Source organism: Pseudomonas sp. IT-P258 (assembly GCF_949767825.1).
Taxonomy (GTDB): Bacteria; Pseudomonadota; Gammaproteobacteria; order Pseudomonadales; family Pseudomonadaceae; genus Aquipseudomonas; species Aquipseudomonas monachiensis.
Genome location: NZ_CATKPU010000012.1, coordinates 54490 through 109785, shown reverse-complemented (window position 1 = coordinate 109785; position 55296 = coordinate 54490). Strand labels below are relative to the sequence as shown.

55 protein-coding genes and 5 pseudogenes (1 of these 60 only partly in view) are annotated in these 55296 nt (G+C 58.3%); 24 read left to right on the top strand and 36 right to left on the bottom strand.

Translation table 11 applies throughout. The features are described 5' to 3' along the window. Positions 1-99: 99 nt before the first annotated feature. From ACM6G4_RS01750 to ACM6G4_RS01735, 4 genes are all read right to left on the bottom strand, one after another. Positions 100-1260: an iron-containing alcohol dehydrogenase gene (locus tag ACM6G4_RS01750; RefSeq protein WP_056723717.1), complete on the bottom strand. Its 1161-nt coding sequence runs from the start codon at positions 1258-1260 to the stop codon at positions 100-102. Between the two features lie 3 nt (positions 1261-1263). Beyond that, positions 1264-2655 (bottom strand): aldehyde dehydrogenase family protein, encoded by a 1392-nt coding sequence (locus tag ACM6G4_RS01745; protein ID WP_414912909.1) that lies wholly within the window; start codon positions 2653-2655, stop codon positions 1264-1266. Between the two features lie 7 nt (positions 2656-2662). After that, positions 2663-4036 carry a glutamine synthetase family protein gene (locus tag ACM6G4_RS01740; RefSeq protein WP_056723714.1) on the bottom strand — a complete coding sequence of 458 codons (1374 nt, stop codon included), beginning with the start codon at positions 4034-4036 and terminating at the stop codon, positions 2663-2665. A gap of 173 nt (positions 4037-4209) precedes the next feature. Further along, entirely contained in the window at positions 4210-5799 is a 1590-nt protein-coding gene (locus ACM6G4_RS01735; protein WP_414912959.1) for a winged helix-turn-helix domain-containing tetratricopeptide repeat protein, read from the bottom strand. Between the two features lie 259 nt (positions 5800-6058). Between ACM6G4_RS01735 and ACM6G4_RS01730 the strand changes: the two genes are divergently transcribed. Together ACM6G4_RS01730 and ACM6G4_RS01725 are read left to right on the top strand one after the other, a co-directional pair. Further along, positions 6059-6811: an SDR family oxidoreductase gene (locus tag ACM6G4_RS01730; protein ID WP_414912908.1), complete on the top strand. Its 753-nt coding sequence runs from the start codon at positions 6059-6061 to the stop codon at positions 6809-6811. A gap of 44 nt (positions 6812-6855) precedes the next feature. Next, positions 6856-7269 carry a cupin domain-containing protein gene (locus ACM6G4_RS01725; RefSeq protein WP_414912907.1) on the top strand — a complete coding sequence of 138 codons (414 nt, stop codon included), beginning with the start codon at positions 6856-6858 and terminating at the stop codon, positions 7267-7269. Between the two features lie 63 nt (positions 7270-7332). On the opposite strand, the gene ACM6G4_RS01720 is transcribed toward ACM6G4_RS01725, so the two are convergent. From ACM6G4_RS01720 to ACM6G4_RS01700, 5 genes and pseudogenes are all read right to left on the bottom strand, one after another. Beyond that, positions 7333-7656 carry a hypothetical protein gene (locus ACM6G4_RS01720; protein WP_414912906.1) on the bottom strand — a complete coding sequence of 108 codons (324 nt, stop codon included), beginning with the start codon at positions 7654-7656 and terminating at the stop codon, positions 7333-7335. A gap of 152 nt (positions 7657-7808) precedes the next feature. After that, on the bottom strand, positions 7809-8501 hold the full coding sequence (locus ACM6G4_RS01715; protein ID WP_409079404.1) for an RES family NAD+ phosphorylase: 693 nt from the start codon (positions 8499-8501) through the stop codon (positions 7809-7811). Further along, positions 8495-8899 carry an antitoxin Xre-like helix-turn-helix domain-containing protein gene (locus ACM6G4_RS01710; RefSeq protein ID WP_223513389.1) on the bottom strand — a complete coding sequence of 135 codons (405 nt, stop codon included), beginning with the start codon at positions 8897-8899 and terminating at the stop codon, positions 8495-8497. Before ACM6G4_RS01710 ends, ACM6G4_RS01715 begins: the two co-directional genes overlap by 7 nt. 126 nt (positions 8900-9025) lie before the next feature. Beyond that, positions 9026-9349, bottom strand: coding sequence for a hypothetical protein (locus ACM6G4_RS01705; protein ID WP_414912905.1), 324 nt, complete (start codon positions 9347-9349; stop codon positions 9026-9028). A gap of 48 nt (positions 9350-9397) precedes the next feature. Next, positions 9398-9598, bottom strand: a pseudogene (locus ACM6G4_RS01700) (methyl-accepting chemotaxis protein); the annotation flags it as partial. A 100-nt stretch (positions 9599-9698) separates the two neighbouring features. Here ACM6G4_RS01700 and ACM6G4_RS01695 point away from each other — a divergent pair. Further along, positions 9699-10031, top strand: a complete 333-nt coding sequence (locus tag ACM6G4_RS01695) for a hypothetical protein (protein WP_414912904.1) — start codon at positions 9699-9701, stop codon at positions 10029-10031. 131 nt (positions 10032-10162) lie between these two features. Here ACM6G4_RS01695 and ACM6G4_RS01690 read toward each other — a convergent pair whose 3' ends face one another. Next, complete coding sequence (locus ACM6G4_RS01690) at positions 10163-10297, bottom strand: hypothetical protein (protein ID WP_256355847.1); 135 nt, start codon at positions 10295-10297, stop codon at positions 10163-10165. 711 nt (positions 10298-11008) lie between these two features. Beyond that, a complete protein-coding gene (locus tag ACM6G4_RS01685) occupies positions 11009-13090 on the bottom strand; it encodes a TonB-dependent siderophore receptor (RefSeq protein ID WP_414912903.1) in 2082 nt (693 codons plus the stop codon). 320 nt (positions 13091-13410) lie between these two features. Between ACM6G4_RS01685 and ACM6G4_RS01680 the strand changes: the two genes are divergently transcribed. Continuing rightward, complete coding sequence (locus ACM6G4_RS01680; protein WP_056723700.1) at positions 13411-13935, top strand: RNA polymerase sigma factor; 525 nt, start codon at positions 13411-13413, stop codon at positions 13933-13935. A 56-nt stretch (positions 13936-13991) separates the two neighbouring features. Here ACM6G4_RS01680 and ACM6G4_RS01675 read toward each other — a convergent pair whose 3' ends face one another. Together ACM6G4_RS01675 and ACM6G4_RS01670 are read right to left on the bottom strand one after the other, a co-directional pair. Then, positions 13992-14426, bottom strand: a complete 435-nt coding sequence (locus tag ACM6G4_RS01675) for a GFA family protein (RefSeq protein WP_414912902.1) — start codon at positions 14424-14426, stop codon at positions 13992-13994. 158 nt (positions 14427-14584) lie between these two features. Beyond that, positions 14585-15490 (bottom strand): LysR family transcriptional regulator, encoded by a 906-nt coding sequence (locus ACM6G4_RS01670; protein ID WP_414912901.1) that lies wholly within the window; start codon positions 15488-15490, stop codon positions 14585-14587. Between the two features lie 128 nt (positions 15491-15618). Between ACM6G4_RS01670 and ACM6G4_RS01665 the strand changes: the two genes are divergently transcribed. The 5 genes from ACM6G4_RS01665 (at position 15619) to ACM6G4_RS01645 (ending at position 19595) form a co-directional block, all read left to right on the top strand. Continuing rightward, entirely contained in the window at positions 15619-16470 is an 852-nt protein-coding gene (locus ACM6G4_RS01665) for a transporter substrate-binding domain-containing protein (RefSeq protein WP_414912900.1), read from the top strand. Positions 16471-16485: 15 nt separating this feature from the next. Further along, positions 16486-17166: an amino acid ABC transporter permease gene (locus ACM6G4_RS01660; RefSeq protein ID WP_414912899.1), complete on the top strand. Its 681-nt coding sequence runs from the start codon at positions 16486-16488 to the stop codon at positions 17164-17166. After that, positions 17156-17818, top strand: coding sequence for an amino acid ABC transporter permease (locus ACM6G4_RS01655; protein WP_414912898.1), 663 nt, complete (start codon positions 17156-17158; stop codon positions 17816-17818). The genes ACM6G4_RS01660 and ACM6G4_RS01655 overlap by 11 nt, the downstream gene beginning before the upstream one ends. 26 nt (positions 17819-17844) lie before the next feature. Further along, positions 17845-18807, top strand: a complete 963-nt coding sequence (locus tag ACM6G4_RS01650; protein WP_414912897.1) for an agmatinase — start codon at positions 17845-17847, stop codon at positions 18805-18807. Positions 18808-18875: 68 nt separating this feature from the next. Further along, positions 18876-19595, top strand: a complete 720-nt coding sequence (locus tag ACM6G4_RS01645; RefSeq protein ID WP_223530247.1) for an amino acid ABC transporter ATP-binding protein — start codon at positions 18876-18878, stop codon at positions 19593-19595. Between the two features lie 254 nt (positions 19596-19849). Here ACM6G4_RS01645 and ACM6G4_RS01640 read toward each other — a convergent pair whose 3' ends face one another. The 8 genes and pseudogenes from ACM6G4_RS01640 to ACM6G4_RS01605 form a co-directional block, all read right to left on the bottom strand. Next, the gene (locus ACM6G4_RS01640; protein WP_056723693.1) at positions 19850-20308 is read right to left on the bottom strand and encodes a glycine zipper 2TM domain-containing protein; all 459 of its coding nucleotides are present in this window, start codon (positions 20306-20308) and stop codon (positions 19850-19852) included. A gap of 17 nt (positions 20309-20325) precedes the next feature. Beyond that, on the bottom strand, positions 20326-20754 hold the full coding sequence (locus tag ACM6G4_RS01635; RefSeq protein WP_056723691.1) for a hypothetical protein: 429 nt from the start codon (positions 20752-20754) through the stop codon (positions 20326-20328). 63 nt (positions 20755-20817) lie between these two features. Next, entirely contained in the window at positions 20818-21495 is a 678-nt protein-coding gene (locus tag ACM6G4_RS01630) for a DUF3313 domain-containing protein (protein WP_056723688.1), read from the bottom strand. A gap of 50 nt (positions 21496-21545) precedes the next feature. Beyond that, positions 21546-22115, bottom strand: a pseudogene (locus ACM6G4_RS01625) (OmpP1/FadL family transporter); the annotation flags it as partial. 243 nt (positions 22116-22358) lie between these two features. After that, a complete protein-coding gene (locus ACM6G4_RS01620) occupies positions 22359-24017 on the bottom strand; it encodes an arylsulfatase (protein WP_414912896.1) in 1659 nt (552 codons plus the stop codon). 308 nt (positions 24018-24325) lie between these two features. Beyond that, positions 24326-24775, bottom strand: a complete 450-nt coding sequence (locus ACM6G4_RS01615) for a hypothetical protein (RefSeq protein WP_056725143.1) — start codon at positions 24773-24775, stop codon at positions 24326-24328. A gap of 176 nt (positions 24776-24951) precedes the next feature. Continuing rightward, positions 24952-25656: a MarC family protein gene (locus ACM6G4_RS01610; protein WP_414912895.1), complete on the bottom strand. Its 705-nt coding sequence runs from the start codon at positions 25654-25656 to the stop codon at positions 24952-24954. Positions 25657-25867: 211 nt separating this feature from the next. Further along, on the bottom strand, positions 25868-26257 hold the full coding sequence (locus ACM6G4_RS01605) for a MerR family transcriptional regulator (protein ID WP_414912894.1): 390 nt from the start codon (positions 26255-26257) through the stop codon (positions 25868-25870). A gap of 74 nt (positions 26258-26331) precedes the next feature. Here ACM6G4_RS01605 and ACM6G4_RS01600 point away from each other — a divergent pair, with 74 nt between their 5' ends. After that, entirely contained in the window at positions 26332-27411 is a 1080-nt protein-coding gene (locus ACM6G4_RS01600) for an SDR family oxidoreductase (RefSeq protein ID WP_414912893.1), read from the top strand. Positions 27412-27580: 169 nt separating this feature from the next. Then, positions 27581-28480, top strand: coding sequence for a DMT family transporter (locus ACM6G4_RS01595; protein ID WP_056725150.1), 900 nt, complete (start codon positions 27581-27583; stop codon positions 28478-28480). Between the two features lie 150 nt (positions 28481-28630). Here the strand turns inward: ACM6G4_RS01595 and ACM6G4_RS01590 are convergent. From ACM6G4_RS01590 to ACM6G4_RS01575, 4 genes and pseudogenes are all read right to left on the bottom strand, one after another. After that, positions 28631-28905 (bottom strand): annotated as a pseudogene (locus ACM6G4_RS01590) (IS66 family transposase zinc-finger binding domain-containing protein); the annotation flags it as partial. Positions 28906-28965: 60 nt separating this feature from the next. Further along, on the bottom strand, positions 28966-29451 hold the full coding sequence (locus ACM6G4_RS01585) for an ester cyclase (protein ID WP_414912892.1): 486 nt from the start codon (positions 29449-29451) through the stop codon (positions 28966-28968). Positions 29452-29520: 69 nt separating this feature from the next. Further along, positions 29521-30246, bottom strand: a complete 726-nt coding sequence (locus ACM6G4_RS01580) for a cache domain-containing protein (protein ID WP_414912891.1) — start codon at positions 30244-30246, stop codon at positions 29521-29523. Continuing rightward, entirely contained in the window at positions 30243-30998 is a 756-nt protein-coding gene (locus ACM6G4_RS01575; RefSeq protein WP_414912890.1) for a FadR/GntR family transcriptional regulator, read from the bottom strand. Before ACM6G4_RS01575 ends, ACM6G4_RS01580 begins: the two co-directional genes overlap by 4 nt. A 245-nt stretch (positions 30999-31243) precedes the next feature. Here ACM6G4_RS01575 and ACM6G4_RS01570 point away from each other — a divergent pair, with 245 nt between their 5' ends. Together ACM6G4_RS01570 and ACM6G4_RS01565 are read left to right on the top strand one after the other, a co-directional pair. Beyond that, a complete protein-coding gene (locus ACM6G4_RS01570) occupies positions 31244-32737 on the top strand; it encodes an aldehyde dehydrogenase (RefSeq protein ID WP_414912889.1) in 1494 nt (497 codons plus the stop codon). Between the two features lie 55 nt (positions 32738-32792). Continuing rightward, on the top strand, positions 32793-34271 hold the full coding sequence (locus tag ACM6G4_RS01565; protein ID WP_414912888.1) for an APC family permease: 1479 nt from the start codon (positions 32793-32795) through the stop codon (positions 34269-34271). 181 nt (positions 34272-34452) lie between these two features. On the opposite strand, the pseudogene ACM6G4_RS01560 reads toward ACM6G4_RS01565, so the two are convergent. From ACM6G4_RS01560 to ACM6G4_RS01535, 6 genes and pseudogenes are all read right to left on the bottom strand, one after another. After that, positions 34453-34631 (bottom strand): annotated as a pseudogene (locus ACM6G4_RS01560) (transposase domain-containing protein); the annotation flags it as partial. Then, positions 34595-34873: pseudogene (locus tag ACM6G4_RS01555) on the bottom strand (helix-turn-helix domain-containing protein); the annotation flags it as partial. The pseudogenes ACM6G4_RS01555 and ACM6G4_RS01560, both read right to left, overlap by 37 nt. A gap of 25 nt (positions 34874-34898) precedes the next feature. Next, complete coding sequence (locus ACM6G4_RS01550; protein WP_223542446.1) at positions 34899-35237, bottom strand: hypothetical protein; 339 nt, start codon at positions 35235-35237, stop codon at positions 34899-34901. 130 nt (positions 35238-35367) lie between these two features. Next, positions 35368-35640 carry a hypothetical protein gene (locus ACM6G4_RS01545; RefSeq protein ID WP_414912887.1) on the bottom strand — a complete coding sequence of 91 codons (273 nt, stop codon included), beginning with the start codon at positions 35638-35640 and terminating at the stop codon, positions 35368-35370. Positions 35641-36170: 530 nt separating this feature from the next. Continuing rightward, the gene (locus ACM6G4_RS01540) at positions 36171-37922 is read right to left on the bottom strand and encodes an ATP-dependent nuclease (protein ID WP_414912886.1); all 1752 of its coding nucleotides are present in this window, start codon (positions 37920-37922) and stop codon (positions 36171-36173) included. A gap of 171 nt (positions 37923-38093) precedes the next feature. Next, positions 38094-38339 carry a protein L gene (locus ACM6G4_RS01535; protein WP_414912885.1) on the bottom strand — a complete coding sequence of 82 codons (246 nt, stop codon included), beginning with the start codon at positions 38337-38339 and terminating at the stop codon, positions 38094-38096. Positions 38340-38600: 261 nt separating this feature from the next. On the opposite strand from ACM6G4_RS01535, the gene ACM6G4_RS01530 reads away from it, so the two are divergent. The 3 genes from ACM6G4_RS01530 (at position 38601) to ACM6G4_RS01520 (ending at position 41471) form a co-directional block, all read left to right on the top strand. Further along, positions 38601-39962 carry an MATE family efflux transporter gene (locus ACM6G4_RS01530; protein ID WP_414912884.1) on the top strand — a complete coding sequence of 454 codons (1362 nt, stop codon included), beginning with the start codon at positions 38601-38603 and terminating at the stop codon, positions 39960-39962. A 148-nt stretch (positions 39963-40110) separates the two neighbouring features. Continuing rightward, on the top strand, positions 40111-40815 hold the full coding sequence (locus ACM6G4_RS01525) for a phosphoribosyltransferase (protein WP_056725162.1): 705 nt from the start codon (positions 40111-40113) through the stop codon (positions 40813-40815). An 86-nt stretch (positions 40816-40901) separates the two neighbouring features. Next, positions 40902-41471, top strand: coding sequence for a YceI family protein (locus ACM6G4_RS01520; protein ID WP_056725163.1), 570 nt, complete (start codon positions 40902-40904; stop codon positions 41469-41471). A 207-nt stretch (positions 41472-41678) separates the two neighbouring features. Here ACM6G4_RS01520 and ACM6G4_RS01515 read toward each other — a convergent pair whose 3' ends face one another. Then, positions 41679-45068 (bottom strand): Ig-like domain-containing protein, encoded by a 3390-nt coding sequence (locus ACM6G4_RS01515; protein ID WP_414912883.1) that lies wholly within the window; start codon positions 45066-45068, stop codon positions 41679-41681. A gap of 498 nt (positions 45069-45566) precedes the next feature. On the opposite strand from ACM6G4_RS01515, the gene ACM6G4_RS01510 reads away from it, so the two are divergent. Beyond that, on the top strand, positions 45567-46289 hold the full coding sequence (locus tag ACM6G4_RS01510; RefSeq protein WP_056723869.1) for a GNAT family N-acetyltransferase: 723 nt from the start codon (positions 45567-45569) through the stop codon (positions 46287-46289). A gap of 138 nt (positions 46290-46427) precedes the next feature. Here ACM6G4_RS01510 and ACM6G4_RS01505 read toward each other — a convergent pair whose 3' ends face one another. Then, positions 46428-46868, bottom strand: coding sequence for a hotdog fold domain-containing protein (locus ACM6G4_RS01505; protein WP_056723871.1), 441 nt, complete (start codon positions 46866-46868; stop codon positions 46428-46430). Between the two features lie 164 nt (positions 46869-47032). Here ACM6G4_RS01505 and ACM6G4_RS01500 point away from each other — a divergent pair, with 164 nt between their 5' ends. Then, the gene (locus ACM6G4_RS01500; protein ID WP_414912882.1) at positions 47033-47653 is read left to right on the top strand and encodes a TetR/AcrR family transcriptional regulator; all 621 of its coding nucleotides are present in this window, start codon (positions 47033-47035) and stop codon (positions 47651-47653) included. Positions 47654-47959: 306 nt separating this feature from the next. Here the strand turns inward: ACM6G4_RS01500 and ACM6G4_RS01495 are convergent, their stop codons facing one another. Together ACM6G4_RS01495 and ACM6G4_RS01490 are read right to left on the bottom strand one after the other, a co-directional pair. Further along, positions 47960-49090 (bottom strand): P1 family peptidase, encoded by a 1131-nt coding sequence (locus ACM6G4_RS01495; protein WP_414912881.1) that lies wholly within the window; start codon positions 49088-49090, stop codon positions 47960-47962. Positions 49091-49229: 139 nt separating this feature from the next. Next, positions 49230-50333, bottom strand: coding sequence for an extracellular solute-binding protein (locus tag ACM6G4_RS01490; RefSeq protein ID WP_414912880.1), 1104 nt, complete (start codon positions 50331-50333; stop codon positions 49230-49232). Between the two features lie 110 nt (positions 50334-50443). Here ACM6G4_RS01490 and ACM6G4_RS01485 point away from each other — a divergent pair, with 110 nt between their 5' ends. Then, on the top strand, positions 50444-51217 hold the full coding sequence (locus tag ACM6G4_RS01485) for a helix-turn-helix transcriptional regulator (RefSeq protein WP_056723878.1): 774 nt from the start codon (positions 50444-50446) through the stop codon (positions 51215-51217). A gap of 85 nt (positions 51218-51302) precedes the next feature. Here the strand turns inward: ACM6G4_RS01485 and ACM6G4_RS01480 are convergent, their stop codons facing one another. Next, complete coding sequence (locus ACM6G4_RS01480; RefSeq protein WP_056723880.1) at positions 51303-52244, bottom strand: class I SAM-dependent methyltransferase; 942 nt, start codon at positions 52242-52244, stop codon at positions 51303-51305. 193 nt (positions 52245-52437) lie between these two features. On the opposite strand from ACM6G4_RS01480, the gene ACM6G4_RS01475 reads away from it, so the two are divergent. The 5 genes from ACM6G4_RS01475 to ACM6G4_RS01455 all read left to right on the top strand — a co-directional run. Continuing rightward, complete coding sequence (locus ACM6G4_RS01475; protein ID WP_056723882.1) at positions 52438-53055, top strand: cytochrome b/b6 domain-containing protein; 618 nt, start codon at positions 52438-52440, stop codon at positions 53053-53055. Beyond that, positions 53052-53837, top strand: coding sequence for a molybdopterin-dependent oxidoreductase (locus ACM6G4_RS01470; protein ID WP_414912879.1), 786 nt, complete (start codon positions 53052-53054; stop codon positions 53835-53837). Before ACM6G4_RS01475 ends, ACM6G4_RS01470 begins: the two co-directional genes overlap by 4 nt. Positions 53838-53889: 52 nt before the next feature. Beyond that, positions 53890-54174 carry a pentapeptide MXKDX repeat protein gene (locus tag ACM6G4_RS01465; RefSeq protein WP_414912878.1) on the top strand — a complete coding sequence of 95 codons (285 nt, stop codon included), beginning with the start codon at positions 53890-53892 and terminating at the stop codon, positions 54172-54174. 145 nt (positions 54175-54319) lie between these two features. Beyond that, the gene (locus ACM6G4_RS01460) at positions 54320-54727 is read left to right on the top strand and encodes a response regulator (protein ID WP_414912877.1); all 408 of its coding nucleotides are present in this window, start codon (positions 54320-54322) and stop codon (positions 54725-54727) included. 60 nt (positions 54728-54787) lie between these two features. Continuing rightward, positions 54788-55296, top strand: the 5' portion of a protein-coding gene (locus ACM6G4_RS01455) for an HAD-IA family hydrolase (RefSeq protein ID WP_414912876.1). 157 nt of this gene lie beyond the right edge of the window; only the first 509 of its 666 coding nucleotides appear in the window; its start codon is at positions 54788-54790; the stop codon falls past the right edge of the window.

Below are 55296 nucleotides of genomic sequence, written 5' to 3'. Positions count from 1 at the left end.
TCCGGCGGGCCGGATGGGCTGGCTTCAACCCCTTGTCGTACTGCTCCTGTCGCTATCGGATCACACCTGTCCATGCGCAGTGCCGGCCAGGCGACTGCTCTACAGACGGCCGTGAAACGCCGCGTCGAAAATCTTTGCCACGCCGTCCCGGGTCAACGGCAGCGGGTTGCCGCCGGCGGAAGGGTCGACAATCGCCATGTCGGCGATCAGGTCGGCCTGCCGGTCATCCACGCCCAGTTCAAACAGGGTATGGGGCACGCCGATGTCCTTGCGCAGCTTGAGGACGAAGGCCAGGAAACTGTCGAACCCCGGGGAGGGCAGGCGCAGGTACGCCGCCAGGCGGGTGATGCGCTCCTCGATGGCCGAGCGATTGAACTGCAGCACATAGGGCATGAAGGTGGCATTGGTCATGCCGTGATGGGTGTCGTACAGCGCACCCACCGGATGGGAGAGTGCATGCATCCCGCCCAGGCCTTTCTGGAATGCCGTGGCGCCCATGGCCGCCGCCGCGAGCATTTGCGCGCGGGCTTCAAGGTCCGATGGCGTGTGTACCGCCTTCACCAGTGAGTTGGCCACCAGGCGCATGCCTTCCACGGCAATGCCATCGGCCAGGGGGTGAAAGCCGGGGGCGCAGTACGCTTCCAGGCAATGGGACAACGCGTCCATGCCGGTGCCAGCAGTGATCTTGGCCGGCATGCCGACGGTGAGGGCCGGGTCGCTGATCACCACCCGCGGCATCATTTTCGGGTGGAAGATGATGCGTTTGGTGTGGGTGCGCTCGTCGATGATCACCGCCGCACGACCGACTTCGGAACCGGTTCCCGCCGTGGTCGGCACGGCAATGACCGGGGCGATGCGGCTGTCGTCGGCGCGGGTCCAGTAGTCGCCGATGTCTTCGAAGTCCCAGACCGGGCGGGTCTGGCCGCTCATGAAGGCAATGAGCTTGCCCATGTCCAGGCCACTGCCGCCGCCGAAAGCGATCGCGCCATCGTGCTGGCCGGCACGCCAGGCGTCGAGCCCGCCGGCCAGGTTGGCTTCCACCGGGTTGGGCTTGAGGTCGCAAAACAGCGCCACGCCAAGACCGGCGGCGCGCAATGCGTCCAGCGCCGCCGTGGTGATCGGCGCGCGCGCCAGGCCGCTGTCGGTCACCAGCAAGGGGCGCTGGATACCCTGGCTGCGACAGACCTCGGCCAGTTCGGCGATGCGCCCCACACCGAAACGAACGCTTGTGGGGTAGTTCCAGTTTCCTGACAGGTTCATGGTCTACACCTCGTGACGCAGATGAAAGGATTTGGCCCGGGTCAGGTGCTCGTAGCCCAATGGCGACAGGGTGACGCCGCGCCCGCTGTTCTTCACGCCGGTCCAGGCCAGTGCCGGGTCCAGGTAATCGCAGCGGTTCATGAACACCGTGCCGGTGGCGATCTCGTTGCCCAGGCGTTCGGCCGCGGCGAGGTCCCGGGTCCAGATGGAAGCGCTGAGCCCGAACTCACTGTCGTTCATCAAGGCGATGGCTTCTTCATCGCTGGCCACCGGCATGATGCCGACCACCGGGCCAAAGCTTTCGTCGCGCATGACCGACATTTGATGGTTCACGTCCACCAGCACTTGCGGTGCGAGATAGGCGCTGCCCGGTACGTCGGCGGGAAAGGACTTCGGATCAATCAGCGCTTTGGCGCCCTGGGCCAGCGCTTCGGCGATCTGGCCACGCACGAAGAAGGCGGCGCCCGGTGTCACCAGCGGACCGAGGGTGGTGGCTTCGTCCAGCGGGTTGCCCAGCACGTACTGGCGGGTCAGTTCGGCGAAGCGCTCGACAAACACCGGGTAGATTTTCTGGTCGACGTAGATACGTTCCACGGCGCAGCAACTCTGCCCGGAATTGAAGAAACTGCCGTCCACCAGATTTTCCACCGCCTGTTCAAGGTTGGCGTCTGCCCGGACATAGGCCGGGTCTTTTCCGCCGAGCTCCAGGCCCATGCCGAGAAACTGTCCGCTGGCGGCGCTTTCCATGACCTTGCCAGCCTCTACGGAACCAGTGAAGTTCACTTGCTGCACGCGCCCGCAAGCAAGGATCGCCCCGGTCGACACATGGTTGAGCAGCAGATTCTGGAACAACCCCTCGGGCAGTTTTGCGCGACGCATGGCCTCGGCGAAACGCTCGCCCACCAGCAGGGTTTGCGACGCGTGCTTGAGGATTACACTGTTGCCGGCCATCAGTGCCGGGATGATCGTGTTCACCGCCGTCAGATAAGGGTAATTCCATGGGGCGACCACCAGCACCGTACCCAGCGGCTCGCGTTTGATATAGCGCTGGAAACCCGCCTTGGGTTCCGGCTCTATTGCGGCCAGGGCCTGTGGTGCGATGGCGATCATGTGCCGGGCGCGTTCGGCAAAACCGCGCAGTTCGCCGGCGCCGTAACGCACCGGGCGGCCCATCTGCCAGGCCAGTTCCGGGACGATGTCGGCCTCCATCGATAGCATCGCGTCCACCGCGGCGCTGCAATAAACCGCGCGTTCGCTCAGTGATCGGCGTTGCCATGAGACTTGTGCGCTGGCAGCCGCCGTCAGCGCCTGCTCAATCTGCGCCGCATCGGCAAGATCGCGTTCAACGTACACCCGGCCATCGACCGGTGAGATCAGTTGCACCTTCTCAGTCATGATGTTCTCAGTAGCGCTCGAAACCGCGCTGCAATTCCCAGTCGGTAATTCGCCGGTCGTACTCCTTCTGCTCCCACTCGGCGGTGTGCACGTAATGGTCGACAACCTCATCACCGAATGCCTCGCGCAACATGCTTGAGGCCTTGAGGGCGGCGCTCGCCTCGCGCAGGGTCTTGGACACCTCCGGCAAATGCTCGTCGAGGTAGGCGTCGCCTTCGAACGGCGGCGCAAGATCGAGCTTCTCGTCGATACCCTTCAAGCCCGCCGCGATCAGCGCGGCGAAGGCCAGATAGGGGTTGAGGTCGGCACCGCCGATGCGGCATTCGATGCGGATGGCCTTGCTGCCTTCGGCACACAGGCGAAAGCCGGCGGTGCGATTGTCGCGGCTCCAGACCGCCCGTGTCGGTGCAAACGTGCCAGCCTGGAAGCGCTTGTAGGAGTTGATGTAGGGCGCAAGAAAACAGGTGATGTCGTTGGCGTACTTGAGCTGCCCGGCGACCCAGGCCCGCATCAGTTTCGACATGCCGAACTCGGCTTTCGCGTCGAAGAACAGCGGCTTTTTGGCGTTTTTGTCCCACAACGAATTATGGATGTGACTGCTGGAACCGGCGGCGTCGTAGCGCCACTTGGCCATGAAGGTGATCGCCTTGCCCTGCAACTGCGCGATCTCTTTGCAGGCGTGCTTGATGATGACGTGGTGGTCGGCCATGGTCATGGCGTCGGCGTAGCGAATGTTGATCTCTTCCTGCCCCGGGCCCCATTCCCCCTTGGAGTTTTCCACGGGAATGCCCGAGGCCTGCAAGTGCTTGCGGATCGCCCGCAGCACCGGCTCCTCGCGGGTGGTCTGCAGGATGTTGTAGTCCTCGATGTAATGGCCGGCGGTTTTCGGCTTGTGATAGTTGCGCTTGTGGATCGCCTCGTAGCTCTCATCGAACAGATAGAACTCCAGTTCCGAGGCAAACATGCCGGTATAGCCGCGCTCGCGCAGGCGCTCGACCTGCTTTTTCAGAATCGCCCGAGGGCTGTGGGGCAGGTCCTGGCGATGGTGATGATCGAGCACGTCGCACAGCACCAGCGCCGTGCATTCAAGCCAGGGTACGCGCCGCAGGGTGGACATGTCGGGCTTGAGCACGAAGTCGCCGTAGCCCTTGCTCCAACTGGCTGCGGCGTAACCCGGCACCGGTTCCATGTCGATGTCGTCGGCCAGCAGGTAGTTGCAGCAGTGGGTTTCTTCGTGGCCGCTGTCGATGAAAAACTCGACCTGGAAGCGCTTGCCGACCAGGCGTCCCTGCATGTCGACCATGCAAACCAGTACGGTATCGATTTCGCCGGCGGCAGCGGCGCGCTTGAGTGCATCAAAGCTGAGGAGGGGCTCTGTCATCACGGCAATCCTGCGTGAAAGGTTGGGGCCAGTCTGGGATAGCTGTTGCAGACGCTCTCCAGAAAAACCCAAAACCTGCAGAACCGAGCATCGTGAGCAACGAGTTGTTCAAAGCTTAGCCTACCCTTGCAAAGTGCAAGTTTTGCCAGGTGAAAGTCGTGTTCAGCGCCCCATCATTCCGGCAACCCGGCCAGCCGCAGTCCATCGACGAAACGGGCGAAATCCTCAGGCCGTTGAATGGGCAGCCAGCCCTTGAGGGTGCACAGACGCAAAGAAGGATCCAGCTTTTGCAGACGCTGCATCGCCAGATTGGCTTTTTCCGTTCGACCGCCGAGCGCATGACTGGCCGCCACCAGCGCTGCCGCGATCAGCAGACCGGGCAGGTTGCCCAGCGCTTTTTCCGCCCAGTCCGCAGCGGCATCGAAGTGCCCGGCGAAGAAATGCGCGAGCGCCATCCCGACCTGCATCCTGAACATTTCCGGATCCAGCGGGCTCAAGCGAACGGCATGGTTCAAATTTTCGATGGCGGTGTCTGTTTCGCCGTGCAGCGCCCGCAGGATACCGCCCAGGAACCAGGCGGGGGCGAGGTTGGGGTTGAGCAGGCGTGCCCGATCGAGCAGTGCAATGCCGGCGTCGACTTCGCCGGCGAGATGAGCAAGCGCATGTCCGCCCCGGGTCAATGCAACGGCATCGTCGCGGCCGAGGGACACCGCCAGACGCGCCAGCCGTATGCCCTCGGCGATTTCTGCAGGCCGATCGGCCATCCAGCCATTGAGCTTGCGCCATAAGTGGCACCAGGCGGCCATGCCATAGGCCGAAGCAAACTCCGTATCGAGTTCGATGGCCTGGTAGAACATCGGCAGCGCTTGCTCGATGGCTTCCCGACTGCCGCTGTGCAGTTTTGCCATCCCGCGCAGGTAGTAGTCGTAGGCGTCCAGGCTTTCTGTCGGCTTGCGTTTGGCGCGTTCGATTTCTGCCCGTTCCAGTTGCGGCGCGATGGCTCCGACGACGCTTTCGGTGATTTGGTCTTGCAGCTCGAAGATGTCGTCGAGCAGGCCTTCGAAGCGCTCCGCCCAGATGTGCGTCCCGCTTGTCGCATCGATCAGTTGCCCGGTAATGCGTAGCCTGTTCCCGCACTTGCGCACGCTGCCTTCGAGCACGTAGCGCACGCCCAACGCCTGGCCGACGCCCCGGGCGTCCACGGTCTGGCCCTTGTAGGTGAAGCTCGAATTGCGCGCGATGACGAACAGCCAGCGGATCCGCGACAGGGCGGCGATGATGTCCTCCACCACGCCATCGGCGAAATACTCCTGCTCCGGATCGCCGCTCAGGTTCTGGAAGGGCAGGACGGTGATCGAGGGTTTGTCCGGCAGGACGAGCGCGGGGGAGGGGATTTGCTTCGGGGTAGCGGTCGAGCGTTCATCGATGTCAGGCTGTCGCGCTTCCCCGGTCAAGTCGCCGTTGATCCGGCCAACGAAGCGGTAGCCCTTGCGGGGGACGGTGCGTACCAGGCGCTGCTCCTCGCCGGTATCACCAATGGCCTTGCGCACCGCATTGATGTGGCTGGTGATCGTCGATTCCGAAACGATCCGGTCGCCCCACACTGCCTTGAGCAATTCGTCTTTGCTGACGACGCGATCGGGATTGTTGACGAACAGCAGCAACAGATCGAAGACCTGCGGTCCGACGGCCACGACCTGCCCGCGCAGGGTCAGCTCCCGGCGCTCTTGATCGAGCAAGTAGTCTTCAAACGTGAATGGCAAGTCGAGCATCCCCTGGCGAATCGCCCTCAACTCCTTGTCCCAGGCGGCTGGCGGTTGGTAACAGAGGCAGATGATACGGCAGCTCGGCACCCGCTGCACCGTCTGCGGCAAGGGCGGCTGGATGAACACCATCGGCTTTGGACATAAATTCAAGCACACGCCAAGGCAAACCCAAGCCTGGCGCAAGGACTTGCCTGGTGCGCGCAGGCAATCTCTCTACACCGACGCAATGGTTGCAGTCGACAAGTGGAGAACAGTCATGAAGATCGTCGTCATCGGAGGCTCCGGCCTCATCGGATCGAAACTTGTGAGCACCCTGCGCGAGCGCGGCCATGACGCGCTCGCCGCGAGCCCAAGCACGGGCGTGAACAGCATCACCCGCGAAGGCCTGGCCGCAGCGATGGACGGTGCCGATGTGGTGGTCGACGTGGCGAACGCGCCGTCGTGGGAGGACCAGGCTGTTCTCGATTTCTTTGAAACGTCGAGCCGGAACCTGCTGGCCGCCGAAGCCGCCGCCGGGGTTCGTCATCATGTTGCCCTGTCGATTGTCGGGAGTGAGCGGCTTCCCGATACCGGTTATTTCCGGGCCAAGGTCGCGCAGGAAGCCCTTATCAAGGCGTCCGGCATGCCTTACACCATTGTGCGTGCCACGCAGTTCTCCGAGTTTGCCGGCGGCATTGTCCAGTCGTTCGCCGTTGGCGAGGAAATTCATGCTTCGCCGGCTCTGATCCAGCCGATAGCGTCCGACGACGTGGTAGCGGCGCTGGCCGATGTCGTGCTGGCTGCACCGCACAATGGCACCGTTGAAGTCGGTGGCCCGGAAACCATGCCGATCGACGAACTGGCCCGGCGCTTTCTGCGGGCGACCCGGGACAACCGCAAGGTCGTGCCGGACGTGCATGCACGTTACTTCGGCGCCGTGCTCGACGATCAATCGCTGGTCACCGGCAAGAACGCACGCCTGGGGGCGATCCGCTTCGACGACTGGCTGGCCCGGTCGACAGCGCAGTAACGAATCGCACCCTCACATTTCCCTACCAATCCAGGAGAAGTCCCATGGTTACCCGAATGCTGATGGCCGCTACATTCGCTGCGCTCTCGATCAGCGCCGCATCGGCCGCCGAACCGCCCCCCGGTAAGGTGACGGTGGTGTTCGACCGTCCCATTCCCAACATCCCCGGCAAGAGTATGAGGGGCGTGGTCGTCGAGTATGGGCCGGGTGCCGCGTCGCCAGCCCACACCCATCCGAAAACGGCCTTCATTTATGCAACGGTGCTGGAGGGCTCGTTTCGCATCGAGGTCAAAGGCGAACCGGAAAAGATCTACAAGGTCGGCGAAAATTTTGTAGAGGAACCGGGTTCCGTGCACCTGGTCAGCGCCAACGCCAGCGACACCCAACCTGCACGCCTGTTGGCGGTGTTCGTCCTCGACACTGAGGAAAAGGTGCTCGTAACACCGATCAAACAGTGAACCACGAAAAGCCCGGCTGTTGAGGCCGGGCTTTTCGTTGAGTCCTGCGGTCAAGCACTGCATTCAGACAGCGCGGCTTTCGATCAGACGATCCGAACCGCCTTCGGCGACGCGGTTCTGCAGCAGTTTGTCGGAACCGCCTTCGGCAACGCGGTTTTCCAGCAGTTTGTCGGAACCGCCTTCAGCGACGCGTTTTTCCAGCAGACGATCCGAACCACCTTCAGCCACGCGATTCTCGATCAGGCGATCGGAACCACCCTCGGCCACACGGCTTTCAATCAGACGATCCGAGCCGCCTTCAGCGACCACAGGTTGAGCGGAGTTTGCGGCGAAAGCGTTAACTGCGAAAACCGAGAAAGCGATGCTGAGGAGGGTCTGGCGTTTCATGATGGTGTGCTCCGGGGTGCTTATGGGTTGGTATGGAGCAGATGTTACGCCGGAGATTTTTTAAGAGAACTTCATTGAAATGATGGTGACTATCGATGCGGTCAATGGATCGAACACCGCCTGTTTAAGCAACTCTTTTTGTGGCGAGGCAATCAAGCTTCGCTGATCTGGCTCACGCTGGTGATCTGCCCATTCCAGACCATCTCGTAATGCGCCGCCTGCACAATCGACGAAACCGGCCTGGGCGTCATCAGCGCCCAGCAATGACTGCCCGGCATCCGCACCGAGTGATAACGCAACCCGGGACAACCGGCGTCCCGCACCGCGCGCCCCAGCACACGGGAATGGCTGTAGTCGTCCGGCGCATACACCGGATCGTTCACCGGCAGGCTCGCGGCGTCCTTCATCCCGGCATCGCCAAATGCACAAGCCAACCCACGAAACACAAAGCGCTCATAGTTCAGGCTCTGCACCCTCGACCAATACAGCGCCTGGTGATGCCGCACCTCGGCCAGCGCCGCTTCCATCGAATCCGCCAGGTACAACACCCCAAAGCGGCCGTCACTGAAACGCGAACCCGCCGGGTTGACATGGGTAAAGGGCGCGATGGCGTAGGAGCAGCCGGGAATGCCGAACGGAATCTCGCTGCGTGCAATCAACTCCAGCTGACCCACTTCATTCTTCAACCGCGGATTGGTCAACGCCTGAATCTCGAATAACAGCTCAAATTCATCCGCGTCCGCCACATCATCGAACAACGCAATGGGCGGAAACTTCGAATTGACCAGGCGATAGGCCTGCAACGACTGACCGGCAAACACCGCCAGCTCGCTCGCCATCACCATTGCGCACCCCGCAGCATGTCGATGCGGCGGAAGGTTTCATACAGCGAAATCATGTCGCCCTGGGCCATGATCTCCAGCGGCGAACGCCCGTTGAAAAACTCGTTGTCATTGGCCATCGAAGCAAAGCCGTACACGTTGTTCGGGTTATCGAATACCAGCCGCAACGTCGCGTGCATGTTCAGCACGAAGCTGATGCGCTGCATCTGGTCCGCATCCAGCGCCACCGCCCAATCCGGGTCACGCTGCCGGGCGCGGGTATAGGTACTGCGGGAAATACGCAGGATGCGACAGGCCTGGTCGCTGGTGGCTTTCCACTTTTCCAGAATGCTCACGGCGGCACGCAGGCCGGTGACGCATTGGTTTTTTGTGAAGGATTGGGCTTGGATGGGTACGGCCATGTTCGCGTCCTTTTTTGTATCTATAGATTCAAATGTAGATTTATTGAGTCTGTAGAGCAATATTGGTGCGACGGATGGGCTTGTCGTGCCAATACAATAGGGCAGCGATCTGGCTGAGGCTTTGTTTTACTGAAATCGTCGATGCAGGACTGGAAAGATATCCTGGGCAAACCCGGCGGGCAGGCCGGGGGTCACGATTCTGGATTTTGGAGTTCGGCTTTCTACCAGGCCGACTTTTATAAGCCTGGATAATTCGTCGATTGCCGGTCGCGGCGTCAGGCCGGTGAACGTCTTGATTTCATTGCGTGGCAAGCTGCCCTGGGTGATTAACGCGATGATCGCAGGTGCACTTTCCGGACGGATACCTTGCTGTAGTCCCGCCGTTTTCCCATTGGAAACAAACGCCGCGCCCACGGCCGCATCACTGATGAAACGTGCGCCCCAACGCATGCAGCCGAGTCGCAATCGGCGGCAAGCGCCGACTACTCAGCGCCAGTGTCCTTGCTCGCCGGCACGCGCCGCTTCAATCGCCGCGTTGAGCGCCAGCAAGTTGGTCTGCTCGGCAATGCTGCTGATCACCTCCAGCACCGTACCGATCTGCCGCGCCTGCCCGGCCAGCACCTTGTCACCCTGGCCGGCACCAGCGGTGAACTGGGACGTGGTGGCGAGCATCTTGTCCAGCATGTCCTGGCTCTCCACCGCATCGGCCTGGCTGTGCAGCGCCAGATAGAGCAGCGCGACCGTCTCCATCACCATCACCCCAACGCCCAGCAAACAACGCATCAACCGCGTTCCGCCGATGGCGCGATACAACAGCGTCAACAACACACTGGTGCCACCCCCCCACCAGCAGCGCCTGCTTGAAGGTGTCGTGCCAGAACGCCAGGCCGATAGCGAAAGCGAACATCAGCCAGATCAGACCCAGCATGATGCGGTCGGCTTTGCGGTAGTGGTCGAGGAAACGAGTGGGGAAGGGCATGTACGCTTACTCCATGTAAATGAGCCAGAAAAAAGCAGGGTTCATGGCAACACGGGACTTCGCGAAAGCTTGGGTGCGTTAAAGGAGCAGACATTTTCAGAGTCAGGGATGGAATCGGTTGGTGGCATGGTCGAGAAACCGTGGAGAGCGTAGCCCTTGGCCATCACTCTTGGCCGGGACGACGTCGCTTGCACAAAACAATGTCCGATATAGAGGCAAGTAATGCTGAAGTGACAGGGTGTACGACAGGCTCCATTGCAAAGCCTGTCGTACACCAGAGGCCATTACGACTTCTTCGGCGGATAGTTACCGCGCAAGCCGCCGGACTTGTTGCCGGTTTTGCTCGGCAGGTTCGGCACCAACGGACGGGATCTGGGCTGGGGGTTGGAGCGGCTTTGGGGTTGAGGTTGCTTGCTCATGTTCGCCTCCTGACGTTCAGGGTTGCGCGAAGTGGTTTACTCATGAAGTTTAGCCAATCGACTGTGGGCAGGGTCGTTTGGCACTTGGGGAAGGTGTTGCGAACGACCGGCTTTTCTTTTTCGGCCCCGTTGATAGACCCCTTACGCGATTCTCGGATTCTGCCTACAACTTTGGCAGGAGTGACCCGCTATTCCAACTCGCCACGGCAGACACGACTCGTGACCCGCACAGGAAGTAGCAGCATGCCCACACAACATACGAATCAATCCAGCATTGAACAACTGCACCGCGACGTTGCAGCTTTTGCCGAAGAGATGCGTAGCCCCGCTCCGAACGCGATCCGCTCTGCTGTGGTTGCCGTTCGGCATCGGTGCCGCCCTAACACTGGCAATCTTTGTCGCCGCCATAGTCGTCCGACTGTTCTAGTCTCTTGTCCTTGCGCCGATGGCCGGGGTCGTCCTGTTGTTTCATACGAATCGAGTAGACAAAAAAAAGCCCGCGATGGGGAGTGCGGGCTGGAAAACACAAAAGGAGCTGGATCCACCGTATTCCAATGGATGTGAAAATACTGTGATGGATGGCTGATGACTTGCTCGCAGTCAAATCGCCAGGCGTTGGAAGGTTCGGTGTTGCTGGCCAATCTGGTGCGAGCTTGAGTTTTCGTCGTGTCACTGGGCGCAGCAGTGAACTGCGCCGACCCGCCTGGTGCCTTAGAAGCGATACTTCGCTGAAGCTGTGATACTGCGCGGTGCACCGTACGTCAGGGCACCATAGGCATCGAAGATGTCGAAGTACTTCTCGTCGGTGACGTTGTCAGCATTCACCTGCGCCGAAAGGTTTTCGGTGATCTCGTAGCGAGCCATCAGGTTGACCAGGGCATAGGCATCCTGCTGGATCTTCTCGGCGTTGCCTGCCGGGTTGGTGGCGTAGGTGTAGATCGAGTCCTGCCAGTTGACCCCGCCGCCAATGGTCAGCCTGTTGAAAACACCGGGCAGGCGGTAGGTGGTAAAGGTACGCAGCAGCTTGGTCGGATACAGGGTGTTTACGTCGTTGCCCTTGGCATCTTCGGCGGTGAACTGGGTGTAACCCACTGTTGCATTCCAGTCGGTCGCGAGTTCGCCGGACACTTCCAGCTCGAAGCCCTTGCTGGTTGCGCCTTCACTGGCCTCGTAGGCATAACCGCCGGCGGGGTTCGAAGGATCGATCAGCACGCCGGTGCTTTGGCCCAGGTTATCCTGCTTGATCTGGAAAATCGCAGCGCAGGCGTTCAGGCGGCCACCGAAGTACTCACCCTTCAAACCGATTTCACTGCTCTCGCCAACGATGGGCTCCAATTGCTGGCCACTGCTGTCGCGTACCGACTGCGGCAGGAAGATTTCCGTGTAGCTGGCATAGGCCGAAAGGTTGTCGGTGAGGTCGTAGACGATGCCCGCATAAGGGGTCAGTTCGTGATCGACGTCGATCTTGCTCACCTCCGAGTAGATGTCATCGCTGGTCTTTTCGTACCAGCTCTCACGCGCGCCAAGAATCACTTTCAGGTCGTCGGTCACGTTCAAACGGGTCGCTGCGTAGAGCCCTTTCTGCCGGGTCTCGCTGTAGCCGTAGTCTGTCCGCGGGCCCCAGACCGGTTCCGGGAAATCGCCGTTGTAGGCATCGAAGTTGGCAACACCGTCAAAGCCGGTTTGCGCGTTGAGTGCATCGGCATCGAATTTCTGCTTGCTGTCCACATAACCAAAGGCCGCTTCATGCTCGCGGCCCAGCAGCGAGAACGGGCCATTGAAGCGGATGCCGTAGTCGTCCTGGGTGGTCTTGGTCTTGTAGGTCGCCGGGAACGAAGACATACCGGCACTACCGTTCTGGCCTGGATTGCCAGAGAGGTACAGCAGGGAAGAGTCGCCGGTTCGCTCGCCACGGTTGTAGCTGAGGTTGACTTGCCAGTCGTTGGCGAAGGTGTGATCGAGATTGACGAAATAGGTGTCGTAGGTGGTGTCCCACTTGCTCCATTTGGCGGAGGTTGTCTTCGAACGGCTCCAGTTTGTCCGGCTGCCGTCTGCGTACCAGACCGGCAGGCCGCCCCACATCGGCGAATCGGCGTTGTTTTCCTGGTGGCTCAAGCCGAACCACAGCGTGGTGTCGGGCGTCAGGTCGATGTCCATCGTGCCGTAGAGGGTCTGGCGCTTGTTGGCGTTCATGTCGATCCAGGTATCGCCCTCGTTGGTCTCCCCGACCAGCCGCGCACGAATGGTGCCTTCCTCGTTCAACGCCGTGGACACATCGGCCTCGACGCCATAGGTGTCCCATGTGCCGGCGCTCAGTTCTACCGAACCCTTGAGGTCAGTGCTGTAGGCGCGCTTGCGTACCATGTTGAGGGACGCGGAAGGGTCGCCCGCACCGGTCATCAAGCCGTTGGCGCCACGGACCACTTCAACGCGGTCGTACATGGCCAGGCTGCTGAAAATCTCCCCCGAACTCCACGGCTGCTCGAAGATGGTCGGTACACCGTCGATCATCAGCGAGTTGAGCTCAAAACCGCGGGCGTTGAACTGTGCCCGGCTGGTCTCGTAGCGGTTGACCGACACACCCGTGGCATTGTTGACCACGTCGAGGATCGTACGCAGATCCTGGTCCTGAATGCGTTGCTGGGTGACGACACTGACCGACTGCGGGGTTTCGCGCAGCGACATGCTCAACGGTGTGGCCGTGCGCGCTGCATCAGTGGTGTAGGAGTGGGTATCTTCAGTGACGCCGATTCGCTCTTGAGTGGCTGTCTCCGTGATAGCGATGGGCGCCAAGGTCAAAGAGCTTCCAGCCTCGGCCTGATCAGTCTGTTGCGCCGCCTGTAGAGATGGAGCAGCGACAGTGATACCGACTGCAAGCATGTGCACGGCGAGGGCCAGAGGCCGGAGTGCCAGGGGCGAGCGCGGGGTAACGGAGTTTTGTGCACACAGGAGAGCTAGGGCGGACATGCGGACTCACATATGATCTGGTTTTATTGAGAATAACTATCATACGCAAGTGTTAACAGGTGTGAAATGGTATCTATACGCATTTGAGATTGCATATCAAGTGTGATAGCGTCCGGCACATCCCCTGACAAGATCGCTTCCCGCTGATGGCCTCCTGTAAATCTCCAACACTGACCCGGCTGGTAGAGATCCACTATGAGGAGCTCAAGGCCTATATCCAGCGCAGAGCGGGTTCATCGTTCATTGCGTCGGACATCGTTCAAGAGACTTGGCTGCGCGCTGCCAGGCACTCGACAAAGCAGCCGGACAACCCGCTGGCCTACCTCTATCGCACGGCAACCAATCTGTTGCTGGACAAGCAACGACAGGACACGACCCATGGTCGTTACTTCGGCGAAAGCGAGTTGGCGGAGGCGATCGAGTGCCCGTTGTCATCCCCGGACAAGGCTGCCGGTATTCGTCAGGAGCTGGAAATACTGTCCAATGCACTAGACGATCTGCCGGAGAAATACCGCGCAGTGTTTCTGCTCTCCCGTTGCGAGGGATTCACCATGCGTGAGATCGCCATGCAACTGGATATCAAGGAAGGCACCATCGAAAAGCAGATCGCCAAAGGCATGCGACACTGTCGCAGGCGACTGGAGCGCACATTCTCGACGCGCTCAGAATAGACCCGGCGCCACTTGCGCCCGCAACCGCCGCCCGATCACATCAATCGTTGCCCGTGCTATTCGTCCACGCTGACGCCCGATCCCCCTAATTCGCTGGGGACATCCTTCAGCTTGGGCAACCCGTCTTTGATGCGCAGCCTGGCCTCCTGATAGTGGACGTGAACGCCTGGCGAATACGCGAGATCCGGGATGACAGCGGCATACACGTCGATGAGCCCCATCCCTGGGTGTTCGGTGAAGATGTGCCCGCCGCAAGTCTTGCACCATTTGCGATAACTCTGCGGTGTTTTGTTGTAGGTGCCAATGTTGTCCGCCCCCCGAGTCACTTGCACCGCCTCGGGTTTCCACAGCGTGAAGGCATTGACCGGCGCTGCCGACCAATGTCGACACGACTGGCAATGGCAATAGCCCATTGCGGCCGGCTCACCGCTGACGGTGAACTCGACTGCGCCGCAAAAACAACTGCCTTTGTAAGACTTTTGAATGCTCATGGAATGACTCCTTCATCAGTTGTTACCCATACCGCCAAAGTTGGGATGGCAAAGCGAAGGTGCACAAGATAAGCATCGAATTCGCCAATCGCTAATGTTTGATTTGAAAGCTTAAAGCGAAAGAAAACTTTCCAAGAATGGCAGCGCCAGGAACTGGTCTACCTGGAGCTATTTCGATTCGAGACGGAGGAGTCGCTTGCATGCAATTCTTCAAGGATCTCTAGAAACAGCTCTGCGCTTCGTGACAGAGGGCGAGAAGCCTCGGTTATTGCGCAGATGGTGTTATGGAACACGGGGCTGTCCGGTAACTCCCGCAAGTCGAAGCGCGGGGCAATGAGTTCGACATAATGCTCCGGTAGCAACCCGGCGTAACCTCCACCTTCAACGAGCATCGCGATCGCTTCCAATCCTGCGGCTTCGGGCCCTCGTTCAAAACCGTGTGTAGCCAGCGTTTCTTCGACGAAGGGATGTGGTCTATAAACCAGTTGAGGTCGTAGCTGTTTCTCGCCCGGCGCTTGATTCGCTACATAGACGCGATGATCTTCGACGAACAGCTTTTGGTAATGAAAAGCTCGCTCTTTTTTGTACATTCCACGAATGGCCACCTGCACCCGGCGCTCGCGCAGTGCCTGGTTCAAGTTGGCAAAAGTCATCACGGCCACTTCTGCCTGAACGTTAGGAGCCCTTCGTCTCAGTTCTTTCAGCGCTTCGGCCAGCCGGCAATTCGGATCAGCTAGCATATGCTCGACCGTTCCAATCGAGACGGTGCCGGATATCACGGCACGTACCGCATCAATTTCTGGCTTGATTCGCTCAAGAGAGTTAAGTGCATTCGTCGTTAACTCAAGCGCCACTCTCCCGGCCGCGCTCAGCTTGAAACCTGCCGGACCTCGCTCGCACAGACGCACACCCAGGCGCTCCTCAACCTCCTTGATATGCCTGCTGATCGAGGCTTTGGTCATATTCAGCCGGCGTTCAGCCGCAGCAAAACCCCCGGCTTCGGCGGCGGCACAAAAAATACGTAGAGAGCGCAAGTCACGTTCGGTCAGGTCGAATCGGTTCATGGATAAAAGGTATCAGATTCCAAGACCATATCGCTAATAAAGTGATTTTACTTGCGCTTTCGCACTGGCTAATTTGGTTCCAGCAACCTTCACAACTACAACACTCCAAGAAATGGGGGAACTGCATCATGACTACACACAGTCGCCGAAGCATCGTGAAAACCGTGCTCTTAACCTCACTGGTTATCTGTACTTCCACCTTCGCATCAGCCCAGGCAAGCACGCTTGCCGACATCAAGCAGCGTGGCAAGCTGACAGTGGGTACCGAAGCCGCCTACGAACCTTATGAGTTCGTTGAAAACGGTAAGGTTGTGGGTTACGGCCACGATATTCTCGAACAAATGGCCGCAAAGCTCGGCGTCGAACTGGAGCAGTTGAACCTGCCGTTCAACGGTTTGCTTCCCGGTCTGATGAGCAACAAATTTGATTTCGTGGCCACGTCCGTCGGGATCACGCCTGAGCGTGCCAAACGGTTCGCTTTCAGTCAGCCCATTGGTGTCGTCCGCTCGCTGTTCGTAGTCAAGGCGAGCAACACAACTATCAGCAAGCCTGAAGATGTGGCAGGCAAAGTAGTGGGGACCCAGATGGGTTCTTCAGCCCAACAAGCACTGCAGGAATACGAGCGAGAACTAAAAGCCAGCAAAGGGCAGGGCTACGCTGACCTCAAACTATTCCAGGGCTATCCCGATGTTGGCTTAGCAATTGCCAATGGCTCAATCGATGCAGGTGTTCTACCCAGCAACGTATTGGCTGTGCAAATGCGCCGTCAGCCGGACATTTATAAAACGGTTGGCGAAGTTGGCGATGCCAAGCTGTTGGCTTGGGTAGTCAATGCCAAGAATCCAGAAATACGCACCTTTATCAACGAAACGCTTGATGAGATGCGTGCAACGGGCAAGTTGGCCGAATTACAGAAAAAATGGTTCGGCGAAACTCTGGCATTACCGACTTCAGGGTATCTCCCTGACGCGGCCCTCTAAGTGGAGGGCCAGGTAATGATTAGCTGGTTGAGTGCGCACACCGCGCTGGGTCCGTTTTTCGATGGTTTGCTACAAGGTGCGGCAACGACATTTATCGCAAGCAGTCTGGCTTTTATCGCAGGACTCGGATTGGGCGTGCTTTTGCTTCTCCTGAGAGTCGCGGCGGGACCGATTGGCCGATACGCGGTGATGGTCTACGTCAGTGCCATCCGCGGCACACCGTTGCTGATTCAATTGCTTATCGCGTATTTCGTTGTGCCGGGCCTGATCGGTATTTCGCTGACACCACTGCAGGCGGGGATCCTGGCCCTGTCTTTCAACACGGCGGCCTACATCAGTGAAATCCTGCGGGGCGCTTTGACTTCGATTCCTGGAGGTCAGGTGGCAGCAGCCCAGGCACTGGGGATGCGCGCTCATCAGAAGTGGCGTTACGTGCTGTTGCCGCAGATGTTCCATCGCTCCATTCCTCCGCTGACCAACGAGTACACCGTACTGCTCAAAGCCTCATCACTGCTGTCGATCATTGCCGTCAGTGAGCTCGCTACCGTGGCTCGTAACGCGACGCTGCAAAGCGATCTGCCGCTGCAAGTGTTCAGCGCAACAGCGGTCGTTTACTTCCTTATTCTGCTGTGCGCTTCGTCGATCTCGCGACTCATCGAGCGCCGCCTTGCCAAGGTGATGCCAAATGCCCATTGATCTTGCGGTGGTCAATCATGCAATCCCCGCGTTGCTGCAGGGACTGAAAGTTACCGCGACGGTCAGTGCCATAGGCATTCCGCTGGGGATATTGATCGGAACTCTGTTCGCTTACATGGCCGATGCCGAGCATTGGCTGCCAAGATTGTTTGCCCGTAGTTATGTCGAACTTGTCCGAAATGTACCGTTCCTGATCGTGGTGTACCTGCTGTTTTTCGGCCTGCCGCAGCTGGGAGTGCAAGCCTCATCCTTTGCGATCGCCATTGGTGCCACTGCGTTCTATACGGCCGGTTATTTCAGCGAAATTCTGCGCGCCGCCCTGAAGAGCGTGCCTGCCGGCCAGGCGCGCGCAGCGCGGTCACTGGGGTTTTCCGTCTGGCAGGTCCAGCGCTACGTGGTCGTGCCGCAAAGCTTCGGCTACCTGATCCCGCCTACTACCAGCCTGATCATCATGATGTTCAAGGACACCGCGATCTTCTCGGTAACCAGTCTTCCTGAGCTCACCTATCAGAGCAATCTGATGACCGCTGACACCTTCGCTTATCTCGAAGTGCTAGGCACCGCTGCATTGCTCTATTGGTTGTCGAGCATTGTCCTCGATGCACTTGGCCAAGTTCTGGAAGCCCGTGAAAGACACTGGCGGCATCGCTAGAAAATCCCATCATTCAGGAGTTTTTTATGAAGAATCTGACCGTCGCGCCACGTACCAGCCATCAGACCCTGCTTTATTCAGAACTGATGACCGATCTTGAAAACCTTCAACAGGCGGATATTGCGGTGCTTGGCATGCCTTTCGGTTCGCCCTACGGCCCGCGCTCATACACCAACGACCAGACCAATGCGCCGCAAGCAATACGTCAGCTCACAGACCGCATGGTGCGTGATCCGCGGCATTACGATTTCGATATCGATGGCCCGCTGCTGCAAGGTCGTAGCGATATCCGATTCATCGACTGTGGTGATGTGTTACCCGATGTCGCCAAACCAGGTGAGCACTATGAGCGTGCCGAGCAGGCCGTACGCCAGCTTCTCAAAGCTGGAGCGCTGCCGGTCATTCTTGGCGGTGACCACGGAATTACTACGCCGGTTTTACGGGCCTACGACAGTCTCGACCCGATCACCATCATCCATATCGATGCGCACCTTGACTGGCGCGACGACGTGAACGGGATCCGTGAGGGGTTGTCCAGCCCGATACGTCGTGCCTCCGAAATGGCCCATGTCGGCCGAATCTTCCAGATCGGACTGCGCGCCCAAGGCAGTGCACGTCCCGAGGATCTTGAGGTCGCGCGCGCGTATGGTGCGGAGTTGATCAGTGCCTATGAATTGCATGAGATCGGCATGGACGCAGTGCTTTCGCGTATTCCCGATGGTGGAAACTACTACTTGACCATTGATGCCGACGGTCTCGATCCGACCATCATGCCCGCTGTAGATGGGCCGGCCCCTGGTGGCGTGACTTTTTTACAGGCACGCAAGCTCATTCACGGATTGGTGAAAAAAGGACGGGTAGTGGGTATGGATATCGTTGAAATCCAGCCGGCTAAAGACAACGCAAGCAACCTCACCTGCGTGACGGCGGGACGCTTGATTGTCAATCTGATCGGCGCCTCTATTCGCGCGGGGTATTTCGACAAATGATTCAGACTACAGCCGCGGTGTCATCGGTTTCACGCTTCGCTGCAGATGTTCAGCCCCACTGCATCAGAATGCGCGGAATCAATAAATGGTACGGAAATCTGCAAGTCCTCAAAGACTGCTCGACGCACGTCAGTAAGGGCGAAATTGTGGTGGTGTGCGGGCCTTCAGGTTCAGGCAAGTCGACATTGATCAAGACGGTCAACGGCCTGGAGTCTTTTCAGAAGGGTGAAATCCTGGTGAATGGGCAGTCGATCGGCAGCGCAAAAACCGACCTGCCAAAGTTGCGCCAGCAAGTGGGCATGGTGTTTCAGCATTTCGAACTGTTCCCCCATATGTCGATCATCGAGAACCTCACGTTGCCACAAACGAAGGTGCTCCATCGTCCGACAAACGATGCGAAAGCCAAAGGTCTGGCATTGCTTGAACGTGTGGGCCTCAGCGCACATGCCCACAAGTATCCGGCACAACTCTCTGGAGGTCAGCAGCAGCGTGTTGCCATCGCCCGGGCGTTATCGATGGATCCGGTCATAATGCTCTTCGATGAGCCAACCTCGGCGCTGGACCCTGAGATGATCAACGAGGTGCTGGACGTGATGGTATCGCTAGCCAAGGACGGCATGACGATGATGGTGGTCACCCATGAGATGGGATTTGCTCGGCGTGTGGCAGATCGGGTGGTTTTCATGGAGGAGGGGATGATCATTGATGACACATCCTCTGAAGCATTCTTTAACGGGACATCTTCGGAGCGGGCAAAGCTCTTCCTGTCGAAAATACTGGGGCACTAAGTCCCACAATGTATTCAGCGTTGAACACGGAGTCAGTCAATTAAAGCTCAGTCAGCAGGTATCGATAATGGATTACTCTGCTGACTGAGGCATTTCGTATTAGATCTGCTTCGCATCGTGTAACAAGATCTACGACCGGCAGTTAAACAACCTTAATGCGGATATCCACTTCAGAGGGAGGTCTGTTGCAAGGGCTGTGGGCCTTGACATCAGAACACATACCGACCAGGGCAACCCTAAAGATTCAAGTGAATCTAACCGCCCTGCGGTAGGACTCGGGCATCATTGCCTGAGCCTTGGATATACACCTTCATGCCTTTATTCAGTGATGGATTGATCGGCTGGGTAATTGATACCAGCACGCCACTGTTTACCCGCACGATGATCTGTTGCGCCTCTATCGGTTGGTCATATTTTTTCTTCTCTGCGTAATTACCGCCAACCGCACCGGCGAGAGCCCCGGCAACCATGGCGACATCACGTCCGGTGCCATGACCGATCAGGCTGCCGATTCCCAGGCCGCCGAGGCCACCGAGTACAGCGCCGACACCGGAGTCGTGATTGGTCTGCATCTGCGTTAGCGAGATCTGCTCGATCTTCCCTGAGCGAATCTCGATTTCACCGGCGCCGCCATCGGTCGATCCTACGGCGGAACAAGCACTGATCAGCACAGTCACCAACGTAACCGTCAGCCAGGACAAAATAGCTTTCATTGCTGTGCACCTCGTTGTTATTGGTATTTGATGGCAATGCCTTTCAGCTTACGTCCCTGGATCGTTTCAATATCACGGTTCCAAAGTGGGCCTGTCACATAGGCGGCGACCGGCTGAATGTGATCGTAGACGACGACTACCGCGTCTGCGCCAAGTTTGGCGGCTTCTTCACGTAACTTTTGTTCGACCTCAGTAATGGGCGGTGCGGGGTCGACTGTGGCATCGATCAGGATTTCTCCCAGCCGCACATTGGGACGCGTCGGTTCTGTACGTAACACCTGTACTTCACTGGGCAAGGTCGGTGCGGGATGCTCGACTCCGACGTAAGCAGTCGTCTGCGCGTCCACGGATGCACAAGCGCTTAATGCAAGCGCAATGGCGATGAGCGCTGCGAAAAGTAACGGTCTTTGCAATCTTGAAAATTGCAGCGATGAATAGAGATGCATGTCAGCGTTCCTTTGCGTGAGGATTATCGAACCGCCAACGTCTGCCGGCGGTAACTCCAAGGCTCAACTGCGAATGAATGCCCAGAGATCGGCGTTCAGTTTGTCGATCGCCGCCTTGAAGTCCTTGGCGGTAATCTGCTGGCTTTCGTTTTTCAGTTCGGTGCCGAACACCTTGCGCACCACTTTGGCCACGGTCTGGTTGCTCCTGGCGTCGACGAACTCGGCTTCGATGAACAGGTTGGTGTCCTGGTCACGGTGGCCGGTGGCGGCCTGGGTTGCGCCGACGACGGCCGCGATGGGAACCACTTCATACCACTTCATGCCTTCGTTGGAGGCACTTACTCCGGTAATTGCCGCACGCATGATCAGGGGGCGCGAACCCGCCGGTGCGGATGAGGTGTTGGTCACTACGCGATACTTCTGACCCAGGGTGGCCTTGGCCTTGTTGGTCATGTAGTTCTGAATGTCCGTCAGCGTTTGCTGGTTGACCCGCTCATCGGGTTTTGGCGCAGGGTAGAGCTCCAGTTTATTAAACACCACGGTGTCATAGGCATTCGGGTTCCACGAAGGGCTGACCCAACGCATTGTGGTACCGCCGCTCGGCGTTTCGACTTCCTGCAGGTTGTTGTAGTTGGACAGGAAACCTGAGTATTGCTCCTTCTCAGTCACTTTCGAGGTGCAACCGCCTAGCAGCAGACTGGCCAGCGTGGCGCCGACGAGCAGTTTTCGGGACAGATTCATAGTGGTGTTTACTCCTTGGAAGAAATCTTCGTTCTTTTGTTTACAAGACATCAAAATCGCCAGGTCATGTTTCCGCTCAAGGCTTGAATCCAGGCATTGTCTAATTGACCGGATACTCGATTGCCCGATACGGATTTGGTCTGCTCAACCGGCATGTCGCCGAGCCAGACCATGGCCCAACTGACGTTGACATCGGTGTCCTTGTCCAGAGCATAGGTGGCTCCGGTGGCAATACGCCAGGATTCGTTCATCGGCAGGACTACACTGCGGTTACTGTCCGAGACGGCGCTGCTGTCGTAGGCCACGCCGAAGTTCCACAACCACTGCTCGGTGGCCTGGTATTGCGTGCCAAGGGAGAGGTGCCAGGTGTCCTTGAAGCCGGCGTCGACGGTCTTCGATTGCGAGCCGAACGCCGTGGTGTCGACCTCTACGGCGATGTCGCCGAATTCCGACCAGTCCTGCCAGTTGGCCGAGGCCAGCAGTGCCCATTGTCGGTCCAGTTGCTGGAACAGGCTCAGGGTGACGGTTTGCGGCACCTTCATGTCCAGTTCGGTGTTGGTGTTGTTGACTCTGTCGAGCAGACGTCCGTCGCCCTTCACATCAAGCCGGTCCTCGAAGTTCTGCCTAACCCACCTTCTCAAGTCGAATGAACAATATTGGGGTGGCTGTTATGTTGTTGTTTCCAAGGTAGCGTTCGCTCCGAACAGGTCATGAGATGGCTGCAATCGCGACTCTTCAGGCTGTATAAACAATCGTCACTTCCCCCAGCAGAAGCCAAGGGAACGAGTGACTTGGCGGGAGTTCATAAACATCAGACCACCCAGTGGCGGCCTGAACCGGGCCGCCACTCTTTGACTAGTTGACTAGTTGCCCGCAGGCATCGGCAGGCTGATCCCCTCTTTCTGCAGGACTTCACGTACCGACTGGAATTTCTGGTACTTGGACAACTCGATCGGCCCGTCATAGCCCATGCTTTGCAGTTTGCGTGGCGGGTACTTGATGTAGGTCTGCATCAGCTTGTTGATCGCCTGGCTGATCGGCACCATGGTCCAGGTGCGCTCAGTGACGTTACTCATGAAGATGTCGTAGCGCTCCTGTGGATCTTGCAGCAAGTCAAAGACTTGCGGCACTGTCGCCACGTACTTCGACTCCCCTTTCCAGCCCAGGTTGGTATCCACGGCCAGGCCGCCGGTCGGCACGCCATTGTCGCCACGCAGGTTGAACACGGCCTTGTAGTTGCCTACGCGGGCCGCACCAGGGGACAACTCGTTTTCGGTGAAGTAGAACCACTCTTTACGTGGATCGGGACCCGTTCCGGTGATTACCGGGGTCATGTCGTAGCTGTCGAAATAGATTGGCTGACCTTCGCGATCCTTCTCCGGCAACTTGATGCCGGCCACCGAGGCGAAAGTTGCCATCAGATCGAGCCCGCCGAGAATGTCGTGGTTCTTGGCATTGGGCTTGATTTTTCCGGGCCAGGTCATGATTGCAGGGACCCGGTTACCGCCCTCGCGCACGGTGCCTTTGGTGCCACGAAATGGTGTGTAGCCGGCGTCCGGGTAAACATCCTGCCAGGCGCCGTTATCGGTGGTGTAGACCACCAGCGTATTCTTATCCAGGCCCAGCGCCTTGAGCTTGTCCATGATACGGCCGATGCGCGTATCCAGTTCGACCACCGAGTCGGCGTACTTGGACTTGGAGATCGACTTGTGAACGAACTCCGGTGCCGGCAGGTTCGGCTGGTGCACTTTCATGAAGTTGACGTTGATGAAGAACGGCTTGTCGGACTTGGCAGCGGTGTCGAGAAATTCCAGCGCGGCCTTTTCGACATAACCGTCAAAGTAGGGAATCCCGACTACACCGGGTTTGCCATCGATGACCGGCGTATCAACATACTGGCCGTTGATCTTGAACTCTTCGACGGCCTTTTCTCCCGCCTTGCCCGAGAGTGCGCCCTTGGTCACCTTGGCAAACATTTCCCGGGTTTCCGGGTCCATGTCGGGGAACCAGGTCGGGTCGGCGTAGGTGTAGGCATTGAGGTGATAGAGGCCGACGTACTTCATCACGTCATAACCCTGGGCATTGGGCAATGCATAGTCGGCTTCGCCCAGGTGCCACTTGCCGGTGAAGTAGGTCTCGTAGCCGCCGGTCTTGAGCACCGAGGCCAGCGTCCACTCGGCGGCGGGCAAACCACCGCCCTGGCCCTGGAAGGCCACGGTGGTCATGCCGCTGCGATTGGGGATACGCCCGGTCTGCATGGCCGCCCGGCCCGGGGTGCAGCTCGGCTGGGCATAAAAGGAATAAAAGGTCGTACCTTCTTGTGCCAGTTGGTCGATGCTGGGGGTTGGCATGCCACGGCCGACACCGCCACCGTACGGCCCCAGATCGCCGTAGCCGGTGTCATCGGAGACAATGAACAGGATGTTCGTCTTGTCCGTCTGGGCGGCTTGGGCAACCCCATTCAATGACAAAAGTGCAGCAAACACGATAGAAAGCCTAAAACGATCCGACAGCTTTTCCATACCAATATTCCTTGTTTTTTCATAGTGTCAGCAACCGGGTGATGAGTGCACCTCAATATTGTCCTTTGGTGCATTGACCATCGAGTAATTAGCCTAGGTACTGCATACAGAATCATTTCCTACTTTTTGCATGACTACGCACGGATTAAGGCCCACGGCAGAGTCTAGTGCGGATTCGGAAGTTGAACGTGGCAACTGCGATTTTTTAGAGGGCCATGTCACAACTATTATTTGATCGCGCAGTCGGGCCGCCCATGCCTAATGGTATTCAGCCTAAAGTTCTCGACTCACCAATCACTGTGGCCGTTTCACCGAGTTGCTTGCGCAATATCGCCGCAGAAAATATCGCTATTGCCATCCTCGGGTGCCGTACGTACGACGATGGAGTACGTGCCGGCAAGCAGGTCTTTCATGGCTATGGGCGCGCTTCGGTAGAAGGTCCAACCGTTGGTTCCAGCGGTGCTTTTGGTATTGACCTTATCGTTCATGGCGAAGGCGACAGCCCCGGGTTGTTGGCAGCTACCTTTATGGATGAACGTGTACAGGCGAGGGGGCAGCAGGGTTCCGGTTGGAACGCCTGTGATGTCGAAGTCAAAATTGGTTTGATTGCCGACACTGGTCAACGTGGTGCTGGCGATCTGGCCAGGATTATTGTGGGTAGCCGCCAAAGGAAGGTTCATCGAATGGTTCGATGAACTGCTGCAGCCGAAGAGACTTGCCATGATCAGTAGCGCTGGCAGGGCAGTACTGGGTTTCATTGACACCTCCAATAGTGGAAGAAGTGCATAGGGGAATATTGGGTATAGCTCATTAATACGCTATGGTTTGCTTGAAAAAGTCAGTCTTTATCAACTAAGCAGTGCGAGTTCATGGCGGGGGGGTATTTCACTCATATCGATCGGATCGGCATACAGCTGAAATAAAACCAAAAGCCCTACTTTGTTACCCCGTTGAGCAGGACTCCGTACGACTGGAGAAACTCCACCGTGCCGTGGAAGATCAGGCCCACGCCCATTGCCGAAACGAAGAAGCCGACAATGCGTGTCGCCGCGTCAATGCCTTGCGGGCCAATCTTTTTGAGGATGTCATTGGCGTAAGCCAGAGACAGGTAGGTGGTAAACATGGTGGCGAAGATCGCCAATGCTACTGCCGCGAAGGACAGTATGGCGCGGTCGGAATCCTTGATGGTACTGGTCAGGCCGATCACCGTGGCAATGGCGCCAGGGCCGAACATGATCGGCATGGCCATGGGAATGAAGGATACGTCCTGGTTACCCTTGCTACTGCCTGGAATCAGGCTGCTGTTTGGCGAGGGGGCGAAAAGCTCGAAGCCGATACGCATGAGGATCACCCCGCCGACCACCCGGATCATACTCAGGGGAACCTCGAACAGACGCAGCAGCAGGTTGCCGAAGATCAGAAAGAAAAACATCAGCGCCAGCGCATAAAGGCAGGCCTTGCGTGCCACCTGGCGCCGCTCGGCGGCGTCTTTGTCTTGCAGCAGGCCCAAGAATACCGGAATGGCCTCAAGTGGATTGATGATTGCCAAAAGGGTGGTGAACATGCCGAAGAACAGAGTGGCGTACGTGTTCATGGATGATCTGCCCAGAGCGTGGTTTACCAAGTCACCATAGCTCATCAGTAGCAATTCGCCTCAAGTCATTGCCGCAGAAAATCAGGGGGCGGGAATGACGGTTTATACAGAAGCGTGAAAAATTGAAATGGAGGCAGGACCGAGCGATAGGTGGTGCTGATCATGCTCAATGGAAAACCCACTAATAGAAAATGCGTAAGCGATGGGCTTGAAACTGGAGGCAGGCTGCTGCTTCCGTTTCCCAGATGCTGACAGTTCAGTTGGAAGAGTTGCTCAGTTGCTGAAGCTCAAGTTGCTTGGCAGCACTGGCTTCGAGGGTTGCACGCTCTTCATCCAGATACCGATAAATGCTTTGGAAGTTGGCGATTTTCTGTTTGATTTCTGCCATCTTCTTTTCAATTAGCTTCGCGCCGTCAGCACAATCGATCAGCTTGTTCCGCTGCGCATCCAGAATCTCGCCTATTTCCCCCAGGGAAAACCCCATGCTTTGCGCGCGCTGGATAAAGTCCAGATCCTGCAGAGTTTGCACTGTGTAAACGCGATAGTTGTTAGTTTGCCGCAGCGGTGAGATCAGGCCGATTTGCTCGTAGTAACGGAGCGTATGGCGGCTGGCGCCGCTGCGGGCCTCGAGTTCGCCGATTTTCATTAAAACACCGCTTGACTATAGAGTTGGGTCGATAGTTTACGCTTGATTTTTCACCTTAAACAAGGAGCAGGGAAATGAGCGTGGAGTGCTTTGTCACGGGGGGTACCGGCTTCGTCGGTCAACATTTGGTGGCGTGCCTGAGTGCAAAAGGTCACACCATTCGGGTGTTGATGCGTCGCCCAGAGCGACTAGCTGCACTGCGCGAGCAAGTCGATAATTTGGGAGGGTGCGCAACCCGGGTATTTGCCGTAGCTGGCGATCTGGAACGGGACAACCTCGGGCTGAGTCTTGCTGACCGAGAAGTGCTAAGGCACGCCAGAGTCATATTCCACCTGGGCGCCCACTTCGCATGGGGGCTTTCAGTGGAGCATTCTCGTGCGGTGAATGTGGAAGGGGCAAAGCGCGTGGCGCTGTTGGCGGCTGAGCAAAAAAGCCGTTTAGTGATGATCGGCGGCTACATGCTGAAAAATCATGAACATCTGCAACGCATCGGAATTGATCCTCGTCATCCGCAGTTGACGAATTGGCCTGCCGTCTACCGACATGTCGGTGGTTACGAGGGAAGCAAGCTGGAGGCGCATTTTGCGACCCTGGAGGTCATGGCCGCCAAGGGCGGGGAGATTACCGTTGTCCACCCTGCGACTGTCTGTGGTCATAGCCGCACGGGGCATATCCTTGACGGTCAGCCGCTGGTGGAGCTGATACGCAACCTTGTGCAGGGAAAGCTGACTGCAGTGCCCGGTACCGCCGAGCACTGGCTGCCACTGGTCACCGTGGATTACCTGGTTGAACTGGTGGCAGTTTGTGCTTTTGATCCGGCCATGGTGGGCCAGGAACTGCTGGCGCTGGATGACCAAACTCCAAACTTGCGAGAACTCCTGATACAGGTGGCACACCCTTTGGGCTTAAAGTCTCCCAAGCATCACATTTCACTCCGATTGCTGAAGTTGCTACTGAGTATTCCTCCCGTCGCGTGGTTTTTGAATACAAAACCCGAAGCCTTGGACTTTATCCAGACCACTCGTTTTGATACAGCGGCGGTCGAGCAATTTGCCAACAGACATGGAATAGCCAAACCGGATATACGTCAGTCTTTGCAGCACACTGCAACGTTCGTCAACTCATATTGCATAGGCAAGGGCCAGACCCTCTGACTTCTCCCTTGGCGGCGATAAGAAGGCGAATAGCATCCTACTGGGCGATCCAGTGCTTATGCCACAATAAATACTGGGGTTGGTGGGATCTTCGTATCTTCAAACTTTGCGCCGTCGATACAGGGCGGCATTCTATCGAACGACACTTCAGCGACAGGGATCGTCATCCATGCAATCTACTTTCAGCAAAGGCGTCATATTTGCACTCTCCGCTGCGGCACTGAACGCAACGATCGGTGTACTCAGCAAAATACTCATGAGTAATGGTTTTACCGCTAGCAGTGTCGCTGTCATCAAGACCGTACTGGGTTGCGTGCTTCTCTCGATCCTGTTGTTTTTCCTCAAGCGCCCGGCGGCGTCGACCAAATGGACTCAGGCGGCTATCTGCGCATTCCTTGGCATCTTTGTGCTGTTCCATTTCGAAACGTCCGCCTATCGACACTACGCTGCGGCAGGTGTGGTGGTGGTGCTGATGGCCAGTGCCTCAATTTCCTCGATCATTCTGGGGCGTATTTTCCTCAAGGATGCCATCACCGCGAACGCTACCGTTGGTGCTGCACTGGCTATCGCCGGGATCTCGGTGATCTTCGGCGGCGACCTGCAGCAGGGCTTTACCCTGCAAGGTGCTGCACTCGCCTCCATGGCCGGCTCCGGCTATGGGGCCTTTTCGGTTGCCATGAAGCGTATGGGAGTGTCGGGGGGGCTGCACTTCACCCGACAATTGTTGTTCTTTGGCAGCCTGTACTTGCTGATGCCGGCTGCGGCCGATGGTTTCGCGATGGGCGAGCTGTCGCCGCTGGCGATCGCCGCGCTGCTGGCGCTGGCCACGCTGCCGACAATCCTGGGCTTCTTCTGCACCACCAAGGCCATCGAGTATCTCAAGCCATCCCAAGTGCAGGCGTTGGAGCTGACCGAGCCACTGTTCGCCGCGCTGCTGGCGTTTGTGGCGCTCAACGAAATACCGCGCGAAAGCCTGTACGCGGGAGCGGCACTGATCATCGTCGGCCTGTGTTTCTCCAATGAACTAATCCGCTTGGGTAGCAAAGCATCCGTCCCTTCGACCGAGTGAGCAATTTTCGGATCCTGATTACTTTAGCAATCAGTGGTTTTTAAGTGTTTTGAGCGACCGACCGCTTCTGGCCGATTTCTGCCTGTCGCGAAAGGTTGAATCCACAATCCAAAGCGGACCGTCACATTTCACCGGAATAAGCGGCGTGTTGTCAGCCATGACCAAAGCGGTTTCACAGCAATGGTAGGCGTAGACCCTGTGCGCATGTTTGATCACGCAAACTTGCATCGGAACGATCTTGAGCAGCTCGCTGATTTCCTCTTCAACGCTGTGTTTACGGCAACCGCAGGCACAGGACCACCGGTGATCTGGCAGTTCGAGAATGACTTGGATCACGGAAGGTCGGTGGGTAAAGGTTTGCGTTTGCCTTTCGCAACCACTACCTCCTCTTCAACCATATAGTCGACATTGCTCAAGGGAAGCATCCCGATATGTCGAAAAACGAGCCCGTTCGATGGGCTCGTTTCTTGTAGCCAGTGTTTGAACTACCAACCCAGCTGCTTGTTGAACGACAGCGCATCATAATAGTCATGCTGCATCGCGATCTTGCCATCCTTCAGCCGAATGAAGCTGATGCCCTTGAAAGACAACGGCTTGTTGGTTGCTGGCGTTTCAGGTGCCCAGGCGCCGGTGTTCTTCCCATCGAACTGCCACTCGAAGGCGATGTTGTCGCCTTCGATGATGGGCTGGCCAACCATTTGCCATTTCAAGTCAGGCACTGCATCGATAAAGAGCTTGATGACCTCGACCCTGGCAGTTTCCCGGCCGACTTTAGGCACCCCTACGGACGCGTCCAGGAACTCCCCGTTCTCGGCAAAATACTGTGCTGCCGCATCGGGATCGTGTTTGTTCCAGGCGCTCATGTAGGCGGTGATAACGTCCAGGGTCTTCTCTTTGTCCGCTGCAACCGAGAACTGGGCAAACAAGAGAAAGACAAGAATGCTGACGAGATGGGCGGATATCCGGTGCATGGTATTTCCTCTTCGTTTTTTGCTGTTGTTGGAGGTGCGGAAATCAGTTTTGCCCGGGCATGCAACGGCCTATCGCGGGGCAGGCAATTCAACCAGCGACCAATCGATCGATAGCGGCTTTAGTTTGTGCACCTTGGCGGCGGCAGGACGACTGGCCATGTTGCCGACGAACCAGTTCGCTGAATTGGCCGCGACGATGCGGCCTTCGCCGTTGATGATGAAGGCTTCGTTCTTCATGCGCAGCAGGCAGCGGGTGAGCAACTGATCAAATTCGTGCAGGGCAATATCCGCCGCCGCGACGCCGACAAAATGCCCGCCGGCGAAGATCGGCACCGAGAAGGCCAGTATGTAGAGTTCGGTGCCGTAGAGGTCCACAAACGGACCCTCGACCGACGCTTGGCCCGTCAGCTTGGGGCGGGTGAACCAGGGCATGCTCTGGTAGTTGTAGAAGCTTTCGCTTTGGCGATTGAAGTTCAGCATCATCGGCGCGATTTTTCCGCGGACGGGGCGGTAGAACCATTCGAGGAACAGCTCTTGATCGGCGAGCTCGCCCGGTTCCAGCACCACACCGGTGCCATGGATGTACGTATCGTTTGTTGAGAGCCGCTCTTCGATGGTCGCCTGCAGGAATATCAGGTCTTTCGAGGTGGGTTTTCTGCCTTCAGTGGCAAGCGCGTCCCAGACCGTCACCACTTGTTCGGCCAGCATGTTGAGTTGCTCGAACACCTTGCTGAAAACCTCTTCCAGACGCTGGGTGCACTGGCGAAGGTCTTCGTTCTGTTCTGTCGTGATCATGACAATGCGTTCTCTTGCAGCCTGAGTAGTTCGAAGCGCAAATCCATCAGGCGCTTGATGCCTTCCTTGATATGGGCTTCTGTCAACGCGCTGGCCAGATTGGATTCGCCGGCCATCACGGCCTGCAGGATGGCCCGGTGCTCGGCAATGGCGGTGTTTTTCTGCCTGTCGCTCATGGCGATCCATTGCAGCTCGCCCATTTCGGACTGCAACCGCATTTCAGCGTGGGTCAAGCGCACCGATTGGGCCGCGACGGCGACTTCGATGTGAAATCGCGCATCGGCACGTCGCAACTCGCTGCGTGTGGTGGCGCCCTGCAGTGCCGTCACGAAATTTTCCAGCCTTTGGTGCTGGGCGCTGGAGGAGCGGCTGGCCGCCAGGCCAGCGGCGGTAGCCGAAATCGCGATCTGTTCGTCGCAGAGGTCGCGAAGTTCCAGCGAGCTCATGGCGCTCAACCTGGCCTTGAGAAAGTCATCGGAAACTTCCACGGGGGCGCAGACGAAACTGCCGCCATTTCTGCCGCGTTTTGTAGCGACAACGCCGCGCTGACGGAGGATCGCCAACGCGTCGCGCAACGTTACGGTGGCCACGCCGAAGCGTGTCGCCAGCTCGCTTTCGCTGGGCAATTGTTCGCCCTCGCCAATCAGGCCCAGCTCGATGACCTCGATCAGCCGGCGAGCCACTTCCTCGGGCTTGCCTTCCTGGCTGACCTGCAGCAGGGAAAGCCGGTTCACTTTATTCAGTTGAGTCATCCTATTCGTCGTAAAAAATATGGAACTAGGTTTCTTTTAGTCATATCCCGTCTGGCGCGCAACATGAAAGCGGTTTTTAGCCCGAGTTCGGCCGCGAGAATGTCGTGATTGGATAAAAACGACACATTATTTGGCAGCTTTTAAATCATAAGATATGGTTTCATATGTTTAATAAAAAGCCTGGCTCCGGGACCTGCCCGGAGCGCTGAAATGCACTGGCATCGACACAGAGGAATGGCACCGTCATGACGAATCCAACGCTTAGCACTTGGGAAGCACGCGCACAGGCACTGAAGATAGAAGGGCGCGCATTTATCGGCGGGGACTATACCCACGCCGTCGAGGGAGAAACGTTCGATTGTCTGAGCCCAGTCGATGGCCGCCTGCTGACCAAGGTCGCAAGCTGCTCGGCCGCAGACGCTGATCGCGCCGTTGAAGTTGCTCGCGCTACGTTCGATTCGGGCGTCTGGTCGCGCATGGCGCCGGCGGACAGAAAGCAGGTTATGGTTCGTTTCGCCGCCTTGCTGGAAGCCAATGCCGATGAATTGGCGCTGCTGGAAACCCTGGACATGGGCAAGCCGATCAGCGATTCGCTGGCCGTCGACGTGCCGCAAGCGGCACAAGCGCTGAGCTGGAGCGGCGAGGCCATCGACAAGATCTACGACGAAGTGGCCGCCACCCCGCACGATCAACTGGGTCTGGTCACCCGCGAGCCGGTCGGTGTGGTCGCGGCTATCGTGCCGTGGAACTTCCCGCTGATGATGGCCTGCTGGAAACTGGGCCCGGCGCTGTCGACCGGTAACTCGGTGATCCTCAAACCGTCGGAAAAATCGCCACTGACCGCCATCCGCATCGCCCAACTGGCCATCGAGGCCGGCATTCCGGCCGGCGTGCTCAACGTGCTGCCAGGCTACGGCCACACCGTCGGCAAGGCCCTGGCCCTGCACATGGACGTCGACACCCTGGTGTTCACCGGATCGACCAAGATCGCCAAGCAGCTGCTGATCTACTCCGGTGAGTCGAACATGAAGCGCGTCTGGCTGGAAGCCGGTGGCAAGAGCCCGAACATCGTCTTCGCCGATGCCGCCGACCTGCAGGCCGCGGCCGAATCGGCGGCCGGTGCCATTGCGTTCAACCAGGGCGAAGTCTGCACCGCCGGCTCGCGCCTGCTGGTGGAGCGTTCGATCAAGGACAAGTTCCTGCCCCTGGTAGTCGAGGCCCTCAAGGGCTGGAAGCCGGGCAACCCGCTGGACCCGGACACCAACGTCGGTGCCCTGGTCGATACCCAGCAGATGAACACCGTGCTGTCTTACATCGAGTCCGGTCACAACGAGGGCGCCAAACTGCTGGTGGGCGGCAAGCGCACCCTGCAGGAAACCGGTGGCACCTACGTCGAGCCGACCATTTTCGACGGCGTCAGCAACGCCATGAAGATCGCCCAGGAAGAAATTTTCGGCCCGGTGCTGTCGGTGATCACCTTCGACACCATCGAAGAAGCCATCAATATCGCCAACGACACCCCGTACGGCCTGGCTGCAGCCGTCTGGACCGCCGACATCTCCAAGGCCCACCTGACCGCCAGGGCGCTGCGCGCCGGTAGCGTTTGGGTCAACCAGTACGATGGCGGCGACATGACCGCGCCGTTCGGTGGCTTTAAGCAATCGGGCAACGGCCGCGACAAGTCGCTGCATGCGTTCGACAAATACACCGAGCTCAAAGCCACCTGGATCAAGTTGTAAGTCAGCAAAGCCAAAACAATAACAGCCGACAGGACCTTGTCCTCAGGATAACAACATGAACAGTTCCGAATTCACTGCAGCGGACAGCGATGCCGCCCAGCTCAGGGCACTTGGCTATACGTCCAACTTCGAAAGAAGCATGAGCCTCTGGGAAAACTTTGCGCTGGGCTTCACCTACCTTTCGCCGGTCGTGGGCGTTTATACGCTCTTCGGCCTGTGCCTGGCGGCGGGCGGGCCGCCAATGTTCTGGTCGTACTTGCTGGTCGGCTTCGGGCAGATGTTGGTCTGCCTGATCTTCTGCGAAGTGGTTTCGCAGTTTCCGATTTCCGGGGGTGTCTACCCGTGGGCACGTCGCCTGGTGGGTAAGCGCTGGGCCTGGATGGTGGGCTGGATCTACTCCGTTTCGCTGTGCGTGACCATCGCCGCCGTAGCGCTGGGTGCCGGTCCTTACATTGCCGCGATGCTTGGCTTCGAACCCAGTCCGGTGACCAACACATTCGTCGCCCTGGCCCTGACGGTGATGGCGACCGTGCTAAACCTGAGCGGAACCAAGCTGCTGGCCAAAGTCGCCATGTTCGGTTTTATCTGCGAGTTGCTGGGCGCGATCGTGATCGGTGGTTACCTGTTGATATTCGAACGCCACCAGCCGTTTTCGGTGCTGTTCAATACTTTCGACATCAGCATCGATGGCAGTTACTGGCCAGCGTTCCTGACCGCGTCGCTGGCTGGCATGTTTCTCTATTATGGCTTTGAAGCGTGCGGCGATGTGGCTGAAGAAACGCCAAACCCGAGCAAGCGCATTCCCAAGGCCATGCGCATGACCATCTACATCGGTGGTGGCGCAGCGATCTTCGCCGCGTTGGCATTGATCCTGGCGGTTCCGGATATTGCCAAGGTGCTGTCGGGCGAAGACAAGGATCCGATGTCGACCATCATGGCCAATGCGTTCGGGCCGACCGGATGGCGCATCGTGACGGCGGTGATCACAGTCTCCTTCGTCTCCTGCGTCCTGAGCTTGCAGGCGGCGGCCAGTCGCTTGCTGTACTCCTTTGCCCGGGACGAAATGGTCATGGGCAGCAGCGTACTCAAGCGTCTTTCACCCAACACGCGTGTGCCCACTGCAGCGTTGATCACTTGTGGCGTGATCCCGGCGGCTATCGTTTGTGCAGGGTTCTACCTGGAGAACGCCATCGCAATCATCGTGAGCTTCGCGGCGATCGGCATTTATTTGTCGTTCCAGATGATCGTGGGTGGGGCGCTGTTCGCTCGAATTCGCGGTTGGAAGCCGGCAGGTCAGTTCACCCTGGGCGGTTGGGGCTGGATCGTGAACATCCTGGCGCTGATCTACGGCTTGCTCGCGATCGCCAATATGTCCTGGCCGCGTACGCCGGATGCCCCTTGGTACAGCAATTACGGCATTTTGCTCACCGCCGCAGTTGTCATTGTTTTTGGCTTGTTTTACATGGCCGTGTTCAAGCCGTATGACAAAGGTACTGCACCGTTTGCCGATGCATGGAAGCTGCACAGAAAGTAAAACGTAATGCTCCCAAGTGAATAGGCGATTCAATTGGGAGCGCACGCGATTTCGGGCGCGACACATGCCCCATGAAAACCTATCCCACAACGCGTATTTGGCACCTCCTCCGGATAGTGAAGGGCAACTATGGTGGCGTGAACCTCACCACTCCCGCGGGCCTTAGACGGACGATTCATCGTCAGCTGTTGCACCATCTGCAGGATGTCAGACCCGCATTATCACTCGCCCGTTGCGCCGACGGCGCGCGAGCACGCCCTTCAAGTAAGCATACGGACCATGTCCGTTGAGACGCGCAGATTGGATCAAACTCATGATCGCCGTTACCCGTTTGCCACTGCGCAGTGATCCTGCGAAGAGTCAGATCTGCAACAGCGGCGCTTCAAGGTAGTCGAAGGTAGCTCGCTAACTTGCTGGCGGTAGCTTTGTGAGAAGCGCCCCAGGTGCAAGAAGCCGTAGTCCAAAGCCAGTTCTGTGACGTTGGCCACATTGCAAGTGGGATCGGCGAGGCACGCGTGGGCGCATTCCAGTTTTCGCTGGTGAATATACTTACGCGGCGTCGTCAGAACGTGGCACTCGAACAGCGCGTAGAGTGACTCTGGCACACGCCAAGCCGGCATCATTCCCTCACCACAACCGTGCCTCTGCTTCGTCATATTTACTGGCGACTTTCAAAAAGGTTTCCGCCCACCCACTACTGAGACTGAGCTCTTGCAGCGGACCTGTTGGCGCAAAAAGTACAGCAAAGTGGGTTCTTGCGGGCAGCACTCCGCCTCTAAGTGAGTTGATCAATCCCTCCAGCTCTGCTTTTGCTTCATCGCTGTCAGCCCAAAAACACCAGCAGAAGTCATTCTCAGGAAGCGAAATCAATTCGAGGGATGCCTCCAGCACATGAATGAGGAGCTCAAGAGGGTTGTTGTGTTGAGTTGATCCGCGAACTAACTGCTTTGTACGGTTCATCTCCATAAGGCATCCAAACGTCAAACCGACGGAAAAAAGATAAAGCCTGGCGCGCTTCGCCAGGATCGGGCCTCAGAACAAGTAAACCACTTTTCTCGTCAGACAAAAAACGGGCACCTTTGATGCCCGTTTTCCTTTACTCAGAAGCCTGCGCCCGTAACCGCCGCCCAATCACATCCATCAAATCACAACCATCGCGCAACGGGATGACCAGCAGTTTACAGAAGTCCTCCAGCACCACCGTGTCGCAACCGAGTTCGGAGCGATAGGCGATATTTTCCAACACCTGCGTGACTGTGCGAATGCGGTAATCCGCCATGGCTTGCAGGACGTCGAGTGGCGCTTGGGTGTCGATGAGCAGGGAAGCCGGTTTCAGGTCGATTCCGGTAAGAGGCATGTATCTTTCCATAGATGAAACTCCGATCAGTGCAAAGGTTGACTATCCCTCACTCGTCGCCAAACGAATGGGTGACAGCTGTACGCAGGTTGGCGAACCGGGATCGGAATACCGGCAGACCCGAAGGTCTCCCGCGCACAGCTGCCATAAAGACAGCTTTGCGTGCGTGCAACAGCGCCTGCAAGAAAGCACAGAGCTTTTGCATCCGATCGAGCAGGTCGCCAAACCTGGTCGCCATTGGGGCGACGGGGCGGACTATAAGCTTCATTGCAAGAGGGGGCAAGATCGAGTGTTCCGAGGGTGTTGCGGGTTTTGTCCGAGGCTAATGCATGGGTGAATATAGGGCAGGTTCAAGAACAAACGTTCGTTAAAGTTACGGGGTGTTCTAGTCTGAACTATATTTTTGCTGGGGAGGGTGTATGGGTTTTTATTTATTATTTGTTTTTTTATTTTGAAATGGCTTGCGATTCTGCGTTTTTAATGGGGCGCTTGCCATTTGTATTTTGTTACGGTGAGCGCCCATGGTTTTTATATTTAAAAAATTAACTAATCCAAGAAATTAGTTGAGTGAGATCACTTGGGTGGCTTGCGTGGCTTACTGATTGTGATGTTTGCATTGTGTTTATAAACGCAATGCGCGCTGTATCATTTTTTTGAATGCCCAAGCATGCCTCAATCGCTCCTTTGTCCCACACCCAAATCCCTAGAGCTCGGAGCTGCGAGACTAAGTTTGCGATTTCGGTCTGCATGGCTACTGCCATATTTGAAAATGCTTCTTCCGGGGGGACCGGTACCGATTGGCCAGTGGCATTTTTTCGTGTTGGGAATCCATCCGATCCAAGGTGGTAACCACCTGTTGCCTGATTTGCTATGAACCAGTTTTTACATGCTACATAGTCGGGGTCGGTAAGGTTTACTAGATTGTTTTGAGGCGCGACTTTAAATATGTAATCAAGGTCGACCACCGCTTTTGGGGTGAAACCAACAGCCCGTAAGACTTGCATCATCGGCCAGGTTGATGAGCTGCTCGAGCCCTCAATTAAACAAGTTTTATCTTGAGATAGGCTTCTGCTTGTGACTGTTTTGTATAGAGAAGGAAGCATCATGGATTCTGTTTTTCCCTCTACGACTAAAACTTTCTCAGAGAATAGGAGGTAGGTAGAGTTTTGAAGGGAAAAAATGACATTTGCTTGGTGCGAATGTGTTGATATAAGGTTTGCTGCAGTGGTGAGTTTTGTTCGGGTTACCGTTTCGCCCGCGGGATTTTTGTATATTATTGACGTATTAAGGCCGTGCGAATTTCCAAGCATTAGTGGTGAGTGAGTGGAAAATATAACTTGAAAATTTTGAGTTGATAATATCTCTAATGACTCTCTTAGCCTCTCGATTGCTTGAGGATGGAGGTATAGTTCTGGTTCGTCAATAAGGAGTATTGTTACTGAGCCTTGACCGTTACGCTGGTTCATTTGCGATGCTAACAACTTAATTAGTGCCATTTGAACTGTTCGCTGGGCACCGTGCCCATACGAAGTAAACGGTCTTTGGTGTCCATGACCATCTGAAAGTGAAATAGTTGCCCCTTTGATGAGTTCATCTAGTGTGGGTGGCTGTATATCTAGATGCATGCCAATGCCTGGGAAAAATTCTGCTATTTCCGTAGCGGCTTGTGTTTCTAGTACTTCAAGTTCTCGCAAGCGTCCCGGGCCTGTTAAGTGGGCTCCTAGAGTTGCTAAATCCGCTAATACCGTTTCCATGGCAGTTATGTTGTTTGTGCGAATTTGTTCAACTGTGTATTTTAGTAAAAGGCCGATTGTGTTTTTTGCTGCAAATCTACTTATGTCATCTGCAGAGTCGTCCATCGCTTCAATATAAAGAGGGTCTGGAAACAAAACACCGAGAGCGTTATCCAAGCCTGTGGGATTCGCTGTCCATTCGGATGTGGCTGGGTCAAAGACTTCGATACGAACTTGCGCTGCTGGAACGTTTGGTGAGTCTTGACGACGTCTAAAACGTAAACCTCCGTCTAGAATAAATCTGTTAACTTGTGCTTGTTGGTTGGTGGGTAATAGGCTTAAGTTGACGCTTGATATGCGTCCTTCAACTATTACGGGTGCCTCTGGATTGTAAAACATGTGGGCGGAGAGTACGTATTTGTGTAGTAGCCAACTTATTGCTCTGAGAATGTTGGATTTTCCAGAGTTGTTGTATCCGATTATCGGGTTGTAGCTGTTGAGTGGTATGGCGATGGATACGCAGGAGCAGAAATTTTGTATGTTTACATCTTCCAGTCGCATGGTGTTGTCCTTTGGTGTGATAGGTTTAGATGCGCAAATATACAGTTGGTTATCGCGTTTTTAGTGAAAAACATAGGTTTGGATTGGGGTGTGAAATAGGAAGGGCTTTTAAAGTTCGCCCTCTGCTGACACAGCTATCAGACAAATTAAAGGCGTTCATCTAAGTCCTAATTATTTAGTTTTGGTCATGATGATAAGCTCCCAGAGTATTTTTTCTGCATTTGAGTGTTGAGAGTGATTTTGAGGTGGTAAGCGGTCACCTTTATTGGACGTTACTTCATCGCCGCAGTTAGCGCAGCGATAAATTCCGGATGCAGGACATTCGCTCGCGGGAGAGAACAATTTTCGCCAAACACTTCCTTCTGGCTCTGAAGTTTCAACAAGATATTTTTTTGTGCTTGGAACGTAAAAAGCCATATTTCCTTACTCGCTTTATGTAGGGTTTTGGGATGCGGCAATTGCTTCAAGGTAAAATTCTGGCTTCGATCCACTGTCGAGGTTACGGTCGTAAGGATCAAATCTGGATGCATTCGACCAGTAACAAAATAGTCGCAAATTACAATGCTAGCCTGCAAAGAATGAAGAAATGGAGGCAGCGGTATTGGTAACGTAAGTCCAGCTATTCATGAAGTAGAATCTGCCAACGTTTTTCGACCATCCCTCATACTGAGCCCGCCCATGCAAAGCCCCTCCCAACCCCAACGCCCCCTCTGGAAAACCTACCTGTTTTTCCTCGCCCCGATGGTCCTGTCGAACTTCCTGCAATCCATGTCCGGCACGGTCAACAGCATCTACATCGGCCAGATGCTCGGCACCCAGGCCCTGGCGGCGGTGTCGGGCATGTTCCCCATCGTGTTTTTCTTCATCGCCCTGGTGATCGGCCTCGGTGCGGGTGCGGGGGTGTTGATCGGGCAGGCGTGGGGGGCGCGGGAGACGCATTTGGTGAAGGCGATTGCCGGGGCGACCTTGTTGCTGGGGGTGTTGATCGGGTTGGTGGCGGCGGTGGTGGGGAGTGTATTTGCGCGGTCGGCGTTGGTGGGGTTGGGGACGCCGGCCGATGTGCTGGACGATGCGGTGGCGTATGCCCATGTGATGTTGTGGATCATGCCGTCGCTGTTGGTGTTTGTGTTGTTCACCCAGTTGCTGCGCGGGGTGAGCGATACCTTGTCGCCGTTGCTGGCGCTGGTGGTGTCCACCTGTGTCGGGCTGGCGCTGACGCCGGCGTTGATTCGCGGGTGGTTGGGTTTTGCGCCGATGGGGATTCAGAGTGCGGCGATTGCCGGGCTGGTGGGTAACCTGGTGGCGATGGGGCTGCTGGCATGGCGCTTGCTTGGCAAGGGCCATCCGCTGGCGCCGGACCGTGAGTTCTTCGCGGCGATGAAGCTGGACATGGCGATTCTCGGCAAGGTGCTACGCATCGGTTTGCCCACCGGGTTGCAGATGGTGGTGTTGTCGCTGTCGGAGCTGGTGATTCTGGCGCTGGTGAACCAGCACGGGTCCCAGGCGACGGCGGCGTATGGCGCGGTGACGCAGATCGTCAATTACGTGCAGTTCCCGGCGCTGTCGATTGCGATCACGGCGTCGATCCTTGGAGCGCAGGCGATTGGGGCGGGGCGCATTGAGCGTATCGGGCCGATTTTGAAGACGGGACTGATGATCAACGTGTGTTTGACCGGTGGCCTGGTGGTGCTCGGGTACTTGTTGTCGAGCTGGTTGCTGGCGTCGTTCCTCACCGAAGAGGCGACGCTCAACATGGCTGAGCACCTGTTGCACATCATGCTCTGGAGCCTGTTGGTGTTTGGTTTCCAGGCGATCATCGGCGGCATCATGCGCGCCAGCGGCACGGTGATGGTGCCGGTGGCGATTTCCATTGTGTGCGTGGTGGGTGTGCAGTTGCCGGCGGCGTATCTGCTGGATGCGAAGTTCGGGCTGCAAGGGGTGTGGATGGCGTTTCCGGTGGCGTATCTGGGAATGCTGGTGTTGCAGACGCTGTATTACAAACTGGTGTGGCAGCATCAGAAGATTGAGCGGTTGGTATAGGCGGGGTAAAGGAGCGGATAATGCTTTGGACCAGGTTTGTGGCGAGTGAGCTTGCTCGCGCTGCGTAGCACAGCGCGAGCAAGCTCCCTCGCCACAAAAGGCAGGTATGGCTGAAGTTCGCAGGCGCAATCGCCTGGGGAGGTTTCAAATGAGCCCCTTGTCCCATTCCATCCTGCAAGACCGGCCGGCAGCCGGGCGGCGTTTGATTGAACCGTTGCTGCCTTACGCCAATCGTTCCGACGTCATCGTTCTGGCCTTGCCCCGTGGCGGCGTGCCGGTGGCTTATGAGGTGGCCACGGCGCTGAAGGTTCGCCTGGACCTGATGCTGGTGCGCAAGCTCGGCGTGCCGTCCCACCCGGAGTACGCCATGGGCGCGATTGCCAGCGGCGGTATCCAGATTCGTAATGAAGAAGCGCTGCGGGTGCATCCGATTGCCAAGGCTGCATTCGACGCCGTGGTCGAGCGGGAAAGCCGCGAGCTATTGCGCCGCGAGCAGGTCTATCGGGGCAAGCGGCCGGCGGTGCAGCTCAAGGATCAGGTGGTGATCCTGATCGACGACGGCCTGGCCACCGGCGCCTCGATGATGGCGGCGATCCAGGCGCTGCGGGCGCAGGCGCCATCGCGCATCGTGGTGGCGGTGCCGGTGGCGCCGATCGAAACGGTGCAGGCGTTGCGCAGCGAGGTGGATGAGTTGATCTGCCCGCTGATGCCCGAGTGGTTCACCTCGATTGGCCATTGGTACATGGACTTTGCCCAGACCTCGGATGCCGAGGTGATCGACCTGTTGCACAGGGCATGGCAACGCGGGGAGTGCGGGGCAGGTGGTGGTAAATCAACGGGTGAGGTGGAATAAACGCCGGTTGTTTGCTTTAGTCCATCTGGTGCCACCCGATCTGTGCGGCACGCCAACTCAAGACGGGAACCCTCCCGGAGAGTGCCATGAATCTTCGATCCGCGCATTGCGTCGCTCTGGCCGGCATGTTGGTGTTCGGCCTGGTGCCGTTTGCGCAAGCCGTGGAGTACAAGGATGTGAACGCCAGGGCCAGCACCTTGAGCTTCACCTATGTGCAGATGGGGTCGAAAGCCTACGGCACCTTTGGTAAGTTCAAGGCCAAACTCGACTTCGACACCGATAACCCCGGCGCCGCTCATGCCGTGCTGACCATCGACCTGAAAAGCATCGATGCCGGCAGCAGCGACGCCAACACCGAGCTGCAAAAGCCGGCGTGGTTCGACACCGCGACTTATCCGGTGGCGACCTTCGAGTCGACCTCCATCAAGGCCCAGGGCAATAACCGCTACACCATCACCGGCACGCTTTCCCTGCGGGGGCTCACTCGGGAAGTGAGTGTACCGGTGCTGCTGAAATCGCAGAGCGCCATCGGTATCTTCGAGGGCCAACTGGTGCTCAAGCGTGACGACTTCAAGATAGGTGAGGGCGAGTGGGCGGACAGTGTGGTGTCCAACGAGATCAATATCCGCTTCCGGATGGTGGCGCCGCAGCGGTGAGTCGGGCCGAACGTTAACTTGCGGTCAACGACACTCCTGTTGTGGGAGATTCTATGTTGCCTGACACTGCGCCATCGCGAGCAGGCTCGCACACATTTGATCTTTGGTGAATGCAAAATCTGAGTACGACGCCGATTCAATGGTGGGCGCTGTACAAAGAAAAACGCCCGATCCAAATTGCATGGACCGGGCGTCGATCAAGCCGCTCTAGTTCGCCTTTATCGGCACCGTCACGGTTTTGCCGAAGGCCGACTTGATGGTTGCCGTCGCGCCAGGCGACGGGCCACTGCCGGCGGTGGTCACCGCTATGTTCCAGCGCGCGCCTGTGGCCGTAGGCGTCAGGACGGCGGCGCCAAGGTTCACCGTACCGGTGGTGGTCGTGGCCGTTGCCGTGATGGTATTGCCCGTGCCACGGGAAGTGGTGCCGGACAGGACCCAATACCAGCGGCTGTTGCTGCGGGCGGTGACGGTGGCGCTGGTGACGATCAGACTCTCGTTGATCGCTGCCGAGACTGCCACGGACACCGTCGCCGGTGCCGACTCCGCGTCCTTGGCATCGCTGGCCCTATAGGAAAAGGTCGCGGTGAACGGTGCGGGGATCGTGGCCGGTGGTGTGTAGGTCACGCGCAGGCCATCGGTGCTGACCACGCCCTTGCCGGAGTCCGGTTGCTCCAGGCCCACCACTTTGAGCGGCACGTTCCCGTCAGGGTCGGTGTCGTTGGCCAGCACGTTGATGATCACCGGTTGGCCGGTGTTACTGATGGCGCTGTCGGGGTTAGCGACCGGTTTTTGGTTAGCGGCGTCCTCGACACGGGTATCGCCAGTGCGGAAGGTCGGCAGCGCGGCGGAGTTGACGTAGTTGACGCCGTCCCAGCCGGGCAGGGGGGTTGGCATCAACTGGAACTGGCCAGGGTTCTCGACATCCCAGCGCAGCAGCATGGAGGTGTCCTCGTGCTGGGTATTGTGGCAGTGCTCCATGTAGGTCCCGGCGAATTCCCGGAAGCGGATCGCCATTTCCACGTCCACCGAGCTGTCGATGCCCTCGCCGATGCGATAGACGTCCTTGCGCGCCCATTTTTCCCATTCCGGTGGGGCCTTGCCGTCGCGGTGGAGGACGATGCCTTCTTCGAAGTGCACGTGCACCGGGTGGTTCCAGCCGTTGCCGCCGTTCCTGATTTTCCACACTTCCAGGGTGCCGTCGCCGGAGAAGCCGGCAGCGGTCGGGCCATTGGCCAGTTGCGGAGCGGCGCTGATGATTCGGGGGTCCATCTGGTAGCCCAGACCGCCGTCGGTCTTGATGGTCCAGGGTTCGTCGTCGGTGCCGTCGGAGCGGCCAAAGGTGAACTCGCGATGCCGTGCCAGTTTCAGTCTGGCCTGCACCGTCGGGTCGTCACGGTTGAGGGTCAGCGGCAGCATGGTTTTACCCATCGGCTTGCCCGGTTTGGCGGGTTCGTAGTCGGCGGGGTTCATGCTCACGTCCTGGCCGGCATAAGGCTGGACTACCATCTGCAGGAACTTGCCCACCACCGGGTCGCCGGCGTCCCATTGCAGTCCGTTGCTACCGAGCTTGAGCACCGCCTTGTACTTGCCGGACAGGACATCGGCCAGGCTCAGCGGCAGACTTTCCGGACCCTTGCCGTCGTGGTGCTCCATCAGGTTGACGAAGTACAACTTGTCGCCGGTGCTGATCCCGTTTTTCGCGAAGTTGACGATGATGTCGTAACGCTCGGCGATGCCCATGGTGGGCAGAATGGCGTTGTGGTCCTGCAGGTCGCCGTCAGCATCCAGGTCCATGCTGCCGTCGAATGGCACGGCGTGTTCCATTATGTTGCCGTCGTTGGCGATCATGTGGAACGGCACGCGGGTGTAGGACAAGCCGGAACCGACCGGGCCAGGATATTCGCCACCGGTGCCGACGACTTCACGCACCAGCGCGATCCTGAAGTAGCGCGACACCGAGCCATTGAGAATGCGGAAGCGATAGCTGCGTGCCCGCACGTTCAGGCGTGGCTGGTACTGCCAGTTGACCAGGAGTTGATCGCCGAGAAAGCCATCGGTGTTGAACGGGTTGAACCACAGCTGGCCATTGGCGTCCCAGGCCTTGTCGGCCAGCATCAGGTTGACGTCATAGTCGCGGTTGCCCCAGGGCAACGCCGAACCGCTGGGCAGGCGCAGGTTGACGCCGTCTTGCAGTGCTTCGTTGCCACGATCCATGGCGCTGTAGTAATTCATCATCACCGCGTTGCCCTTGTAGACGTTCTGCGCGGTGAAATCGAGCATGTGGTCGTGGAACCAGTGAGTGCTCATGGTTTCGCGCCAGTCGCCACGGATCTTGATGCTGCCGTTGTTGCAGGTCTTGAGGCCCGGCGTGGCATCGTTGACATACAGGGTTTCACCGGGGGCGCAGGGGAACGCCGCGCGCGGATCCTGGGCGCTGGTGTTGATGGTGTCGTAACCGGCCAGTTGTATCGGCCAGCGATAGTCGTAGTACTGCCCCGGAAAGAAAAACGCATTGGAATAGCCATCGCTTTCGGCCGGGGAGTGGCCATTGTGTTCATGGGTGCTGAGTGTGTGCAGGCCGAAACCCATGTTGGCCGACGGATCGATCGGCAGGGCGTTGTAGTGACGCATCAGCACCGGTTGGCCGTACCGCACCATCAGCAGTTTTGGCGGGAAGGTGCCGTCGAAGGTCCAGAGCGCCTTGTGGTTCTGAATCGGCATGTTGGGGTGAAAGCGGGTGTCGATGCCTTTGGTGGTGCCCACGATGATCGGATTGTCCGAGGTCTGGTTGTAGAGCCCGCCAGGCCCGAACTCACCGACGGCGTAGTTGTGCAATTGCCGGCGGTCGCGCATGCCGCCGTTGAGCTTGGCGCCCGCTTGAGTGGTCTTGAAGGCGACCTGTGGGTAGAACTCGTTCCAGCGCTGGTGCGACCAGCCTTTTCCTGGCGGACGACCTTCGGCTGGCGAGCCGACCGGATGGCGGTTGAGGAAGGCTTCGATCTGCGCTTTCCAGGGGTTGCGGTCCAGCACGTTGGAATACTGCGACGGAAACGGGTACAGCCCCGGCTGGCGCATGAAGGCTTCCAGCGCCGCGGCCGAAGGGCCGCTGCGGGCGATGTTGTTCGGGTCCTGGGTGGGCGCCGGGCCGACGATCGGCACCGGGAAGGTCAGGGTGGGCGGCGGCAGTGTCGGGTCGAGTTTTTCCGTACCGAACTCTTCGAACAGCAGCAGTTGCTGAGTGTACGGCTGGGCCCCGAACAATGGGCTGGGCTTGCCATTGGTGGGGATTTTGAAGGATGTCTGCAGGGCTGGCGGCAGCACGTTGTCGGTCGTTGGCGTGGTGCGGGTGCCGTACACACCATTGGGCAGGGCGTAGGAGCCCTGGTTGGTGGGAGACATGGCCTCTATGGCATCCAGCGCGGCCTGGGGGTCGGTCGGCGGGTTGGTATACGCCGAAGGATCTGTTGGCGGCGGCGGGCTGACATCGTCAAGCGGCGCAGCGTTGACAGTGCCGAGGCTGAAGTTGATCAGCATCACAGCGGCGATGCCCGGTTTGCTGAGAAAGCCGAGCGGTTTGAGGTCAGGCATTTTTTTCATGTTGTTCCCCTCGGGGGCGCGCCGGTGTGGCTGATGTTGGCCATTGGCTCGCTGCAAGAGGTGCGCCAATCTCCGGAAGGTCCGGGGGAAGACAAAAAACTGTTTGATATCAAAAGACTGGCGTTTTGGACTTTGGTCCTAAAGATGCAATGGGTGGGAATCCTCAAAGTTGGGGGCTTTGACCCACCCATTTCCCCCCACTCACATCCCGGTCCGGAGTGGTGGTGGGCGCTTTCACGAGCAGGCGAGCTCCCACAGAAGATCGAGGAGTGGGCAAAACCGCAGTCCCCTGAGGGAGCGGGCCTGATCGCGAAGAGGCACGTTCATCCAGCACAATGTGTGCCGGAGTCGCTGTTGTCAGCCTCGAAAACGCAACCAGGCGTCCGCCGGCGATGCGCATGGGCCGTCAATGGGGGATGTCTGTCCATCACCCTTCGGACCACAGGTGCCAGGCGCGCTATGATAGGCGGTCCTCGCCTCCCGGAGCCTGTCACCGCAATGCCCCTGATTAGCCACTTCAAGACCCCATGCCCCGAGCACATCAATAGCCAGATCCTGCAGATGGTGGTCGACAACCTGACCGACATCAGCATGGTCGCGATCCCGCCCAGCAACCTGCTGTACAACCTCTACCAATACGCGATCGGCTATGAGGTGCACCTGTATCTGGAGGCGCTGAACGGTGAAAAAGGCATTGCCGTGGAGTTGATTGTCGCCACCGACGAAGACGATCCGCAAACGGTGACGGGCTTTGTGCTGTACCTGCCGGTGCAGGATGACCCCGAGGCCTGCGGCGTGGCGTACATGGCGGTGCAGGCCGAGTATCGGCGCCAGGGCGTGGCCCGGCGGATGCTGCGGGAAGTGGTCGGTCGCTATCCCCATGCCGAGCTGACCTGTGCGGTGGCCAAGGTGCCGTATTTCGAGGCGATGGGTTTTGAGGTGGTGGGCGTGCGTGCGACCCAAGTGTTGATGAACACCCGCGACCACGCCACCGATGGCTTGATGGCACTGCTGGATGTGGCGTCGATCTACAGTTCGCTGGAGGTGCGACAGATTCATACCTACCTGCTGCAAAAGCATGGCAAGCGGGCCATGACCGACGCGGAAAAACAACGCGACCGGCATCTGGACCAGTTGACGCGCAAGGCCAATGAATTTGTGCGTGGGCGGTTGGGGGACGATGCGGTGCCGGCTAGCGGACCTCGATTGCGCCTGGTCTGACCGTACTCTCCTAAACACCACAAATCCCCCTGTGGGAGCGGGCTTGCTCGCGAAGGCGTCGTATCAGTCGCCTAAAATGTTGGCTGACACACCGCCTTCGCGAGCAAGCCCGCTCCCACATTTAACCGCGGTCAGCGTTTAGGCCAGCTTCACATTCATGGTTATCCGCGCCGTGAACACCTTCTTGCCCTCGGCGTCGTGAATATCCACCGGCACGATCTTGTCGCCTTCGGTGGTCCAGTCCACCGTCTCCCCTTCGGCCACCGCCGTCACATCGCTCTTGGCCTTGGCCAGGTATTCCACGGTCATGCCTTTGGGAATCCAGCGTGCGCCGGCGGGAATGGAAACGTCGGTCATCATCCCGGCGGCCAGTTCGGCGGCGTTGCACATGGCAATCGCATGCACCGTACCCAAATGATTGGTGATCTCCCGGGCAAACGGCACGTGAACGGTGGCGCTGCCTTTGCGCAAATCCTTGACCAACGGGTTGATGGTGGAGAAGTAGGGCGCCACCTGGCAGGCCATTTTGCTGAATGCTTGCGGGCCTGCGCTGTTGAACATGCTGAGGAACTGACTCATTTTTTTGCCTCTTGAGGATAACGGTTGCAGAACAATATTCTTTAACAGAATAATGTTCTGTGACGGAACAGTATTCTGTCGAAGGGAAATCTGTCAACCTAGCGCCACTTGTTTGCTGGCCACCGCCAGCCTCCACCCATGACTCTTCCGGACTGTCCTTGCGCATGGAAACCGCCGATCTGCTCGAACGCTGCTACCCCGGACGACGCGCCGAACTCAAGCGCGACATCTTCAGAAAGGCCCTGGGCCTGTTCAACGAACAGGGGATCGAGGCCACCACCATCGAAATGATCCGCGCCGAATGCGATACCAGCGTCGGCGCGATCTATCACCATTTCGGCAACAAGGAAGGCCTGGTGGCGGCGCTGTTTTTTACCGCCCTCGATGATCAGGCCCGCTTGCGTGACAGCTACCTGGCTGACGCACACACCGCTCAAGCCGGGGTGCATGCGCTGGTGCACAGCTATGTGGACTGGGTCGATAGCCAGCCGGAGTGGGCGCGGTTCCAGTACCACGCACGGTTTGCCGTCACCAAGGGGCCGTTCAAGGACGAACTCGCCACCCGCAACAAGACGCGCAACAAGCAGTTGCTGGAGTGGCTGGGCGCGCAGGGTAATGAGCTGGGGCGTTTTCCGGCGGAGCTGATCCCGTCGCTGATCGTCGGCCAGGCAGACAGTTACTGCCGCGCCTGGTTGTCGGGCCGGGTCAAGGGCAGCCCGAAGGCCTATCGGGACATGCTGGCGGAGGCGGCGTGGCGGTCGTTGTGCACCACCGAAACACAATGACTTTCCCCTGTAGGAACGGGCTTGCTCGCGAAAGCGGTGTGTCAGCCAACATTCATGGCGACTGACACGACGCCTTCGCGAGCAAGCCCGCTCCTACATTGGAGATGTATTGATAGGAAGATGGTTTTCGGAGGTTAAAAAAGAGCCTCAAAGCTCTTGATGGGGAGGAAGTGGAGCCGTGAGGCTCAAGATGCGCGTGAAACAAGCGGTGAGCTTGGTAGGGGTTCAGTGCACTCACCACCTACGCAGCGGCTTGCACAAACAGGCGGCTGCGTAAGTTCATCCTAAAAAGACCTAGTGTTTTACTCAAGTACCGCTAGTCGTGTCCCCCGGCCAGCCGGCGCGGCGCAATGCCTTGAGCAAGGTCTCGGCATCCAGCCCTTGCACCCCATGTCCGTTGCCTTCGGCCGTTTCGGCGGCGAGCAGGGCATTGATGATGGCTTCTTCCACGGCTTCGGTGGCGGCCAGGAACAGCTCGCTGATGTGGTCGTTGTTGACCATGCTCAGGTTGTGAGTGGTCGGCGCTTTCTTGCTCTCGTAGGCGGCCGGTGGCACGTGATCGTTACCGGTGGCGAAGGCGATGAAGATGTCGCCGCTGTGGTCTTCATTGCCGCCGCCGGTGCGGGCCAGGCCGAGGCTGGCGCGTTGAGCCAGACGGGTGCACTGATGTGGGAGCAACGGCGCATCGGTGGCCAGGCAGACCACGATCGAACCCATGCCCGGATGGGGCAGCGAGGCCTTGAGGAATGGCGAATCGACCTGTTCCATGTAGCGCCCGACCGGGTAGCCATCGACGCGCAATTCATTGCGAATACCATGGTTGGCCTGGACAATTGCGCCGACTGTCCAGCCGCCCTGGTCGCTGTTCAAGCGGCGCGACGCGGTGCCGATACCGCCTTTGAATTCGTGGCAGATCATGCCGCTGCCACCGCCGACATTGCCTTCGGCCACCGGGCCGCCCACCGCCGAATGCACGGCCTGGGCCACGTGTTCCGGCTTGACGTGAAAGCCGTTGATGTCGTTGAGCAAGCCATCGAAGGTTTCCAGCACCACCGGCATGTTCCAGTACAGGCGCCCGTCATCCGGTTGCTGCTCGCGGTCGAGCACGATCAGTGCGTCGCGCACCACGCCCAGGCTGTGGGTGTTGGTGAAGGCGATGGGGCTGGTCAGCAAGCCGGCCTCGCGAATCCACTCCAGCCCCGTGGCATCGCCATTGCCGTTGAGCACATGCACACCGGCAAAGCAGGGTTGCTGGCTGGTGGAACCGGCCCGGGGTTCGATGACGGTGACGCCGGTGAGGATATCGCGGCCATTGACGGTGCGGCCTCGTACATCGCTGTGGCCGACCCGTACGCCAGGGACGTCGGTGATGGCATTGAGCGGACCGGGTTGCAGTTGGCCGAACTGGATGTTGAGGTCGCGGGCGCGTGGTTTCATGGGTTTTCTCATTTTCAATTTTTGGCAGAAAAATGCGGTCAACACCTGTAGGAGCTGCCGAAGGCTGCGATCTTTTGATTTTTTGTTTTTGTCGATCCGCAATCTTTCAAGATCAAAAGATCGCAGCCTTCGGCAGCTCCTACTGACCGTTCTTGACCTTGCTCCAGATCCGCGTGCGCACGCGCTCGGTAGCCGGCGGCAGGGGTTGGAGGGTGAACAAGGTGGCCATGGCTTCGGCGGGCGGATAGACGGCCGGGTTGCTGCGGGTTGCCTCGGCCACCAGTGTGGTCGCGCTGCGGTTGCCGTTGGGGTAGTTGAGGTGGTCGCTGACCGGGGCGATGACCTCGGCGCGCATCAGGTAGTCGATGAAGGCCATGCCTTGTTCCGGGTGCGGTGCGTCCTTGAGCAGCACCAGGGTGTCGAACCACACCGGCGCGCCTTCCTTGGGCAGGCTGTAGGCGATCTTCACGCCGTTGCCGGCCTGTTCGGCGTTGCTCTTGGCTTCGAGCATCGCGCCGGACCAGCCCACCGCCACGCAGATGTTGCCGTTGGACAGGTCGCTGATGAATTTCGATGAGTTGAAGTAGGCAATGTGCGGGCGCAGTTTCAGCAGCAGTGCTTCGGCCTTCTTGTAGTCCTCGGGGTTGGTACTGTTGGGCGGCAGGCCGAGGTAGTGCAGGGCGACCGGCAGCATCTCCGACGGCGAGTCGAGCATGGCCACGCCGCATTCGCCGAGCTTGGCCAGGTTCTCTTCCTTGAACACCAGGTCCCAGGAATCCACCGGCGCCTTGTCACCCAGCGCTGCGCGGACTTTGTCGATGTTGTAGCCGATGCCGTTGGTGCCCCACAGATAGGGTACGGCGTACTGGTTGCCCGGATCGTTGTTGGCCAGTTTCGCCAGCAGTTCGGTGTCCATGTTCTTGAAGTCCGGCATCTGCGCACGGGGCAGAGGGGCGAGGGCGCCGGCCTTGATCAGCGTGGGCAAGCTGAAGTTGCTGGCCACCACCACGTCGTAGCCGCTGCGGCTGGTGAGCAACTTGCCTTCCAGCACTTCGGCGCTGTCGAAGGTGTCGTAGACCGGCGCAATCCCGGTGTCACGCTTGAAGTCCTGCAAGGTGGTCGGGCCGATGTAGTCGTACCAGTTGTACACGTGCACCGTCGGGGCTTCGACCGCAAAAGCCGACAGCGAAACCGCCAGACAGGCGCCAAACCCCAGATTGAAATACAAGCGGTGACGACTCATGATGCGGCACTCCTGGCCTGTTGCGGCCGGTGGTAATCAGGAGTTTGCAGCGTATCGACCGGGGTGGCTTTCACCCATTCCCATCATGGGTTACTCAAAAGGGGTAGTGCGTGGACGCGTTGTTGAAAGAGTTGCCGGTGCACCAGGGGCTGGCGCGGGTCTTCACGGCGGTGGGGCGGGACGGCTTCTGGCGCGCGCTGGTCGATACCCTGCGCTTGCTGGTGCCGCTGGATAACGCGCTGGTGGCGCTGATGCGCCCGGGGCATGTGCCGCGCCTGCTGATTGACTTCGATGCCAAGGGCACCACCGAAGAACATGAAGAACTGGCGGACTACCGCGCCGGCATGTACCTGCTCGACCCGTTCTATCAAGCCGCCTGTGCGGGTATCGCCGACGGTTTGCACAGCCTCGAATCGGTGGCCCCCGACCAGTTCCAGCACAGCGAGTACTACCTGAGTTACTTCAGCACCGTGGTCGGTGGCGACGAGTTGCAGTTCATGGTCAACGTCGATGGTGCCGTGCTTGGCCTGTCCCTGGGACGTGCGACACGCTTCAGCCTCGAAGAGCAGGGCCGCCTGCTGTGCGTGCGTGACTGGGTGCTGGCGGCGATGCGCCGACACCTGGATTTGCTGCCACCGGAAGGGCCGGCCGCCGAACTACCGGCCGGCGATCTGGCGACCTTGCTCGATCGCTTCGACGCACGCCTGACCCTGCGGGAAATCGAAACCGCGCGCCTGATTCTCCAGGGCTTCTCCAGCAAGGCCATCGCCCAGCAAATGGGCATCTCCCCGGAAACGGTGAAGGTGCATCGGCGCAATCTCTATCACAAGCTCAACGTGAACGGGCATGGCGAGTTGTTTGCGCTGGTGTTGCGGCCGCGTTGAGATCCAAGTCAAAAAGATCGCAGGCTTCGCCAGCTCCTACAGGGGAATGCACAGGCCCGTAGGAGCTGCCGCAGGCTGCGATCTTTCAGCTCTGCAGCTTGAACACCAACGCCTTCAACCCACACTCCACATCAGCATCCGGAAACTCCGGCGGGTTCTCCAGCCGCTGTTCAAACCGCAGGCTCGGCGCTTCGCGGGTCACGCCCTCGATCAGGAAGTCGGCACCAAACGCCGGGTCGTTCATGCACGCCAGCACGGTACCTTGAGGGCTGAGCAATTCCGGCAACCGACGCAGTACGCGCTGGTAGTCCTTGGTCAGCAGGAAGCTGCCTTTCTGGAACGACGGCGGGTCGATGATCACCAGGTCGTACGGCCCCTTGCCGATCACCTTGCCCCAGGATTTGAACAGGTCGTGGCCGAGGAAACCGACCTTGCTCATGTCGTGGCCGTTGAGCCGGTGGTTGTCGCGGCCACGGTTCAAGGCCGGGCTCGACATGTCGAGGTTGACCACGTGGCTCGCACCGCCTTCGATGGCCGCCACCGAGAAACCGCAGGTGTAGGCGAACAGGTTCAATACCCGCTTGCCCTCGGCATTGGCGCGGACCCAGTCGCGGCCGTAGCGCATGTCGAGGAACAGCCCGGTGTTCTGTTTGCGGCCCAAGTCCACCCGGTACTTCAGGCCACCCTCGGTGATGGTCATTTCCTCGATCACGTCCCCGAGCAGCCACTCGGTGGTGCTTTGCAGCAGGTAGCGGTGTTGCAGCAACAGGGTATGGGCGCCGGATTTTGCCCACTGCTCAGACTGGGTGATCGCCATCAGCACCTGCTTCAGGTCTTCCAGTTGCGCCGCTTCCGGCTCCTTGAACAGCGCCACCAGCACCACGCCCTGCAACCAGTCCACGGTCACTTGCTCCAGCCCCGGCCAGCAGCGGCCACGGCCGTGAAACAGGCGGCGGGTTTCGGCGGGGGCGGCTGCCAGGGCGGTCAGCAGGTGCTGGTTGAGGGTGGCGAGGGCTTCAGGGTTCATCGGGTCGTGTCGATCATTTGTGGGGGCGGCATTTAACCATAATTGCGCATTCGGCGGACCACACAAAACCTTGTGGGAGCGGGGGGGCATTCGGATGCGAGTTATCACGTTTAATTTAACTTTACGTGAGGATTTGGCGATCTTCCGGCTCCCATACTCGGCCCCAACGAACAACAACAATCCGGAGCCGGACATGTCGCAGACCACTGCTTCACCCAAGTCCACTCATCCACGCTGGCTACGCCTGACCCATTGGCTCAACGCCCTGGCGGTGCTGGTAATGGTCACCAGCGGCTGGCGCATCTACAACGCTTCGCCGATCTACGACTTCAGCTTTCCCAAGTCGATCACCCTCGGCGGCTGGCTGGGTGGTGCGCTGCAATGGCATTTCGCGGCGATGTGGTTCCTGGCGATCAACGGCTTGATCTACCTGGCATTCAACCTGTTCAGCGGACGCCTGAAGCGGCGTTTCTTCCCGGTCTCGCCCAAAGCTGTGCTGCATGACCTCGGGGCCGCATTACGCGGAAAACTGAGCCATGCCGACCTCTCGCATTACAACCAGGTGCAGCGTGTTGCGTACCTGTTCGTGATGGTCGACATCCTCCTGCTGGTGCTCTCCGGGCTGGTGCTGTGGAAGTCGGTGCAGTTCCCGCTGTTGCGTGAGTTGCTGTGGGGATACGAAGGCGCACGCCGTGTGCACTTCTTCGCCATGGCTCTGTTGGTGGCCTTTGTGGCGGTGCATCTGGTGATGGTCGCACTGGTTCCGAAAACGCTGTTGGCCATGATCGTCGGCCGCAAGGAGCAGGTATGAAAAAGCGCATTCAGGTACCCGGACTGGACGAGGCGTCGATCCTCACCGACGCCCGCAAGATCCTCGCCCCGCAGATCGAAGACCACTCGCGCCGCTCGTTCCTGTTGCGCGGCCTGACCCTAGGCGGCGTAGCGATGTTGTCCGGTTGCAATATCACCGACAACGACAGCGTCGAGACCGCGCTTTCAACCATGTCGCGCTTCAACGACCGGGTGCAGGGCTGGCTGTTCAACCCCAACGCGATGGCGCCCACCTATCCCGAATCGATGATCACCCGGCCGTTTCCCTTCAATGCCTTCTACGGCATCGACGAGGCGCCGACGGTGCATGAGGAGGACTATCGCCTGGAAGTCACCGGCCTGGTCGCCGACAAGCGCAGCTGGCGCCTCGAAGAACTGCGGGCCATGGCCCAGACCGAGCAGATCACCCGGCACATTTGTGTCGAAGGCTGGAGCGCGATCGGGCGTTGGGGTGGCGTGCGCTTCAGCGATTTCCTCAAGCGCATCGGCGCCGACACCGACGCCAAATATGTCGGTTTCAAATGCGCCGACGACTACTACACCAGCATCGACATGGCCACCGCGCTGCACGCGCAGACCCTGCTGGCACTGACTTGGGACGGCGCAGTGCTGCCGCGAGAATACGGCTTCCCGATGAAGCTGCGCATGCCCACCAAGCTTGGCTACAAGAACCCCAAACACATTCAGGCGATTTTCGTCAGCAACACCTACAGCAGCGGCTACTGGGAAGACCAGGGCTACAACTGGTTCGGTGGCAGCTGACGGGTGCCTGGCTATTTCACACCCCACAACCCACGCTCCAAGGAGTTTCATCATGAAAAAGTTGACCACTGTTGTTCTGTCCATGTGCCTGGCCGTTGGTGCCGCCTCTGTGTTCGCTGCTGACACCATGAGCAACGACAGCATGAGCAAGGATTCGATGTCCAAGGACGCCATGTCCAAAGACGCCATGTCCAAGGATGCAATGAAGAAGACCGATTCGATGTCCAGGGACGCAATGTCCAAAGACGGTATGTCCAAGGATGCAATGTCCAGGGACGCGATGAAAAAAGACGCCATGTCCAGGGACAGCATGAGCAAAGACGCCATGTCGCAATAATCAAAGGCAACACAAAAACTGTGGTTTTTCCTGTTGTCGATCCGCTGTATCAAAAATGAATTTCCGTCGAGTCCGCTGCTCATACCTTTTAGGTGGCGGATTAGTACCCGCGAATTCATTGAGGCAATCAGGGAGCGGCACGGTCATGAGTCGAGTACCGACGGCGGGTGGGGATCTTCCTGGCGGGTTGATTCTGGTGGTTGAGGACGACCCGCTGATCCTGGAGTTTCTCTGTGAGATTCTTCAGGAGGAAGGTTTTGTCGTCGAACCGCAACTCAGTGCGGACGCGGCAGCGATCTATCTGGAGCAGCATGCGCCGCAAGTGCACATGCTGCTGACAGACATCACCATGCCCGGCAGGCTCAACGGCGCGGACCTGGCCAACCAGTTCGGTGATCGGTGGCCGGAGAAGCCGATCATGATCATGTCCGGTTTCGAAACCCCTGAAAGCGCAGGCGTGCGGCACGAGGTCTCTTTCATCAAGAAACCCTGGATGATTGGCGGGTTGCTCGATTGCGTGGACCAGACCTTCAAGTCCAAACGACTCAACTGAACTGCGCGCAGGTGCTACATTGCCGGGCAAATCCGTCCGGCACCTGCGAGGCTCCTTTCCTTGTCCGATCACTCTGTTTTCAACTCGACCTACCGTGCCTTTCTGTTCGACATGGACGGCACCGTCCTGACGTCCATCGCCGCCGCCGAGCGGGTCTGGACCACCTGGGCCGTGCGCCATGGTGTCGATGTCGAGACCTTCCTGCCGACCATTCACGGTGCCCGCGCCATCGACACCATCAGGCGCCTGGGCTTGCCCGGTGTGGATGCCGAGGTCGAAGCCGCCTGGATTACCGAAGCGGAAATCGTCGACGTCGACGGGGTACTGGAAGTGGCAGGCGCGGCGAAATTCTTGCGGTCCTTGCCCCTCAGCCAGTGGGCGATCGTCACTTCCGCCCCGCGGGAATTGGCGTTGCGGCGGATGGCGGCGGCAGGGATTCCCGAGCCTGCCGTCATGATCACCGCCGAGGATGTGACTGCCGGCAAACCGGACCCCGCCGGTTACCGCCTCGCGGCCCGACGCCTGGGTGTCGAGCCTGGGCAGTGCCTGGTGTTTGAAGATGCCACGGT

Coding starts and splice junctions, on each gene's coding strand:
- ACM6G4_RS01750 (WP_056723717.1), bottom strand. CDS start 1,260: ATGAACCTGTCAGGAAACTGGAACTACCCCACAAGCGTTCGTTTCGGT.
- ACM6G4_RS01745 (WP_414912909.1), bottom strand. CDS start 2,655: ATGACTGAGAAGGTGCAACTGATCTCACCGGTCGATGGCCGGGTGTAC.
- ACM6G4_RS01740 (WP_056723714.1), bottom strand. CDS start 4,036: ATGACAGAGCCCCTCCTCAGCTTTGATGCACTCAAGCGCGCCGCTGCC.
- ACM6G4_RS01730 (WP_414912908.1), top strand. CDS start 6,059: ATGAAGATCGTCGTCATCGGAGGCTCCGGCCTCATCGGATCGAAACTT.
- ACM6G4_RS01725 (WP_414912907.1), top strand. CDS start 6,856: ATGGTTACCCGAATGCTGATGGCCGCTACATTCGCTGCGCTCTCGATC.
- ACM6G4_RS01720 (WP_414912906.1), bottom strand. CDS start 7,656: ATGAAACGCCAGACCCTCCTCAGCATCGCTTTCTCGGTTTTCGCAGTT.
- ACM6G4_RS01715 (WP_409079404.1), bottom strand. CDS start 8,501: ATGGTGATGGCGAGCGAGCTGGCGGTGTTTGCCGGTCAGTCGTTGCAG.
- ACM6G4_RS01710 (WP_223513389.1), bottom strand. CDS start 8,899: ATGGCCGTACCCATCCAAGCCCAATCCTTCACAAAAAACCAATGCGTC.
- ACM6G4_RS01705 (WP_414912905.1), bottom strand. CDS start 9,349: ATGCGTTGGGGCGCACGTTTCATCAGTGATGCGGCCGTGGGCGCGGCG.
- ACM6G4_RS01695 (WP_414912904.1), top strand. CDS start 9,699: ATGGCGCGATACAACAGCGTCAACAACACACTGGTGCCACCCCCCCAC.
- ACM6G4_RS01690 (WP_256355847.1), bottom strand. CDS start 10,297: ATGAGCAAGCAACCTCAACCCCAAAGCCGCTCCAACCCCCAGCCCAGA.
- ACM6G4_RS01680 (WP_056723700.1), top strand. CDS start 13,411: ATGGCCTCCTGTAAATCTCCAACACTGACCCGGCTGGTAGAGATCCAC.
- ACM6G4_RS01675 (WP_414912902.1), bottom strand. CDS start 14,426: ATGAGCATTCAAAAGTCTTACAAAGGCAGTTGTTTTTGCGGCGCAGTC.
- ACM6G4_RS01670 (WP_414912901.1), bottom strand. CDS start 15,490: ATGAACCGATTCGACCTGACCGAACGTGACTTGCGCTCTCTACGTATT.
- ACM6G4_RS01665 (WP_414912900.1), top strand. CDS start 15,619: ATGACTACACACAGTCGCCGAAGCATCGTGAAAACCGTGCTCTTAACC.
- ACM6G4_RS01660 (WP_414912899.1), top strand. CDS start 16,486: ATGATTAGCTGGTTGAGTGCGCACACCGCGCTGGGTCCGTTTTTCGAT.
- ACM6G4_RS01655 (WP_414912898.1), top strand. CDS start 17,156: ATGCCCATTGATCTTGCGGTGGTCAATCATGCAATCCCCGCGTTGCTG.
- ACM6G4_RS01650 (WP_414912897.1), top strand. CDS start 17,845: ATGAAGAATCTGACCGTCGCGCCACGTACCAGCCATCAGACCCTGCTT.
- ACM6G4_RS01645 (WP_223530247.1), top strand. CDS start 18,876: ATGCGCGGAATCAATAAATGGTACGGAAATCTGCAAGTCCTCAAAGAC.
- ACM6G4_RS01640 (WP_056723693.1), bottom strand. CDS start 20,308: ATGAAAGCTATTTTGTCCTGGCTGACGGTTACGTTGGTGACTGTGCTG.
- ACM6G4_RS01635 (WP_056723691.1), bottom strand. CDS start 20,754: ATGCATCTCTATTCATCGCTGCAATTTTCAAGATTGCAAAGACCGTTA.
- ACM6G4_RS01630 (WP_056723688.1), bottom strand. CDS start 21,495: ATGAATCTGTCCCGAAAACTGCTCGTCGGCGCCACGCTGGCCAGTCTG.
- ACM6G4_RS01620 (WP_414912896.1), bottom strand. CDS start 24,017: ATGGAAAAGCTGTCGGATCGTTTTAGGCTTTCTATCGTGTTTGCTGCA.
- ACM6G4_RS01615 (WP_056725143.1), bottom strand. CDS start 24,775: ATGAAACCCAGTACTGCCCTGCCAGCGCTACTGATCATGGCAAGTCTC.
- ACM6G4_RS01610 (WP_414912895.1), bottom strand. CDS start 25,656: ATGAGCTATGGTGACTTGGTAAACCACGCTCTGGGCAGATCATCCATG.
- ACM6G4_RS01605 (WP_414912894.1), bottom strand. CDS start 26,257: ATGAAAATCGGCGAACTCGAGGCCCGCAGCGGCGCCAGCCGCCATACG.
- ACM6G4_RS01600 (WP_414912893.1), top strand. CDS start 26,332: ATGAGCGTGGAGTGCTTTGTCACGGGGGGTACCGGCTTCGTCGGTCAA.
- ACM6G4_RS01595 (WP_056725150.1), top strand. CDS start 27,581: ATGCAATCTACTTTCAGCAAAGGCGTCATATTTGCACTCTCCGCTGCG.
- ACM6G4_RS01585 (WP_414912892.1), bottom strand. CDS start 29,451: ATGCACCGGATATCCGCCCATCTCGTCAGCATTCTTGTCTTTCTCTTG.
- ACM6G4_RS01580 (WP_414912891.1), bottom strand. CDS start 30,246: ATGATCACGACAGAACAGAACGAAGACCTTCGCCAGTGCACCCAGCGT.
- ACM6G4_RS01575 (WP_414912890.1), bottom strand. CDS start 30,998: ATGACTCAACTGAATAAAGTGAACCGGCTTTCCCTGCTGCAGGTCAGC.
- ACM6G4_RS01570 (WP_414912889.1), top strand. CDS start 31,244: ATGACGAATCCAACGCTTAGCACTTGGGAAGCACGCGCACAGGCACTG.
- ACM6G4_RS01565 (WP_414912888.1), top strand. CDS start 32,793: ATGAACAGTTCCGAATTCACTGCAGCGGACAGCGATGCCGCCCAGCTC.
- ACM6G4_RS01550 (WP_223542446.1), bottom strand. CDS start 35,237: ATGGAGATGAACCGTACAAAGCAGTTAGTTCGCGGATCAACTCAACAC.
- ACM6G4_RS01545 (WP_414912887.1), bottom strand. CDS start 35,640: ATGGAAAGATACATGCCTCTTACCGGAATCGACCTGAAACCGGCTTCC.
- ACM6G4_RS01540 (WP_414912886.1), bottom strand. CDS start 37,922: ATGCGACTGGAAGATGTAAACATACAAAATTTCTGCTCCTGCGTATCC.
- ACM6G4_RS01535 (WP_414912885.1), bottom strand. CDS start 38,339: ATGGCTTTTTACGTTCCAAGCACAAAAAAATATCTTGTTGAAACTTCA.
- ACM6G4_RS01530 (WP_414912884.1), top strand. CDS start 38,601: ATGCAAAGCCCCTCCCAACCCCAACGCCCCCTCTGGAAAACCTACCTG.
- ACM6G4_RS01525 (WP_056725162.1), top strand. CDS start 40,111: ATGAGCCCCTTGTCCCATTCCATCCTGCAAGACCGGCCGGCAGCCGGG.
- ACM6G4_RS01520 (WP_056725163.1), top strand. CDS start 40,902: ATGAATCTTCGATCCGCGCATTGCGTCGCTCTGGCCGGCATGTTGGTG.
- ACM6G4_RS01515 (WP_414912883.1), bottom strand. CDS start 45,068: ATGAAAAAAATGCCTGACCTCAAACCGCTCGGCTTTCTCAGCAAACCG.
- ACM6G4_RS01510 (WP_056723869.1), top strand. CDS start 45,567: ATGCCCCTGATTAGCCACTTCAAGACCCCATGCCCCGAGCACATCAAT.
- ACM6G4_RS01505 (WP_056723871.1), bottom strand. CDS start 46,868: ATGAGTCAGTTCCTCAGCATGTTCAACAGCGCAGGCCCGCAAGCATTC.
- ACM6G4_RS01500 (WP_414912882.1), top strand. CDS start 47,033: ATGGAAACCGCCGATCTGCTCGAACGCTGCTACCCCGGACGACGCGCC.
- ACM6G4_RS01495 (WP_414912881.1), bottom strand. CDS start 49,090: ATGAAACCACGCGCCCGCGACCTCAACATCCAGTTCGGCCAACTGCAA.
- ACM6G4_RS01490 (WP_414912880.1), bottom strand. CDS start 50,333: ATGAGTCGTCACCGCTTGTATTTCAATCTGGGGTTTGGCGCCTGTCTG.
- ACM6G4_RS01480 (WP_056723880.1), bottom strand. CDS start 52,244: ATGAACCCTGAAGCCCTCGCCACCCTCAACCAGCACCTGCTGACCGCC.
- ACM6G4_RS01475 (WP_056723882.1), top strand. CDS start 52,438: ATGTCGCAGACCACTGCTTCACCCAAGTCCACTCATCCACGCTGGCTA.
- ACM6G4_RS01470 (WP_414912879.1), top strand. CDS start 53,052: ATGAAAAAGCGCATTCAGGTACCCGGACTGGACGAGGCGTCGATCCTC.
- ACM6G4_RS01465 (WP_414912878.1), top strand. CDS start 53,890: ATGAAAAAGTTGACCACTGTTGTTCTGTCCATGTGCCTGGCCGTTGGT.
- ACM6G4_RS01460 (WP_414912877.1), top strand. CDS start 54,320: ATGAGTCGAGTACCGACGGCGGGTGGGGATCTTCCTGGCGGGTTGATT.